Source organism: Nonomuraea sp. NPDC051298, from assembly GCF_055586305.1.
Window position 1 is genome coordinate 1 of record NZ_JBVJIM010000037.1, and the last position, 55,410, is coordinate 55,410.

Annotated in this window: 56 protein-coding genes and 3 pseudogenes (1 of these 59 only partly in view); 19 read left to right on the top strand and 40 right to left on the bottom strand. The window is 68.2% G+C overall.

Annotation, left to right across the window (positions count from 1 at the left end):
* Nucleotides 1-311: 311 nt before the first annotated feature.
* A pseudogene (locus ACZ6S0_RS49185) lies at nt 312-1,292 on the top strand (IS481 family transposase); the annotation flags it as partial.
* A 116-nt stretch (nt 1,293-1,408) separates the two neighbouring features.
* Here ACZ6S0_RS49185 and ACZ6S0_RS49190 read toward each other — a convergent pair.
* Entirely contained in the window at nt 1,409-1,960 is a 552-nt protein-coding gene (locus tag ACZ6S0_RS49190) for a hypothetical protein (RefSeq protein WP_465927390.1), read from the bottom strand.
* Between the two features lie 103 nt (nt 1,961-2,063).
* On the opposite strand from ACZ6S0_RS49190, the gene ACZ6S0_RS49195 reads away from it, so the two are divergent.
* The 3 genes from ACZ6S0_RS49195 (at nt 2,064) to ACZ6S0_RS49205 (ending at nt 3,706) form a co-directional block, all read left to right on the top strand.
* Entirely contained in the window at nt 2,064-2,207 is a 144-nt protein-coding gene (locus ACZ6S0_RS49195) for a hypothetical protein (RefSeq protein WP_465927392.1), read from the top strand.
* A gap of 120 nt (nt 2,208-2,327) precedes the next feature.
* Nucleotides 2,328-2,579: a hypothetical protein gene (locus ACZ6S0_RS49200; RefSeq protein WP_465927394.1), complete on the top strand. Its 252-nt coding sequence runs from the start codon at nt 2,328-2,330 to the stop codon at nt 2,577-2,579.
* An 827-nt stretch (nt 2,580-3,406) separates the two neighbouring features.
* Complete coding sequence (locus tag ACZ6S0_RS49205; protein ID WP_465927396.1) at nt 3,407-3,706, top strand: DUF4193 domain-containing protein; 300 nt, start codon at nt 3,407-3,409, stop codon at nt 3,704-3,706.
* 140 nt (nt 3,707-3,846) lie between these two features.
* On the opposite strand, the gene ACZ6S0_RS49210 is transcribed toward ACZ6S0_RS49205, so the two are convergent.
* Genes ACZ6S0_RS49210 through ACZ6S0_RS49225 form a run of 4 tightly spaced genes read right to left on the bottom strand, consistent with a single transcriptional unit; the run spans nt 3,847 to nt 10,581 of the window.
* Complete coding sequence (locus ACZ6S0_RS49210; RefSeq protein WP_465927397.1) at nt 3,847-5,013, bottom strand: Wadjet anti-phage system protein JetD domain-containing protein; 1,167 nt, start codon at nt 5,011-5,013, stop codon at nt 3,847-3,849.
* The gene (locus ACZ6S0_RS49215) at nt 5,010-8,390 is read right to left on the bottom strand and encodes an ATP-binding protein (RefSeq protein ID WP_465927398.1); all 3,381 of its coding nucleotides are present in this window, start codon (nt 8,388-8,390) and stop codon (nt 5,010-5,012) included. The genes ACZ6S0_RS49210 and ACZ6S0_RS49215 overlap by 4 nt, the downstream gene beginning before the upstream one ends.
* Nucleotides 8,387-9,088, bottom strand: a complete 702-nt coding sequence (locus tag ACZ6S0_RS49220; protein ID WP_465927399.1) for a DUF4194 domain-containing protein — start codon at nt 9,086-9,088, stop codon at nt 8,387-8,389. Before ACZ6S0_RS49220 ends, ACZ6S0_RS49215 begins: the two co-directional genes overlap by 4 nt.
* Nucleotides 9,085-10,581, bottom strand: coding sequence for a DUF3375 domain-containing protein (locus tag ACZ6S0_RS49225; protein WP_465927400.1), 1,497 nt, complete (start codon nt 10,579-10,581; stop codon nt 9,085-9,087). Before ACZ6S0_RS49225 ends, ACZ6S0_RS49220 begins: the two co-directional genes overlap by 4 nt.
* Before the next feature lie 771 nt (nt 10,582-11,352).
* Between ACZ6S0_RS49225 and ACZ6S0_RS49230 the strand changes: the two genes are divergently transcribed.
* Nucleotides 11,353-11,718, top strand: a complete 366-nt coding sequence (locus tag ACZ6S0_RS49230; RefSeq protein WP_465927402.1) for a hypothetical protein — start codon at nt 11,353-11,355, stop codon at nt 11,716-11,718.
* 271 nt (nt 11,719-11,989) lie between these two features.
* Here ACZ6S0_RS49230 and ACZ6S0_RS49235 read toward each other — a convergent pair whose 3' ends face one another.
* From ACZ6S0_RS49235 to ACZ6S0_RS49255, 5 genes are all read right to left on the bottom strand, one after another.
* Entirely contained in the window at nt 11,990-12,481 is a 492-nt protein-coding gene (locus ACZ6S0_RS49235; RefSeq protein ID WP_465927404.1) for an RICIN domain-containing protein, read from the bottom strand.
* A 694-nt stretch (nt 12,482-13,175) separates the two neighbouring features.
* Nucleotides 13,176-13,904, bottom strand: a complete 729-nt coding sequence (locus ACZ6S0_RS49240; protein WP_465927406.1) for a hypothetical protein — start codon at nt 13,902-13,904, stop codon at nt 13,176-13,178.
* 22 nt (nt 13,905-13,926) lie between these two features.
* On the bottom strand, nt 13,927-14,292 hold the full coding sequence (locus tag ACZ6S0_RS49245; protein ID WP_465927408.1) for a hypothetical protein: 366 nt from the start codon (nt 14,290-14,292) through the stop codon (nt 13,927-13,929).
* A 411-nt stretch (nt 14,293-14,703) separates the two neighbouring features.
* Nucleotides 14,704-15,501 (bottom strand): hypothetical protein, encoded by a 798-nt coding sequence (locus ACZ6S0_RS49250; RefSeq protein ID WP_465927410.1) that lies wholly within the window; start codon nt 15,499-15,501, stop codon nt 14,704-14,706.
* Between the two features lie 528 nt (nt 15,502-16,029).
* A complete protein-coding gene (locus ACZ6S0_RS49255) occupies nt 16,030-16,557 on the bottom strand; it encodes an AAA family ATPase (protein ID WP_465927412.1) in 528 nt (175 codons plus the stop codon).
* 135 nt (nt 16,558-16,692) lie between these two features.
* On the opposite strand from ACZ6S0_RS49255, the gene ACZ6S0_RS49260 reads away from it, so the two are divergent.
* Nucleotides 16,693-16,992, top strand: a complete 300-nt coding sequence (locus ACZ6S0_RS49260; protein ID WP_465927414.1) for a hypothetical protein — start codon at nt 16,693-16,695, stop codon at nt 16,990-16,992.
* Here ACZ6S0_RS49260 and ACZ6S0_RS49265 read toward each other — a convergent pair.
* Nucleotides 16,935-17,888 (bottom strand): helix-turn-helix domain-containing protein, encoded by a 954-nt coding sequence (locus ACZ6S0_RS49265; RefSeq protein ID WP_465927416.1) that lies wholly within the window; start codon nt 17,886-17,888, stop codon nt 16,935-16,937. The two genes, ACZ6S0_RS49260 and ACZ6S0_RS49265, sit on opposite strands and share 58 nt — an antisense overlap.
* Before the next feature lie 158 nt (nt 17,889-18,046).
* Here ACZ6S0_RS49265 and ACZ6S0_RS49270 point away from each other — a divergent pair, with 158 nt between their 5' ends.
* A complete protein-coding gene (locus tag ACZ6S0_RS49270) occupies nt 18,047-18,820 on the top strand; it encodes a glycosyltransferase family 2 protein (RefSeq protein WP_465927418.1) in 774 nt (257 codons plus the stop codon).
* Nucleotides 18,821-19,239: 419 nt separating this feature from the next.
* On the opposite strand, the gene ACZ6S0_RS49275 is transcribed toward ACZ6S0_RS49270, so the two are convergent.
* From ACZ6S0_RS49275 to ACZ6S0_RS49300, 6 genes are all read right to left on the bottom strand, one after another.
* Nucleotides 19,240-19,584 (bottom strand): hypothetical protein, encoded by a 345-nt coding sequence (locus ACZ6S0_RS49275; RefSeq protein ID WP_465927420.1) that lies wholly within the window; start codon nt 19,582-19,584, stop codon nt 19,240-19,242.
* Between the two features lie 3 nt (nt 19,585-19,587).
* Nucleotides 19,588-20,052, bottom strand: coding sequence for a hypothetical protein (locus ACZ6S0_RS49280; RefSeq protein ID WP_465927422.1), 465 nt, complete (start codon nt 20,050-20,052; stop codon nt 19,588-19,590).
* A gap of 258 nt (nt 20,053-20,310) precedes the next feature.
* Complete coding sequence (locus ACZ6S0_RS49285; RefSeq protein WP_465927424.1) at nt 20,311-20,445, bottom strand: hypothetical protein; 135 nt, start codon at nt 20,443-20,445, stop codon at nt 20,311-20,313.
* A gap of 466 nt (nt 20,446-20,911) precedes the next feature.
* Complete coding sequence (locus ACZ6S0_RS49290) at nt 20,912-21,112, bottom strand: hypothetical protein (RefSeq protein WP_465927426.1); 201 nt, start codon at nt 21,110-21,112, stop codon at nt 20,912-20,914.
* 160 nt (nt 21,113-21,272) lie between these two features.
* Nucleotides 21,273-22,520, bottom strand: a complete 1,248-nt coding sequence (locus ACZ6S0_RS49295; protein WP_465927428.1) for an AlbA family DNA-binding domain-containing protein — start codon at nt 22,518-22,520, stop codon at nt 21,273-21,275.
* Between the two features lie 201 nt (nt 22,521-22,721).
* Nucleotides 22,722-24,101: a hypothetical protein gene (locus ACZ6S0_RS49300; protein ID WP_465927430.1), complete on the bottom strand. Its 1,380-nt coding sequence runs from the start codon at nt 24,099-24,101 to the stop codon at nt 22,722-22,724.
* Nucleotides 24,102-24,437: 336 nt separating this feature from the next.
* Between ACZ6S0_RS49300 and ACZ6S0_RS49305 the strand changes: the two genes are divergently transcribed.
* Entirely contained in the window at nt 24,438-24,611 is a 174-nt protein-coding gene (locus ACZ6S0_RS49305) for a hypothetical protein (RefSeq protein ID WP_465927432.1), read from the top strand.
* 344 nt (nt 24,612-24,955) lie between these two features.
* Here ACZ6S0_RS49305 and ACZ6S0_RS49310 read toward each other — a convergent pair whose 3' ends face one another.
* The 3 genes from ACZ6S0_RS49310 to ACZ6S0_RS49320 all read right to left on the bottom strand — a co-directional run bounded on the left by ACZ6S0_RS49310 (nt 24,956) and on the right by ACZ6S0_RS49320 (nt 27,484).
* A complete protein-coding gene (locus ACZ6S0_RS49310) occupies nt 24,956-25,387 on the bottom strand; it encodes a hypothetical protein (protein ID WP_465927434.1) in 432 nt (143 codons plus the stop codon).
* A 481-nt stretch (nt 25,388-25,868) separates the two neighbouring features.
* The gene (locus ACZ6S0_RS49315; protein ID WP_465927436.1) at nt 25,869-26,522 is read right to left on the bottom strand and encodes a hypothetical protein; all 654 of its coding nucleotides are present in this window, start codon (nt 26,520-26,522) and stop codon (nt 25,869-25,871) included.
* 5 nt (nt 26,523-26,527) lie between these two features.
* Nucleotides 26,528-27,484 (bottom strand): hypothetical protein, encoded by a 957-nt coding sequence (locus ACZ6S0_RS49320; RefSeq protein ID WP_465927438.1) that lies wholly within the window; start codon nt 27,482-27,484, stop codon nt 26,528-26,530.
* 325 nt (nt 27,485-27,809) lie between these two features.
* Here ACZ6S0_RS49320 and ACZ6S0_RS49325 point away from each other — a divergent pair, with 325 nt between their 5' ends.
* Both ACZ6S0_RS49325 and ACZ6S0_RS49330 read left to right on the top strand, forming a co-directional pair.
* Nucleotides 27,810-28,454 carry a hypothetical protein gene (locus tag ACZ6S0_RS49325; protein ID WP_465927440.1) on the top strand — a complete coding sequence of 215 codons (645 nt, stop codon included), beginning with the start codon at nt 27,810-27,812 and terminating at the stop codon, nt 28,452-28,454.
* Between the two features lie 39 nt (nt 28,455-28,493).
* Nucleotides 28,494-29,684 (top strand): hypothetical protein, encoded by a 1,191-nt coding sequence (locus tag ACZ6S0_RS49330; RefSeq protein ID WP_465927442.1) that lies wholly within the window; start codon nt 28,494-28,496, stop codon nt 29,682-29,684.
* A 611-nt stretch (nt 29,685-30,295) separates the two neighbouring features.
* On the opposite strand, the gene ACZ6S0_RS49335 is transcribed toward ACZ6S0_RS49330, so the two are convergent.
* The 9 genes from ACZ6S0_RS49335 to ACZ6S0_RS49375 form a co-directional block, all read right to left on the bottom strand.
* Nucleotides 30,296-30,874, bottom strand: a complete 579-nt coding sequence (locus ACZ6S0_RS49335) for a DinB family protein (protein ID WP_465927444.1) — start codon at nt 30,872-30,874, stop codon at nt 30,296-30,298.
* A gap of 95 nt (nt 30,875-30,969) precedes the next feature.
* The gene (locus ACZ6S0_RS49340; protein ID WP_465927445.1) at nt 30,970-31,347 is read right to left on the bottom strand and encodes a hypothetical protein; all 378 of its coding nucleotides are present in this window, start codon (nt 31,345-31,347) and stop codon (nt 30,970-30,972) included.
* Between the two features lie 461 nt (nt 31,348-31,808).
* A complete protein-coding gene (locus tag ACZ6S0_RS49345) occupies nt 31,809-32,345 on the bottom strand; it encodes a hypothetical protein (RefSeq protein ID WP_465927447.1) in 537 nt (178 codons plus the stop codon).
* A 101-nt stretch (nt 32,346-32,446) separates the two neighbouring features.
* A complete protein-coding gene (locus tag ACZ6S0_RS49350) occupies nt 32,447-32,671 on the bottom strand; it encodes a BRCT domain-containing protein (protein ID WP_465927449.1) in 225 nt (74 codons plus the stop codon).
* A gap of 213 nt (nt 32,672-32,884) precedes the next feature.
* A complete protein-coding gene (locus ACZ6S0_RS49355; protein WP_465927451.1) occupies nt 32,885-33,292 on the bottom strand; it encodes a hypothetical protein in 408 nt (135 codons plus the stop codon).
* A 4-nt stretch (nt 33,293-33,296) separates the two neighbouring features.
* Complete coding sequence (locus tag ACZ6S0_RS49360) at nt 33,297-37,571, bottom strand: polymorphic toxin type 27 domain-containing protein (protein WP_465927453.1); 4,275 nt, start codon at nt 37,569-37,571, stop codon at nt 33,297-33,299.
* Between the two features lie 191 nt (nt 37,572-37,762).
* Nucleotides 37,763-38,602 carry an FG-GAP-like repeat-containing protein gene (locus ACZ6S0_RS49365; RefSeq protein ID WP_465927455.1) on the bottom strand — a complete coding sequence of 280 codons (840 nt, stop codon included), beginning with the start codon at nt 38,600-38,602 and terminating at the stop codon, nt 37,763-37,765.
* Nucleotides 38,603-39,408: 806 nt separating this feature from the next.
* Nucleotides 39,409-39,894 (bottom strand): NUDIX domain-containing protein, encoded by a 486-nt coding sequence (locus ACZ6S0_RS49370; protein WP_465927457.1) that lies wholly within the window; start codon nt 39,892-39,894, stop codon nt 39,409-39,411.
* Between the two features lie 10 nt (nt 39,895-39,904).
* Nucleotides 39,905-40,078 (bottom strand): hypothetical protein, encoded by a 174-nt coding sequence (locus ACZ6S0_RS49375; protein ID WP_465927459.1) that lies wholly within the window; start codon nt 40,076-40,078, stop codon nt 39,905-39,907.
* Between the two features lie 36 nt (nt 40,079-40,114).
* Between ACZ6S0_RS49375 and ACZ6S0_RS49380 the strand changes: the two genes are divergently transcribed.
* Nucleotides 40,115-40,558: an NUDIX domain-containing protein gene (locus tag ACZ6S0_RS49380; RefSeq protein WP_465927461.1), complete on the top strand. Its 444-nt coding sequence runs from the start codon at nt 40,115-40,117 to the stop codon at nt 40,556-40,558.
* 68 nt (nt 40,559-40,626) lie between these two features.
* Here ACZ6S0_RS49380 and ACZ6S0_RS49385 read toward each other — a convergent pair whose 3' ends face one another.
* Nucleotides 40,627-41,004, bottom strand: a complete 378-nt coding sequence (locus tag ACZ6S0_RS49385) for an NUDIX hydrolase (protein ID WP_465927511.1) — start codon at nt 41,002-41,004, stop codon at nt 40,627-40,629.
* A gap of 50 nt (nt 41,005-41,054) precedes the next feature.
* Here ACZ6S0_RS49385 and ACZ6S0_RS49390 point away from each other — a divergent pair, with 50 nt between their 5' ends.
* Both ACZ6S0_RS49390 and ACZ6S0_RS49395 read left to right on the top strand, forming a co-directional pair.
* Nucleotides 41,055-42,557 (top strand): hypothetical protein, encoded by a 1,503-nt coding sequence (locus tag ACZ6S0_RS49390; RefSeq protein ID WP_465927463.1) that lies wholly within the window; start codon nt 41,055-41,057, stop codon nt 42,555-42,557.
* Nucleotides 42,554-43,804, top strand: coding sequence for a hypothetical protein (locus ACZ6S0_RS49395; RefSeq protein ID WP_465927465.1), 1,251 nt, complete (start codon nt 42,554-42,556; stop codon nt 43,802-43,804). Before ACZ6S0_RS49390 ends, ACZ6S0_RS49395 begins: the two co-directional genes overlap by 4 nt.
* A 316-nt stretch (nt 43,805-44,120) precedes the next feature.
* Here ACZ6S0_RS49395 and ACZ6S0_RS49400 read toward each other — a convergent pair whose 3' ends face one another.
* The 4 genes from ACZ6S0_RS49400 to ACZ6S0_RS49415 form a co-directional block, all read right to left on the bottom strand.
* The gene (locus ACZ6S0_RS49400; RefSeq protein WP_465927467.1) at nt 44,121-44,813 is read right to left on the bottom strand and encodes a methyltransferase domain-containing protein; all 693 of its coding nucleotides are present in this window, start codon (nt 44,811-44,813) and stop codon (nt 44,121-44,123) included.
* Between the two features lie 215 nt (nt 44,814-45,028).
* Nucleotides 45,029-45,907, bottom strand: coding sequence for a hypothetical protein (locus ACZ6S0_RS49405; RefSeq protein WP_465927469.1), 879 nt, complete (start codon nt 45,905-45,907; stop codon nt 45,029-45,031).
* Between the two features lie 147 nt (nt 45,908-46,054).
* Nucleotides 46,055-46,423, bottom strand: coding sequence for a hypothetical protein (locus ACZ6S0_RS49410; RefSeq protein ID WP_465927471.1), 369 nt, complete (start codon nt 46,421-46,423; stop codon nt 46,055-46,057).
* A complete protein-coding gene (locus ACZ6S0_RS49415) occupies nt 46,423-46,716 on the bottom strand; it encodes a hypothetical protein (RefSeq protein WP_465927473.1) in 294 nt (97 codons plus the stop codon). Before ACZ6S0_RS49415 ends, ACZ6S0_RS49410 begins: the two co-directional genes overlap by 1 nt.
* A gap of 169 nt (nt 46,717-46,885) precedes the next feature.
* On the opposite strand from ACZ6S0_RS49415, the gene ACZ6S0_RS49420 reads away from it, so the two are divergent.
* The gene (locus tag ACZ6S0_RS49420) at nt 46,886-47,497 is read left to right on the top strand and encodes a hypothetical protein (protein ID WP_465927476.1); all 612 of its coding nucleotides are present in this window, start codon (nt 46,886-46,888) and stop codon (nt 47,495-47,497) included.
* A gap of 316 nt (nt 47,498-47,813) precedes the next feature.
* Here the strand turns inward: ACZ6S0_RS49420 and ACZ6S0_RS49425 are convergent, their stop codons facing one another.
* From ACZ6S0_RS49425 to ACZ6S0_RS49435, 3 genes are read right to left on the bottom strand one after another with little or no spacing between them, the layout of a single operon-like run.
* A complete protein-coding gene (locus ACZ6S0_RS49425) occupies nt 47,814-48,092 on the bottom strand; it encodes a DUF397 domain-containing protein (protein ID WP_465927478.1) in 279 nt (92 codons plus the stop codon).
* An 11-nt stretch (nt 48,093-48,103) separates the two neighbouring features.
* On the bottom strand, nt 48,104-48,340 hold the full coding sequence (locus ACZ6S0_RS49430; RefSeq protein WP_465927480.1) for a Scr1 family TA system antitoxin-like transcriptional regulator: 237 nt from the start codon (nt 48,338-48,340) through the stop codon (nt 48,104-48,106).
* Nucleotides 48,337-48,684, bottom strand: a complete 348-nt coding sequence (locus tag ACZ6S0_RS49435; RefSeq protein WP_465927482.1) for a hypothetical protein — start codon at nt 48,682-48,684, stop codon at nt 48,337-48,339. Before ACZ6S0_RS49435 ends, ACZ6S0_RS49430 begins: the two co-directional genes overlap by 4 nt.
* A 136-nt stretch (nt 48,685-48,820) precedes the next feature.
* Between ACZ6S0_RS49435 and ACZ6S0_RS49440 the strand changes: the two genes are divergently transcribed.
* A complete protein-coding gene (locus ACZ6S0_RS49440) occupies nt 48,821-49,168 on the top strand; it encodes a hypothetical protein (protein ID WP_465927485.1) in 348 nt (115 codons plus the stop codon).
* A gap of 500 nt (nt 49,169-49,668) precedes the next feature.
* A complete protein-coding gene (locus ACZ6S0_RS49445; protein WP_465927487.1) occupies nt 49,669-50,139 on the top strand; it encodes a hypothetical protein in 471 nt (156 codons plus the stop codon).
* 415 nt (nt 50,140-50,554) lie between these two features.
* On the opposite strand, the gene ACZ6S0_RS49450 is transcribed toward ACZ6S0_RS49445, so the two are convergent.
* Entirely contained in the window at nt 50,555-51,979 is a 1,425-nt protein-coding gene (locus ACZ6S0_RS49450) for a serine/threonine-protein kinase (protein ID WP_465927489.1), read from the bottom strand.
* Between the two features lie 291 nt (nt 51,980-52,270).
* On the opposite strand from ACZ6S0_RS49450, the gene ACZ6S0_RS49455 reads away from it, so the two are divergent.
* Entirely contained in the window at nt 52,271-52,426 is a 156-nt protein-coding gene (locus tag ACZ6S0_RS49455) for a hypothetical protein (RefSeq protein ID WP_465927491.1), read from the top strand.
* Nucleotides 52,427-52,501: 75 nt separating this feature from the next.
* Here ACZ6S0_RS49455 and ACZ6S0_RS49460 read toward each other — a convergent pair whose 3' ends face one another.
* On the bottom strand, nt 52,502-53,119 hold the full coding sequence (locus tag ACZ6S0_RS49460; RefSeq protein WP_465927493.1) for an ATP-dependent DNA ligase: 618 nt from the start codon (nt 53,117-53,119) through the stop codon (nt 52,502-52,504).
* A 17-nt stretch (nt 53,120-53,136) separates the two neighbouring features.
* Nucleotides 53,137-53,487: pseudogene (locus tag ACZ6S0_RS49465) on the bottom strand (ATP-dependent DNA ligase); the annotation flags it as partial.
* 577 nt (nt 53,488-54,064) lie between these two features.
* Between ACZ6S0_RS49465 and ACZ6S0_RS49470 the strand changes: the two are divergent.
* Both ACZ6S0_RS49470 and ACZ6S0_RS49475 read left to right on the top strand, forming a co-directional pair.
* Nucleotides 54,065-54,472: pseudogene (locus tag ACZ6S0_RS49470) on the top strand (IS701 family transposase); the annotation flags it as partial.
* A 772-nt stretch (nt 54,473-55,244) separates the two neighbouring features.
* A protein-coding gene (locus ACZ6S0_RS49475) for a hypothetical protein (protein WP_465927495.1) crosses the window boundary here: on the top strand, nt 55,245-55,410 show its 5' portion. Its footprint extends 134 nt past the window's final position; only the first 166 of its 300 coding nucleotides appear in the window; the start codon lies at nt 55,245-55,247; its stop codon lies beyond the right edge, outside the window.

Genomic DNA, 55,410 nt, shown 5'->3' on the forward strand with positions numbered 1-55,410 from the left:
GAAGGCCCTTGGATGGAGAACACCGGCAGAGGTCTTTAGCGATCATCTAAACTTGTCGCTGACCAGCAGTGTTGCGACGACTCCTTGAGCCTAAGTTCTACACCACGACCGACCCCGACTCGCTGGAGCGGCTGGAGAAGGCGCTCGGCGAGAGGCCAGGGGTCTACGTGACGACCCGGGTACTCCGCAACCAGGGTCGTAACGAGGTAACGAATCCCGCATGGCCGGCCGCGGCCGGCCTCGCCCGGCGCGGCTTTCATGGGCTGCGCCCGCAGGTCCTCGCCCTCATCAGAGACTGAACCCGCAGTGCGGTGCCCGGACATCCCAACGCGCCCCTCACCCCAGGAGGGCGGCGCCGACTATGTGAGCGCATCGACGCCGGCCGCCCGATCGCTCACGTTGCAGCCGAAGCCGGTGTCTCGCGGCGCTGCCTGGCCAAGTGGTACGCCCGTTGGCAGGCGGACGGCCCTGCCGGGCTGCTGGATCGCTCGTCGGCGCCGGCGCGTTCACCCAACCGCACTCCGGCCGACCTCGCCGACCTGGTGGAGGAGATCCGCCGGTCAACCAAGTTCGGCGCGACCCGCATTGCCGCGACCCTGGATGCCGACCACGGCATTACCCTGGCGCCGGTCACCGTTCACCGCATCCTCGTGCGTCGCGGCATCAGCCGCGTGACCGACCTCGATCCACCGAGCGGTGAGCAGCTGCGCGCTGTGCTGCGGTACGAGCACGACGCCCCGGGCTCGCTCATCCACGTCGACATCAAGAAGCTCGGGCGCATCCCCACCGGCGGCGGCTGGTGGGCGCACGGCCGCGGAAGCGCCCAGCATCGTGCGTCCAAGCGCCGCGGGCAAGGTACTGGGGCGGTCGGCTACACCTATCTCCACAGCGCGCTCGACGACCACTCCCGGCTTGCCTACACCGAGCCGCTCGAAGATGAGAAGGGAACCACGGCGGCCGATTTCTGGCTGCGGGCGGTGGCCTTCCTCGCCGAGCACGGCATCGCCACGGTGGGCAGGGTGCTCACCGACAATGGGCCGTGCTATCGCTCTCGTCCGTGGGCGCAGGCATTGGGAGACACCGGCACCGTGCACAAGCGGACGCGACCCTACACGCCGCGGACGAACGGGAAGGTCGAGAGGTTCAACGGAACGCTGGCTCGCGAGTGGGCGTATGTCCGCGAGTACGACTCCGAGCAGGAGCGCCGCGAGGCCCTCATCGACTTCCTCAACCACTACAACTACGCCCGCCCGCACGCGGCGCTCGGGCATCGACCGCCGGCAAGCCGAGTACCCGTCGCGCTACCGGCTCACGCTCGGCGGGATCACTGTGCCGACCCTTCCGGCGCGACCCGAACAACTCTCGTTCGACGACATCACCATGTAACCGATGTCATGGAACAGCACACCTAGGGAATAAACACGTTGATGGCGACACCGATGGGGATCGACACAACAGCACCAAGCACGAAGAATACCCACTGGGTACGGCGCTGTCGGGCGGTATCCGCTCGGGTTTCGCCGAGGATGAGTTGGCGGACCGCCTCAGCCTCTTCTCGATCCATGCCGATGAGCTGCTGCTGGTGTTGAGCTTCGGTCACCAGCCGCCGTCGTGCGGCTTCCTGCGCCGCCAGGTCCCGCTGGAGTTCCTCCATCAACGTGGCCGCTTCGACGAATGCCTTGTTGACGGCCTCGATGCGTGTCCCTAGGCGCTCATGCGGATCAACACCGGATTGTTCCTTCGCCTCCTTCTGGGAGATCCAAGCTGCGCGTGCCCGAATCGCGAGTAGGGCGACAGCCCCAAGCCCTACCGCCAGCCACCCTCCATCGTCGGAGTAGTACCGGTCGAAAAGCGCGTACAGGACGGCAACGCTCATGGCGATGAGGACGTATGAGCCGATCCTGAAGACAGAGCCCTCGCTGAACGACTCGCGAATGGTTTCGCGGACCCGTTGATACATCCTTCTCTTATTGCATCGAAGGACTCGCTCTGCTAGCGGTTCCATGACTAGACCGTTCCATACCGAGCGACCCAAGCACTTTGCCGCGCTACGGTGCCCAGCTATGGCGACCACCCGCATCAACCGCGGCCTGTCCCGGCAGATAGCCACCCTGGTTGCCCGCCGCGTCGACCAGGTGGCCGACGACGTCGCCCAGGGCGCCCGCGACAACGGCCCCCGCCGCCAAAACATGGGTCACCGACGCTGACGAGCAGGTCCGCCCCTCCCACGCGAAGGCGCACAGGCAGAACATCCCCGCCAACCTGGACTTCAGGATCCCGGCCATGGAGTACGTGCGCAAGGGTCGCGGCCTCGGCGAGCAGCCGGGGTGCACGATCTGCGCGAACGGCTGGCAGCCGCCGGGCTGGTGCTGCCCGAACTGATCGACCTGAGCCGCGACCTCGGCGACGGGGTGCGCGGCGTGGCGCTGCCCGAGTCCGGCATCGAGGCCGTCAACCGGCGCCCGGACGGCGCCGTGGTGCTGCATCATGCCAGCGGCGAGATCCCGCTCGCGGACCCAGCGCACACCCGAGCACACGTCCGGGCGCTGGCTGGTGCGCTGCTCGCCCCAACGGCGTAACCGCCACAATGAGACCAGACACGACCCATTGGGAGAGGCCATGACCGACGACACCCCGCACGCGCGCCGCCGACCTGCCCGGCTGGCCCTGCCCGCCTCGCGTCGCTGACATTCCCGACCACAAGGGCAGCTACGGCTGGCTCGGAGCGTCACTCCTGGCCGTCGAGGACGAGGGCTTGTTGTGGATTGATGGGCTGGCTCACCTGCAGCCTCGACCAGAAGTCGACCGGGTCACCTTGGTGGCGTGGTGCAAGAACGGCATCGCGATCCACGTCCCCGTCGACAACTACTCTCGTCTCGAGCGGGATCTCTCCAGGCCACCCGAAGGGCGCCCAGGAGAAACCTACTGGCTGAAGGTGAACCATGTACTGGAGGAGCCGCCGGCGCACGCGAAGCCGGTGTAGGACCGGCGCGCTGCGCGGCGAACTGACCGCGCAGCCCTTCCGGGCCGCGCGGGCCAACATCCCCTCCCACGCCTGTACAAGGAAGCAGACCGCGCCCATGGCCACACGCCCTCAACACGTCCCTCCCTGTCCCCGCTACTGCCGGGCCTTCGGAGGGCGTCGATTTGGCCGCCCAGGTGGCCCTGTTGCTCATGCCCGCGTGCTCTGATCGCCCGTGGTCTGCGGAGCTGCCGCGTGGATGGGCCGGTGCGGCGTATGGCCGGCGATGGCGGTGGCTGTCGTGCTCGCGATAGCGCTTTCTTGACCGCTTGGAGCCGGATGGTTGGTTGTGGATTCGTGCGGGCAACGGACGGGAATCTCCCGGCGGATCGGGCACACGACAGGCGGCCCCACGAAGACGCGTAGATGAGGCGGATAAACATCATGGCAACCGACTACGACAGTCCCCGTAAGATCGACGACGACTCGGGGGAGGACAGTCTTCAGGAACTCCAGGCCCGCCGCGCCGGCGCCTCGTCCGGCAGCATCGACGTCGACGAGACCGAGTTGGCCGAGTCGATCGAACTGCCTGGCGCGGATCTGTCGGACGAAGAGCTGTCCGTGCGGGTGATCCCGCCTCAGGCGGACGAGTTCACCTGTTCTCGCTGCTTCCTGGTGCACCACCGTAGCCAGCGCGCCTCCCAGCGGGACGATCAGCGGATCTGCCTGGAGTGCGCCGCCTGAGCAGGACGACGATCAAGGTCCAGCGCAACCACGATGCCCATCCGCCGCGGACGTCCCCAGCGCTCCCCGGCCTCTTCGGTCACGACCGGTCCCCGCCTCACTGGCTTGCTCGTCCCTCACCTCGAGCTCCCCGCCGACCTTCAGGCCCGACCTGCCGTCGGACCAGGTGCCAGGACGAGGTCGGCGGCGATGGCGAGGGGGATGCGTTCCTGCTCGATCCTGCGTGCCCGGGGCCATCGTGGGTCGGTGAGTCGTTCGTACAGTGCGCCTTCTGCCGGGGTCAGGTGCGGGAGGGTCTTGCGGGTGGGGACGGCGAGGGGCTCGCCGCGGGCGTTGGTGGTGGCTCCGAACTGCTCGTAGGCATCGAAGGAGGGGAGATCCATGAGGATCGTGTCCAGGGTGAGGCCGCAGGCACGGTAGGCGTTGACGATCTCCAGGCCGGCCGCGTCCATGTCTCCCCAGTAGACGACGCGTCCTGCCTGTGCGATCCAGGGGATGGCTGCGATGCCGGGCGCTCCGGCGAACCCCGCGCCTTCGACGGCGATCGCGTGGGGCAGCGGCGGGAAGTGGACGGCGGTGTCCTTGTTCTCGGAGATCACGACAGCGGCGGGGGCGTAGTGCGGGGTCATGGTGTCTCCGGTGGTGACCGAGTCGTGTCGGCGGCGGCCGGCGGCGAGGTGGTCGGGGTCGAGGTAGGTGAAGTGGACGCGCTGGGGGTGGCTGGTGGCCAGCCCGAGGGTGTCGAGGCGGGCCAGGGTCATGACCAGGGGACGGTGAGTGTTGAGCCACTTGGCGTGCAGGCCCTCGATGGGCACTTGCCGTGGGGTGAGGCCCGAGGCCGAGTTGACGCGGAACCATGCCGCGGCGGCGCACAGCAGGCTGAAGTCGGTGTCGGAGTACCCGTCCGCCGCTCTGACGACCGCGGGGCGGTCGGGCACGTCGGGGAACTTCTCATCCAGGGCGGCTAGCCGGTGCCGTCCGACGCGGACCCGTTCGGTCCAGTCGGGGCCGAGCAGAAAGAGTGCGGTGTCCAGGTCGGGGATGGTGAGGTGGGTGGGAATGGCCTGGGTGGTGCCCTGGACGCGGCGTGGGGTGGTGGTGAGGATGACGCCCCGCTCGGCGGCCCAGTCGCGCCAGGCGAAGGTCTGTTGCTGGACTGCCGCGAAGTCGGCCTCCAGGGTGCGCCTGGGGATGACGCCGAGGGCGAAGGAGTGCGGCCAGGAGCGGGACGGTCCGGCGATGTCGGTGTGCCAGTGCGCGGCGACGCGCCTGCCGATCGCCGTGAGGATCTCCTCGGGGGTCTTCACCGCGAGGCTTCGGTGATCGTCGTCATGTGGGAGTAGCCCGTCTTGTGGCTCTTGCTCATGATGACCAGGAGGTTCATGTGGGGTTCCAGAGCGGTCACCTTGTCCAGGGGCGCTCCGATGATGAGCTGAAATCCCAGCCCTTTCCAGGCCGAAACCGCGCGGCCGGCGAACTCGGAGTCGGATTTGACGAATCCCTCGTCCAGGAAGACCGGGGCAAAGCGGGGGCGGGTGCGGCTGTCGTCTCCGAGTTGGAAGCGCAGGGCGGCGCCGACGATGAAGGCGACGAGTTCCTGGTTCTCGCCGCCGCTCTTGCCGCCCAGGGCCGAATAGGTGCAGATCTCGATCCCGTCGGCGGATTCGCGGACGGCGGTGATCTCGACATGGCCGCGGACATCCAGGAGCCGGTCGCGGGGGCTGCTGGCCTTGGAGCCCTTCTCGGGTTCGCGGATCTGCCCCATGAAGGCGCGTAGGCGAGTGAAGCGGGATTCGGCTTGGGCGTCGGTGAGGTCCTCGGTGACGCCGGAGGACAGATGTTTGAGTTCCTTGCGGAACCGGGCGACCTGTTCGATGCGCAGGTACCGGAGTTTGATCTGCAGGCGGTCCCGTCCAGGGCCGAAAGGGAGCGTGCCGAGGATGGTGTTGACCGGGTCGAGTCGTTCTTCGATCTCCTCGACGCAGGTGTCGAACGCGCCGGACAGTGGAACGAGGTCTTCCCCGCTCCATTGGGACAGGCGGCGTTTCCACTCCTGTTGGCGCTGGTGCAGCCCGGTGGTCTCGATATCGTGCAGGATGTCCCGGTAGGCGGGATACGACAGCATTGTCTCGCCCCGGTTCGGATCGGGCCAGCGGCTGTTGAACGCCCGGAACAGGTGCTCGAGGGCGTCGGTGGCGGCGCGCGCTTTGTCCTGCTCGTCCTCGCGCCGCCGGAGCAGGACCGTCCGGAGCCGCTCCACTGCGTCGGCGAACCGGGTGTGGTCGCCGGGATCGGCCACACTCGCGAACTCGGTGTCGAGCCTGACCTGGTGCTCCGAGGCCAGGGACGCGCCGAGGTGGTCACGGTTCAGGTGCTCGGTGACGTCGGAGAGGCTGGCGTCGAGCCGGGTGTGCTCGTTGTCCAGCGTCGTGACCTTCTGCTCGGCGATGAACTTGGTCTTGCGCGCTTCCTCGAGATCTCCTTCGAGGAGCGTATGACGGGCCGTGAGCTCGGTCAGGACGTCGTTGCCCAGCAGGATCCGCTGACGCTCGGCTTGCTTCGTGGTGATCTGGTCGTTGAGGCCGGCCACGTTGATGGCGGACCAGTTGGTGTCCAGGATGTATTGGTGGGCGTCCCTGCGCCGCAGGAGTTCTTTGCGGCGGTCGTCGATGGCTCCGGTCTGCAGGGTCAGCGTGGCGAGTGTCGTCTCCAGCCCGTCGGTCTCTTTCTCGATTTCGACGCGGCGGGCGCGGTTGGAGAAGCCGATGATGTTGCGGTCGTGGGCGTTGCCGTGCGCTCCGCGCGTGCCGTGGCGGGTCTGGCCGTTGACCGTCACGCGGCGGCCGCCGCCGCTCAGGTCGTCGGGGTTCTCCACACACAACGCGTCGATCTGGGCGGCCTGGACCCGTTCCTGGAGCCAATGGCTGAACAGGGAATCTTTGAAGATCAGTTTTCCGGAGATGCGGGTGGGGTCGGCGGCGAGGTTCTGGTGCGGATGCAGGGGCACGCCTTCGAAGTTGATCCGGACGGGCAGGCGCAGCGGGTCGATCGCACGGCTGAGGTTGTCCAGCAGGCCTGCGTCCACGAGCATGACGCGGGCGACGGACCCGAGGGTCACCTCGGCCGCGGTACGCCACCGCTCCTGGTCGGCGGCCAGGTCCATGAGCTCGGCGGCGAACGGGAGCTCTTCGGGCGCCATGCGCGCGGCATGGGCGATCGCCAGGCGGGCGTTGTGCAGGTGCGGCGGGATGAGTCCATCGCGCTTCGACAGGGACTCGTGCTCCTCCCGCAGGAGCCGTACGCGCTCCTGCAGCGGATACGTTGTGGCCTGGAGCTTCTTGCGCTGCTCGTCCAAGTCGTGCTCGGCCTGCTCGAAGGAGTCCAGGAAGGGACCGGCCTGCGAGCGCAGCGCCACGAAGTCGGCGTGTGAGGCGACGGCCACCGACAGCGCCGCGATCCGTTCGTCGAACCTGGCGCGCTCGCTCTCCGCGCGGTCCCGGTCGAGGCTGAGGCGCGCGATCTCGGCCTCCAGCAGGGCGAGCGCATCACCGCCGTTGTCGCGGATCTGCTGCTTCACCTCCTCGATCTCGATCTTCAACGCGCCTTCCGCTGAAACGGCTCCGGAGTAGATGTCGTGGGCGGCCTTCCGCGTCTCCCGGTTGGCCTCGGCGGCACTGCGCAGCAGGTCCCGTTCAGTGGTCAGCCGCCACAGCTGGAAGGGGGTGTCTCCTGCGCGGTCGGGGCCCAGCATGTCGACGGACGCGGCGGCGGCAGCGGCCTGCTGGAGTTCGCGGTGCCGGGTGGTGAGGGGTTCCAGGACGCGTTTCTTGTCGGCGTCGGTGACCATGGCCTGGTATGCCTCTTCGAGGTCGGCGAAGTGCTTGACGGCCCGGTCGGCGACCTCGTAGGTGCGTGGCCTTTCCAGGACCATCGACTTGTAGAGGTCGTCGACGGTCCGGACCTGCTGCCCGTTCTGGATCCGCGCCAGCAGCCGCAGCGCTTTGCTTCCCTCCCCGCCGGCGCCGATCCCCAGGCGGGCGCTGAGAGTCTCCTCCAGTTCGGGGTAGCTGCCGAACGGTGTCAGGCCCAGCGCTTTCAGTTGACGGCGGTCGAACCTCGCCTCGCTGCCGGGCTTCTCAGCCAGCGGCGCCAGCTCCCGGAGATCGAAGAAGGCGTCCTTGGCGGCCATCTTCATCTGGATGTCGCCGGTGCCGGTGGCCGAGCGCGGCACGTAGTAGGCGCGCAGGACTGTGTAGCGGCGCTTGTTGTCGTCGACGAAGGTCATCGCGATCGCGCCCCAGGTGGAGCTGTCCTGGCCGCGCAGAACCTGGTCGCGGAACTCTCCGGTGCCCGCCTGCCGGGTGGTCTCGGTCTTGCCGCGCAGGTAGGTCAGGAGGTTGCGCTGGTCGGCGCTGCGGGCGCGGCCGGTCGTCGCGTCGTTGGAGGCGGCGTTGAACGGCACGTTCGCCGGCATCATCAACGCCAGATAGGCGTCCAGCAGGGTGCTCTTGCCTGACCCGGAAGGCCCCGCGATCAGGGTGGCGACCGCGTCCAAAGCGAGCCGGTGGTACCCGTGGAACCCGCCCCAGTTGACGAGCTGCAGCGTTTCGGCCTTCCACTGCGTGGTGCCCTCGGTCGCTCCGTCGATGTGCAGGAGCGGCGGCTCCTCGACCACCTCGATCATGGCTCGTCCTCCTGTTCTTCGTCCTCGCCCGGGGTGTCAGGGTCGGCTTCGACGTCGGTGTTGCGGGAGATCAGCCACTCCAGGAGGTCGGCGAGCCGCTCGTAGGGCAGCAGGACCTCGATCACCGGGGAGATCCGGTAGCGGGTGGGGTCGGCGGTCTTGTGCAGTAACTGGGCCTTGCGGAGGTTGTCGATGGCTTTGGCGGTCTTGTTGTTGTCCCCGGAGCGGTCGGTGGCGTGGCCGGGCCGGAAGTTCGCGACGTTCTCGATCAGCTCGTCGTGGTCGATGAGGACGTTGTCGCGTCCGCCTGACCGTTCGCTGCTGAACCTCTGCCGCAGCAGGACCAGCAGGATCGTCTCCTCGCGAGAGTAGGCGTAGTCGTGCAGCAACGTCGGGAACCGCTCGCCTGACTCCGACCGGGCCTGCCGCTTGAAGGCCACCTCATGGGTGCGGTCAATGTGCAGGTCGAGGAACATGTCGTTGAGCCGTGACTTGATCAGGGGCACGGAGCCCATGAGGGTCTGCCAGTCGGAGAGATGCTGCTCTGCCGACAGGTACCGCTGTTTCATCAGTGCCACCAGCAGTTTGCGCTGGGCGGCGGTGAGGGTGCCCTGGTCGCCTTCGAACAGGACGGACTCCAGTGGTTCTTCCTTACGCCATTGGTCGTCATCCTGTGGTGTGTCCCACCGTTCGCTCACGGTTCGGCTCCCGGGTCCAGGGCCGCGAGCGCGACCGCATCCTGCTGCGTTAAGGTGATCATCAGGACGTCGAACGCGCGGCGGGCACCGTCGGGGCGGATCGTCTGGAACTCCTCGACGCCCTGGCCGCGCTCGAGCGCGCCGAGGTCGGTGAGCATCTGCACCAGCCCGAAGATCTCCACAGGCCGGCGGAGGCCGGCGTCCAGGTCGTTGAACACCTCGCCGACCGTGGCGGCCCCGCCTGCGGACAGGGCGTCGATGACCGCGGCGCGCATCTGCGCGAGCAGCGGACCGCCCTGCTGGCGCAGCTCCTCCAGGCTCGGTGGGGGCGGCGCCTCACCGGACACATCGTCCAAGGGCGGCGGCGGCGACTCCGAGGATGGGTCGTGGAACCGTTCCCGCAGGTGAGTAACGTCCAGGGTGGGCGGGGCGAGGCCGACGGGGACGACGGCGCGTGGACGGGCGCCGCGCATCCATCTCGCGAGTTCCCTGCCGACCTCGCGCAGCAGCTGCTGAAGTTCTCGCTCCTTGACGACGTCGTGGTTCACGATGTGCTCGCGCAGCGTGGTGGTCAGCCGGGTCCGCTGCACCAGTACGTCGTCGATGCCACGCCGGATGACGGTCACCGTCCCGCGGAACTCCTTGCGCTCCGGCGGCGTCAGCGCCGCCGAGAACGGATGCTCGAGGATCGCGTTCAGGTCCTGCTTCAGCTCGTGCAGGTGCGCCTCATCACGCAGCAGCGCAACCGCTCCCTCGAACGCGCGTCCCTCGGCCGTCGCCGACATCAGCTTGTCGGACTTGGTCAGGTAGTCGTCCAGCACCTCGCCGATCGGCCGGTCCTCCTCCCGGAAGTCGCTGATGATCGTGCGGTGCATGGTGGCCACGGCCTCCTCGACCCGTTTGAAGTCGCTGGGCAGCTGGGAGATCAGGTCGACGAGGTTGAAGTAGCCGTCGAACATCTGGTCCTCGGTCGCCGCGAAGACCTCACCGCCTGCGGCGAGGCGGTCCCGCTCGGCGGTCAGCGCCGCGATCTGGGTGTCGAGCCTGCGGATGCGGTCCTCCCGGATCGGGTTGGCCTCCATCGCCCAGTGCCGCACGGTCTGCAGGATCGTGGTCAGCCGGGACTCGCTGATCAAAGCGCGGTCCCGAGTGAGGCCCTCGACCAGATGCATGGCCTCCAGCGCGTGCGAGGTGAGCGAGTACTGCTCCTCACCCGAGTCGTCCGTCGACCGGTACAGCCACTGATCCTTCATCCACTTCAGGCACAGCGCGCGTCCTGCGGCCTCGGGCACCGCCTCGCCCACCGAACGCAGTTCGTCCAGGTAGGCGTCGACCTGGAGGTGGAGCCGGTCGGCTTGGACGTCCCGCCGACCGCTGAAGGAGGACTTGAAGACAGCCAGAACGAAGGGCGCCCATTTGCGTTCCAGCAGTCGGAGCGTGGGCTTGTCGAAGGCCTCGCGGACCCGTGCGAGCTCGCCGAGGATGTCACTCATCCCGTGGGCCACCCCTCTCCAGGAGGAATTCGACGTTACCGGCTCCCCCTGACATCACGCCTGGTCCGCGCGCACGGCCGTGACCCGGTCGGAACGCGCGGCGTTCAGGCACTGGCGCGTGCGGCCAGGAACTGGTCACGGGTGGGACACCGCCTTCGTCGCGGGAGGCCCGCTGGGTGAGCCGCAGCGGACGGGGGGCGGGCGTCTGCTCGCGGAGGCTGCGGCCGTCCGGCGCGTTGATGTCGTCCAGGAGCCGACCCAGGAAACTCGCGAGAGCGGGGCCGTCGCCGCCATCGCTCCAGATGAGCCGTCACCGGCCTCGGGCGAGAGGGAGAGGGAGAGGGTACTGCGGATCGTTCAGGCACCGAACGTCGCACAACAACACACAACCCGCCGCCGCCAGCGGAACCTGCGCCGGGCGGCAGCCTCGTTCACGGGCCTTGACGGCCAAGACCAGCGCCGGCAGCTTCGCCTCATCCGTGGCCGGCCCCGCGCCCGATGAGCGAGAGCCGGGCCGGCACAGCCAGCGGCGACAGGGCTGCATGAGCGTCGACGCCCGATGGGCCGCCTCGGCGTCGACATCAGCTACCGGCACACTGTGCATTGTGCGGCCGGGCCGCACCCCACGCCAGGGCCCGGCCGCAACCTGTGTCCGTAGGAGTCCCCGCAGCTTCGGCCAAAATCCAACAGATATGCCTCTGGCCTGCATTGAACCTTTTTCATCCTCGTGCGACCTCGTAGTCCTGCACGAGCACATGTGAAGATGACCACGTGATTGAGAAGAGTCACGAGGAAGGGCCTGCGGTGCGCAGAGCCGTGTACGTGGGTGCGGCGCTCCTGGCTGGCATCCTGGTCGTAGCCCTGATCTGGGCTGAGGACCTGCGCTTCATGCACTCGTCAGTGTATATGGAGGCGGTCGCCCACACTTTGGAGGAGGGCGTCGAACTCAGGGATCAAAGCATCGGAAGCCTCTCGTTTGAGTTCATCCGCCGGGAGGACGAACAGGTCTACTTCTACCGAGGCGAGGGGTGGGGAGGGGACGGCTACGGCTATGTATGGAGCTTCGTGAGCCGACAGGGCGATGTCCGGCACGTGAAGGGACCTTGGTACGAGTTCCGGAACGACGCGCACCAGTAGGGAAGGTCTACTCCTCCCCCGATTTGCCCGTCAGCTCGGACAACACCTTGCGGATCGTGTACAAGGTGAAACCCTCATTGATAGGCAGGGCTCAGGTTTGGCCCACCAGCCCGAAACCTCCACATAAGCACAGGCCAGAGGCATATCTGTTGGATCCTGCGCATTACTAACCGGGAGCCCGATCGGCGGCACTTGCGGTTGATCTTCGAGGGCGTGACGGCCCGGTGGCGCGCGACCGGGCCGCGATCAGCGAGGGTTCAGCAGCGGGCCGCTACCGGTTCTTGATCTGGCCGCGTTCGACGATCCACTTCAGGTTCGTCGAGGGGTTGGAGCAGTCGCGGAACAGGTAGGCCGGGACCTTCCCCGACGAGGTGTTGCCGCCACTGTCGAGGCAGTAGCCGGTGGCGACGTTCTTGATCTGACCACCTTCGATGACCCACCGCAGGTTGGGCGAAGAGCTGGAGCAGTCGCGGAACAGGTAGGCCGGGACCTTCCCCGACGAGGTGTTGCCGCCACTGTCGAGGCAGTAGCCGGTGGCGACGTTCTTGATCTGACCACCTTCGATGACCCACCGCAGGTTGGGCGAAGAGCTGGAGCAGTCACGGAACAGGTACGCCGGAACCTTCCCCGACGAGGTGTTGCCACCGCTGTCGAGGCAGTAGCCGGTGGCCGCCGCGGCGGCGGGCGAGCTGGTGGCGATCAGGCTCGCGGCGGCGGAGGCGATCAGGCCTGCGGCCAAGGCGGAGAGCTTGATGGGGGACATGGGTCTCCTTCGTGCCCGGGACTCCCCTGTGGCAGTGCGCCCGGGGGTCCTGTCGGTGGTTCTGAGGGTGCTGCTCGACGGGCACGGCCGGAACCTGGTCGCGATCGGGCGCGCCGACGGGCAGCACGCCAAGTATGCACTTCAAGTAGTTGACTGACTACCCTTAGTTAAGGTCGGTGCGCGGCGGCAGGCGCTGCCCCACCGTGCTGCCCTCAAGGCTGCCGGCCACGCTGCCCGTCGCCCGCTTCGACAAGGCGCCATACGTCCAGCGAGGCGGCCCCGCGAACGGACACAACCGACCTGACGGCGACATGATCCGCCATCTCGACCCCGCCTCGCCGCTCCCTCCGCACGAGCAGTTGCGGGCGCAGACCGCCACTATGGCCGCCACCGGCGTGCCGCCGCGGACCCGTCTGCCCAGCATCCGGCAGCTTGCCCATAACCTGGGCCTGGCCACAGCGACGGTCGCGCGTGCCTTCCGCGAGCTCAATCGAGACCCGCGGGCGGCACGGCACCTACGTCTGCGAGGCTTCCGGTTCCATCCCCGCCATGGACTCAGAGCAGCGCCTGACCGACGCGGCGCAGGTGTTTCCCGCCCAGGCGCGGCAACTCGGCGTCGACGTCGACGGGTTAGGCGCAAGCCCTCAATCGTCTCCTCCGGTCACGCAGCACGGCTGTTCGAGCGCGAGCGGAGCTACCTGCGTTGGATGACTTTCAACTGGCCCAAGGTCAGTTCCTGAGTCCGTGCAGCGTCCTGGCTGCTCACCCAGGCCAGGATCTGGGAATCGACGTTCTGCCCCTTTGGCAGATCGCCAGCGGCGGTGTCCCTGCCGCCCGAAGCGAGCAGCTTGTGCAGGTACTCGGCGAAGGTGGTAGGTCCTCCCCCGGCGTAGCCGACCCCGTAGCCGCGACTGGCACGCTCGGGCAGAAGCGAGAGCATCCCCGTCGTGGTGCGGATCCAGAACAGGCCGCTGACGCGATCGATGATCAGGCTGGCGAACACATCACGAGGGCGAAGGTCCAGGGGAGCGTAGGTGGTGTAGGTCCATTCATCGATCTGCGCGCCAACGGTTCGATAGTGCTCACCGACGACAGGCAGACCGAACTCGGGGTCGTACCAGGTCTTGCGGCAGACGCAGCCGGAACTGGACACGGCCGCGGGACTGTCCTTGTCATCGTCCACGCACGGGTCGAACAGCCGGGGGATGTCGCGGTGATGCACCAAAGTTGTGTGCAGAGGATTGGGCTCGCACGGCACCAGGCGGTCCCGCCACTCCCGCACGTAGCTGGAACGCCTTTTGATCGATGCGGTGCCGTTCCACGCCGCCCCGACAGCACCGATCTGGGCCTCGGCGTAGAGGACGAAGTGCGCGTACCCCTTGGTGGGGTCGGTGAGGTTCAGGTCCGCAGGGGTGAAGGACACAGTCGGCTCCCTTTGTCGCGGGCTAGCAGGGGCATGCCTTGCTGGTCGACGGCAGGCAGTACCACACGTCGCCACCACTGCCGTCAGGCTCGTCAACAACCACTTCCTCAAGACGTCCTGTTGCGATCATGGCGTGCACCGCAGCACTCACACGCGCGTCGACCACCTCAAGAAGCTGAGGGTCCACACACGTGACCGGATACACGGCCAGGATCACTTCGGAGATGGTGCGAGGCCGGCCATCGTGAAACACGGCACCGATCAACGCGGCCTCCAACGGCTCTACTGCGCTCTGCATACGCCAAACGTAGCGGCCCACACCGGGCCGGCGGCCGGGTTTACGGCTACCCGCTCCCCCCTGCCACACCATGCCCTCGATGTCATCCAAGTCCCCGTGCTCGCCCGCCAGACGGCTCACTGTGACGAAACAAGAGCCCAGCGGCCGCAACCGCGAAAGGCGCAAGGCTGGCCTGGGCACCAGCATCAAGAGGCGGCCGCGGATCGATGTCGCCCCGGATCTTCCCTGCACCTTGAGCTGCGGGTACCCATCCAGCGCTGCGGGGCGGTGGTGGAGACGTCGGTGCCGGGCGCGTCGGCCGGCAGGCGGAACAACCTGGCCACGCCAGGGTGATCCCGGGCCAGGCGCTGGTAGGACACGTCGAAGGCGGCCCGCACCGCTCTGGGCCGGCGGAACACAGACTGGGCAGGTTGCAGGTGACCGGCAGCAGCGGCAGCCCGGCCGACACGCTCGCTCAGCTCGGCGGCCACGCTGAGCGAGACGGAGCCGTGCGGGGCGTGGTCATGAGCCGTCTGCGTCCCGGTGCCGGTCGCCGACCTCGGCGTTGGGATTCGGCCGGCTCTTGGCGCCGGGGATGACACGCACCGCGACCGCGGCGTGCGCACGGCAGGCGAGTTCCTCGTATCCCTTGCCGGGCAGCCACACCAGAGCCTCGGCCAGGTGCTCGGCATCGCAGGGGCTGCCGCTGTCGTCGTCCAGGTCGTCGCCGCGGATCAGTTCGCACGTGATGCCGTAGGCGGTGGCGCGGTCGACGGCGGCGCGTGCCTGCTGCAGGTGCATGGCGGCCGTGCCGAGATGGCCGCGGGCGAGGGGGTGGAGCTGCTCGCCGCCGTCGCGGGCGGCCTCGTCGGTTTCTGCCCGGAGCCTCTCAACCGCGTCCAACAGCTCCATCAAATATCGTGTCAAGTCCGTGTCGCTGCGCCTCTCGTACGCCTCGTAGCGGCGGATCTCCGGGTCGGCCGGATGCGCGATGGGGCCGATGACGCCGGGCGTGGCCAGCCGCCGCTCGGTCAGCGTCAGCACCGGCGTGCCCAGCATGTGCCGCATACCGTGCTCATCCGGCGCGCTGGTGGCGACCTGCTCACCCGGCCCCGCCACCTGACCTGCCTCGTTGGCCAACGTGAGCTGGCGCTGGGCGACGAGGGCCCAGGCGTTGTGGTCGGCAGGGTCGGAGCCGGGCTCGATCTGCGCGTCCTCCACGAACACCAGCGCGTCGGGCTCGACAGTGGCGGCCACGGCAGCCAGCTCGGCGGCGGTGGCGATGAGGCGTGGCCGATCTGCCGGGTGGGACTCGTTCATCAACGGCTCGTTTCGCACAGCGGGTTCAGGCAGGGTAGCGACTCTGCGGCCACCACCAGAGCGTCTCACAAGGGGAGGAGCCCTCGTTCCAGGTCGTGTCCATCAGGTGCGCAGATCCCCCAGTGCCTGGAACAGGCCGGCGGCCCGGGTCTCGATGGCTCTCTGCAGCCCGCGGCCCGGCAACGTTTCGACTCCCGAGCGCGGCGAAGCCCAGCCGCCCGGCCTCCGACCAGCACACAGACTCCCCGTCCCAGGACGGACCGGCGATGAAACCTACGGGCTGCGGGTGCCCCCTACGACTGGATCACCGAACGCATCCCCGACCTCACCACCTGGCTGTGTCCGCCAAGGCCAGCGATGTCCCACCAGTAGATGCCAAGTGCCAGTTCGCCGTCGTGCTGGACCACATCACGAAAATGGCAGAGCTGCGCCGCGACCTCCCCGGCCAAGGGGCCGCATACTCAGGATGGATGTCCGCTCCGCCTGCGATCTGGTTGCCGACATGCTGATCGCCCACCCCAACACAGGTCAGCACGACTGCTCAAGCGTGGAGGCGTGGTCGCTCAAGGGGTGGACAGCACGGAGGATCAGCTCGACAGTCTCATCCAAAGCGCTGTCGCCGCCGACGATCGTCTCGATGCCGCCAGGGAGGATGTCCTGGGCCAGGTACCAGCGCCGCATCTCCTCAGGGCCGAAGCGGGCGTGCTGCGGTCGGGTCTGATGCCTGCGAAGCGTCTCTTCCCAGGAGACATCCAGGTAGAAGGCACGGCTGGCGCCGCGGTGGTCGCGAAACAGTGCCTGCAGCATCTCGCCGTAGCGACTGCGCGCGAGGATCCCTTCCAAGATCACGTGGTATCCGCGGTCCAGCGTGTGACGGCACATCAGATCCAGCAGCCCGATGTTCACACCACCGGGCCTGTCCTTCTCCCGCAGGATGTCGCGGCGGACCACATCCTGGCCGATCAGAGCCATGCGGTGCTGATCGTATGTGTCCCGCACGGTCCGCGCGACGGTGGATTTGCCCGACCCCGAGTTGCCGCGAATGACGATGAGCACCGTGGAAGCCGAACCAGTGAGCACCGCACGACAGCAGCGGATCCGCCCGCCGGTTCCGGGGCGAACAAGAGGAACCTGAGGGGCGAGGTGGCCCAGGGTGTGGCCAGCACCTCAGGGCTACTGCGGCGAGGACAGGTGCGTGAGTTCCGCCCGGAAGCGCTGCACCGCCTGGTAGCTGCAGTGAGCGGCGAATACGGTGTCAAGGTCGCGGCCGCGGGCAAGAATCACGGCGGCGGGCCGTTCGGTGTTCAACGCCTGCCGCCCGTGGGCGGCCGCCTCGTCGATGTGGCCCAGCTGAGCGCACCCGATGGCCCGATCCAGCAGGACGATCGCTTGGCGTGTGGCAGCGAGAGGGCAGCGCCGCTGACGGCGTGCGCTCATGAGGTCTGCGTGCTGATCTCGGTCATGATCTGGCGCAGGAAGCTGCGGGCTTGATCGCCGGACAGGGCCGAGGCGTGCAGCCGCTCCCAGCTGCGGCGGTATCGGTCGATGCTGCCGCGGTCGGTGATGTGCAGCTGGGTGTGCGTGGTCGCCACCGACACCAGGGTGTCGTCCTTCGTGGCGCCCTGGTAGAGGGTGAAGCCATTCAGGGCGATGGCGCGAGGTCCGGGGATGAGCCCGATGAATACGTTCGACAAGGTGCTCAGGGAGGCAACGCGGTCCAGCTGGGCCAGGTGGGCGGGCACCGGGTTGTAACGGGTGCGCAGCGCCGCCTCCGCGATCAGGAACTCCAGGCGTTGCTCTCCATAGAGGATCACCTGGCGGCTGACTCGCTGGGCCGCCTGAGCGGCACGCTTCTCGGGCGGGCCTGGGAAGGGTCCGATGGCGAACTGCTGGCGGGCGTACTCGGCGGTCTGCAGCAGATCGGGGATGACGGTGAGTTCCAGGTTGAGCACGGTCTGGGCGCTGCTTTCGCGCTGACGCACCTCGTCAGGAATGGCGTAGTCGCGGGTGTGCGCCTCGGTGAATACCTCGCCGGTCAGCTCGCGCAGCATCTGCCGGGACTCCTCCGAGGCGCCCACGGCCTCAGCCCAGGCGGTGACCACCGGCAAATCCGGCAGCCGCGCGCCGGCTTCGATCCGGGAGAGCTTGGACTGGCTGATCCCCACCCGGGCGGCGAGCTCCCGGCCAGTCAGCCCGGCCAGTTCGCGCAGCCGCCGCAGCTCCGCCGCCAGACGTTGTCGCTGGTCGGGCGGGTACGGAGCCCGGCCGGGGTCCGGAGCCATCACCTCGTCGACCTCCCCTCGCGCAGCACCGGCGGCAGCACCGCGCCCGTACCTCCATTGACCCCCTGTGCGGAAGCCCACTATCACTTCCATGATGACAGGCATGACGGGCACCGTCTGCCCGTCGCCGAAGCATTGCCGCGGCGCTGAATAGAGCTGAGCAATAGTTAGAACCAGATACGACGACCTGCATGTCAGCTCCTATTCGGTTGCGGTGCTTGAATGGACCGTCGTTCCTGATCTGGTTGGCAAGGAGATGTGCTGTGCCCCTGGTGTCTGTCGTGATGCCCGTGTACAACTCGGCGGCCGCCCTCGGCGCGGCGGTCCGATCGGTGCTCACGCAGACTCACAGCGACCTGGAGCTGCTGGTCACCGACGACCAGTCCTCCGACGGCTCCATGGATCTGCTTCGCGAGTTCGCCGAGCATGACGAGCGCGTTCTGCCGGAGTCGGCACCCGAACGGGGCGGTGCCGGCCGGGCCCGCAACCTCGCCATCGAGCGGGCCCGCGGGGACTACATCGCGTTCCTCGACTCCGACGACATGTGGCTGCCGGACAAGACCGACAAGCAGCTCGCCTTCGCCGCAGAAGGCGATGCGCCGTTGACGTTCACCTCGTACTTCAAGATGGACGCCGACTACGCCGGCGAGAGCACCGACTGGGTTCCGAACGGGCGAGTGATCCGTGCGCGAGAGCACGTGGACTACCGCGCGATGCTGGTTCAGGACCACATCGGTGCTCTCACCGCCATGTACGACCGCAACGTCCTAGGCACGAGACTGATGCCGGCGATGCGCAAGCGCCAGGACTACGCCCTCTGGCTGTCGATCATGCGGGACGGCGCTGACGCCCGGGGTCTGGCTGAGCCGCTTGCGGTGTACCGGGCCCACCAGGCGGGATCGCTGTCCTCCAACAAGATGTCCTTGGTCAAGTACAACTGGGCCCTGTACCGCGAACACGAGCATCTGTCGGTCCCGCAGGCGACGCGGGCGCTGTCCGGCGCCGTGTGGCAGTCGCTGCGCAACTCGCGCATCTAGCCCCGTACACGGGTCCGGGGACGCGGTCTCATGCCCCTCCCGCCTCAGGGCCTGAAGGGGAGGTCCGGCCAGGTGCTCCCCGTCGTGGGTCGCTACCTCGTACGTGCCGGGGTCGGCGTGCGCACAACCCAGCCCTTGCCTTCGCAGCCATGTGGCATCGGCGGGAAGATCAGAAACGCGGTCCGTGACATCACGCCCTACGGTTGCCAGGAGTAGAGGCCCGGAACTGCGTGCCGTCTTGCCTCCCGGCTTTCGTCGCTCGCCGACACCACCGCGGCGCGACGAAACGGCGCCCGGTACGTCAACAAGCGAGCGCTGATTGACGTACCGGCGCCGCCTGGCGTGCCAAGGGCCGCCAGGCCGACGTGTTGGAGCCCCGCACGGTCAGCGATTCGGACCGTCTCACGCGGACGGCTCGCTCATGGTTCGTAGAAGTCTGGGCCGTAATAGTCGTCCAGGTCCTCCACGATGGGCACGGGCGGCTTGTCGGACGGCTCCCCGAAGAAGTCGTCCGGGTCATCACCGTACGGATCGCGCGGCGCGGGGCGCTCGGCGCTGAGCACGGCGGCCAGACGGGCGCCGAACCGTACCTCTGCCTGCTTCCGCTCGCGCGGCGTAAGCCGGGCGTCCACGCCTACTGCGCCGTCCACCTGAAGCGCCGTGCTGAGCGCCTTCTCGGCGGCCCGCAAGCGCTCCCATAGGTGAGCCACCGGGTCGTCGGCAAGAGCACGCAGGTCGGCGGCGATCGCGCGGGTGCCGTCCACGTCTCACTGGTAGCCGCTCGCGCCCTGCTGAACAACCTCCTCTAGGATGTCGGCGGCCAGGCGCAGCAGCTCCGGCTCCGGGCACCTCTCGGCGCGGTTTGCCTGGGTCACCTGGTCCTGCACGTCCCGGGTGATCTGCTGTCGATGGTCGTGCACCATCACCCGCTCGGCGCTCGTCATCGCGGGGTCGTCGACGGCGTTTGCGAACAACGCCACGGCGCGCGCCCAGCGCCGGGCCAGCCGGGAGTGCATCGGCTCCACCGGGTCGGCCAGGCGCGGCGGCAGCTCCTCCAGGACCTCCATCAGCTCTACCGCGCCGTCCGGGACGAAGCCCATCAGGTCCACGTCCAGGTTCGTCGTCCACTGGGTCGTGTCGATCGGCCAGTCCTTGCGGCCGGTCTGCCACAGGTCCAGCACGCGGCCCGCGCGGTGGTGGATCGGCTCGGTGTACGGGCTGCCCGTGGTCACGTCCCGGGTCAGGCGTACCAGGGCGTGCCGCCACCAGTCGCGCTCGGCGATCTGGGGGCTGTGCTGGCCGTGCTCGACGACGTGCGCGCCGAACTCCTCGACGTCGTCGGCCGGGGCGAACTCCGCCGTGGCGGTCGCGGCGATGTCGGCGGCGTGGGCGCTCGGCGGCGACGAACGGCGTGCGTATCTTGCCGTGGCTCCACGATAGTGGTGGCCACCGTCACAAACCAGCCTTCTGCGGGCTAGGGTGCGGTTCGTTCAGTAGCGGCCGACGCTCACGCTCACATCATGCCCGGTCGGCAGCAGACCGGCACCGGCGTAGCCGGACCAGCCGTCGTCGGGCGCGGCCAGCACCAGCTCGCCGATCTCCTTCAGGACCGCCCGGTCAGCCACGACCAGGCAGGCCCGGATCGGGCCGCCGGCCTCCAGGTCCTCGCGGACCTCCAGGACGGTGATGCCCTGCGCGGGCAGCGCCTCGCTCCAAGGGATCAGGTCGCGCAGCAGGGGCGGCGTGTTCGGCCGCGGTGATCCCCGTACGGCGCACCGCGCGCTCGCCGATGGTGCTGGTCATGGGTGTGGCCAGCGCGTCGACCGGGATGCCGTCGATGCGGCCGTTCGCCGTCCAGCCACCGTCAACGTCGGCAGGCGGCGGCAGAGCCAGCCCAGAGCGGTGGCGATCGCTTCCACGACGGCGCGCTGATCGTCTCGGCTCATGCGCAGGGAGGCTGGGGTGACCGTCACGGCTGGCAGCGATGCGTGGGTGAGCTGGCAGGTGACGGTCACCGGCAGAAGCTCGCCGGCGCGCTGCAGCAGGGTGGCGGCCGCGCTGAGCAGGGCGGCAGCGGCCGGTCGGAGCTGGTCATGAGCCGGTGTCTCCGTCCGGTTGGGGATCGCCGTAGCGGGCGTTGGGGTTCGGCCGACTCTTGGCGCCGGGAATGGTGCGAACCGCGACCGCGGCATGCACCGGGCAGGCCAGTTCCTCGTAGCCTTCGTCGGGCAGCCACACCAGAGCCTCATACACGTGCTCGGCGTCGCAGGGGCTGCCGCTGTCGTCGTCCACCTCGTGGCCGCGGATGAGCTCCCTGCCCGAGGCCCGAAACTACCTGGAGTCGGCGGTCAACGCCGGGCTCGTCCCGGCCGTGGAACTGATCGACAGGGGATAGCGCGCGAGCCTGACCACCATCAGCGACGAGATCGAGCGGCAGGCCACCTTCTCTGAACTACTGGTTGTCCGGGTCGCCGCCTTTATCCGGGTCGGTGAGCGCTGACGGGTAGTACCTCTCGGTGTCGAGGGCTCGAAGAAGGGGACCGACGAGGCGGCGGGTGATCGCGCCGGGTGTCTGGTTGAGTTCGGCCCACGTGGTCACCGTGGCTGCGGTATAGGTGTCCCGGTCGTAAGGGGGGCCGTCGTCCCAGGAGTTTCGGCTGGGTGCCGCTCGGAGGCCGTGAAGGCCGGTGGCCCCCAGAGCCAGCGCCCAGTTGCCGAAGTAGCCCGCTCGCTCACCGGCGGCGACGACCAGGCCGAGGAATCGCCGGGTGCTGGTGACGGCGGCGCTCTCGATGATCATCTGCTCGTCCGGCTTGCTGCCCTGACCGCGGACGCCGGAGAGGCGGCTGAAGAACAGGCGCAGGCCGCCGTCCTCGTGGACCTGCAGCTCGATGGCGTTCTCAGGGTGATAGCTGGTGGTGGGGGTGAAGTCGCTGCGGTTGGCGAGGTTGGAGGTCGCGCGCGCGATCCCGCGGGACCGGCGGTAGCTGCTGCCGATCTCGTTGAGGCCGGGCGAGACGTCGGAGCCGTTGACGGCGGCCTGGATGGCGGGGGTGTATGCCTTCTGGATGAACTCGTGCAGGCCGATGTTCCAGTTGGGTGCGCCGGTAAGGTCCAGGAGCAGGTCCGGTCGCCCAGCCAGCGGCTGGGCGACGAGGAAGAGATGGGCCTGCTCACGGATCTCGTCGGGGATCGGGTCGTCGTCGATTTCCTCCTGCAGCAGCGCCAGGACGTCGTGGTCGGCGCTGCGGCGCTGTTCGTGCAGGCGAACGACTTCGGGGTCGGAGAGTTGGTGCTTGGTCTTGTCGCCGCGGCCCCAGTAACGGCCGTCGACCATGTGAGGTGCGGCGGGGCTGGCTGGGATGTGGATGACCAGGTAGCCCTTGGCGGGATCCGCGCTGGACTCGATTTCCTGGGTGACGACGTTCAGCGGCGGGTCGGGGATGCTGCGAGCGATCTGCTCCATCTTCTCGGCCAGACCCTTGAGCGGCTGGGGGGCGAGGGTGAAGACGCGGTTGGTCTTGTCCTCGGCGATGCCGACGATGAGCGTGCCGCCGTCGATGGCGAAGGAGGCCATGTCCCTGGCCGACTCCTTGTTCGCCCCCTTGGAGGAGGGGACCTCTTTGAGGTCGAGGTAGTGCGACTCGCCGATCAAGCCCTCGTCGAGCGCGGCCTGGAGGTCGGCCTCGCTCCTGGGCATCCAACGCGGCTGGCTTGCCGAAAGGTAGATCGATGTCACAGGCGTCCTCGCAGGTGATCGGCGGATGGATGATGATCAGCAGTATGGCCGTCCCGGTGCGATCATCTCTTCTCCTTTTCCCGGGAGGGCGGCAGTCCGGCTGGCGACCAGCGGGGCGTCTTCATGCCGGGCTCCTCCAGTGCTGGTCATGGGCGGCAGCGTTCAGGAGCGGCGGCGCAGCAGCAGGCGGCTGAGCCGCCCCTGGCTTACCAGGTCGGCCAGCGCATCTGCGTAGCCGGTGATCTGGCTGCCCTCTCGCAGGAGGTCGGGTGCTTGTACGGGAACAGTCCGCCGTCGGCGCTTGGCGGGTCTGCCTCCCGCACGCAGCCGTGCGGCATCCAGGCTGGCGTCGACGTCGGCCAGTCCGGTGACGGGCGCCTCCGGCAGCCAGGGCCAGACGGTGATGGCCGCAGGGTCGGCGGCGTTCACGGCGCCGATCGGGTCGCGGCCGTCGGCCGCCGCCTGAACGGCTGCGGCTGCCGCGAGCACATAGTGGAGGCAGGCGTCCCGATAGGGTTCCTCCACTTCGGCCCGGTGGACGGTCAGCGCCTCGCTGTAGGCAGCGGCTGCTTGTTCGAGCGCGGTGGTGAAGCGGGCCGCGGCCTTGTCGATCGCCCGCCGGCAGGCTTGGGCGGCTCGATCCCGGCGCGCGACGCTGGCGTTGACGCTCGGTGGCGGTGCCAGCTGGCCTTTCTCGGTGAAGGAGACCTCGAGGGCGGGGACGAGGCCGGGGAGGGCGGCGAGGTGCTCCAGGCCGGCGTTCGCCTCGGTCAGGTAGCCGCGCAGGTGCAGGCAGCGCGCCCGCAGGGCGGCCAGGGCCAGGTCGGCCTGCTCGGGCCACAGCGGTACCCCGTCCGGGTGCGGGGCATCGACATCGGGATAGCTGCGGACGTAGTCGGCCCACCGCTGGCGATAGTGGGCACGGCCGGCCTCGGTCAGATGCATGCGGTAGGCGTATCGGCTACCCGAGGGCGCCTGACGTGCCTGCACATACGGCTCAGGGTCGCGTGCGGTGAGCCGCTCCCACGCCATCGAGATCTGCCAGGCTGGGTGGCCACCGTCACCGTCGGCGGCCCACACCTCGGTCAGCATCTTCCACAGGCCTTGCGACAGCATGCCGCGCTTGGGCGACAGAGCCCGCCCCGGATCGACCCCTCCGGCGCGCGCGACCTTGCGCCCCCACGAGGTCATCTGCAGCAGCAGATGGTACTCGGCGAGCAGGGCGGGCTCTTGCCGGGTGTCGATCAGTTTCGCCTCTTCCAGGACTTTCAACGTGGAGCCCGCCCCCTGATCCCGCATGCCCAGGGCGGCCAGCCGATCCTGCAACGCGCCGGTCCCGGCCAAGGTGCTGTTGCCCACCGGCCCGTAGTGCAGCCAGCGCCATTCCGAAGCCGGCCGAGACCGGCCGCCGGCCGGCCACGCACCCTTCGCTTCCTCCTCAGCCGCCTGATCCGCTCGATAGAACACGCGCAGATACTGCTGCTGGCGCTCGTTGAGAGCCTGCCAGGCAGCCAACGCCCGCTCCTCCGCGGTGGCCGTCACACCCTCCTCAAGACGATGATCTCAGTCGGGGCTGTGGTGTGACCGCCCTGCCACGATGGCACGCGCACAGCCATCACCAGCGCAGACCGACCCGGTCACAGTCCCAGCGCGCCCTCACCGCCACACCACCAGCCGAGGCCAGGTTCGCGGACGCTATCCGGCCTGCCGCAGCCCAGCGGCGCGGACGCTTCGAAGCCTATCTTGGTCGCCCAGCCCTCGGGATGGGCATACTCATGGGCGGCAGCAACGGGTGCTCCCATCGGCTCGGCCAGTGTCCGCCAGCCGGGACAGGGACATGCTCCAGGACGACCTGCCCCCGCTCAAAGAGCCCGGGGAGTGAAACGAGAAAAGCCCCGCCTCGGCGGGGCTTTTCTGCTGATGAAGGGCGGCACCTGGCGGGTGTCGCAATATTCGGATCATGTGCGGACGGAAACCGCGACGGTGACTCTCGATGAAGGGCGGCGCCCGGGGAGGGTGCCGCGGCGCTCGATCGCCTGCCATCAGGGCTGAGTACAGCCGGCGCCGGAACTCCTCGTCCCAGCGGGCCCGCCCGTACGCGACCTCATCCGGCAGTGCGTGTTCGTCCATGGCGGTGGCCAGCGGGATGCCGCTGGCCACCGCGTCGAGGACCTGCTCACGCATGCTCGGAAGGAAGACGGAGTCCATGTTGGACCGTAGCCAGATGGTCGTCCGGTGCATGGTGCGCTCCTCGGGATCGTCGGGTCGCTCGTGATGACCCCTCACAGGGGTGATGAGGATGCTCGCCGGGGTGTACCTCGCCAGCGGAGCCGAGCTTGCGATCCCTCAGAGGGAGATGAGATACCGCGACCGTAGCGCCGCCCCTGCGGGACCGTCTACGGATTCGACTCCTCGGGCTCGTCGCGGCCGCCGGTCCGGGCCTCCACGTCGACCGCGTACACGCCGCGCCAGAACAGCGACTCCTCGACCGCCGTCATCGGCCGCGCCGGCGGCGCCGTCTCGGCGTCGAGTTGGGCGACCAGTTCCGATACCGCGTCTCGGTCGCCTGGGTAGCTCCGCCACACTGGGCCGCGGCCGGGGAACCGGGTCTCCGGGGTGGTGCGGTACTGACCGTCAGGCATCCGGGTTGGGCGCTCCGTGTACCGAACGGTGCGGTTGAAGTTGCGGAACGCGGCCTGGGGATTCTGCGGCCACATGGCGATCTGCTTGTCGCTGTTGAATCCCTTCGGCAGGTTCCTGGCCATCAGCATGGCGATACGGCCCCAGATCTCGGCCGGCTGCATGGGCTCGGGGGTGGTTTCGGACATCGTGCACTGCTCCCAGCGTGACGGAGTTGCCGCACGCCATCGGAGCGCGCGGCGGCAATGCGTTGAGATCCTCAGCCCGAGGGCTGCCACTTCTTTCCCGCCGTGGCGGGTCGTGACCGAGGGGGGCTCGGCCTGGATGCCTGTTGGCCGTGACGGGCCTTCGGCTCGACCATAGCGGAGGACACTGACAGAACGAAGGGCCCGAGGGGCAGCAGGTGTCGTTCCACTCGACTGCCTCGGCTTGTATCAGCTGGATGGTGCATCCCCCGCGAGCGTGGGGAGGGCAGGGTCTCGGACTGTAGCCTGCCAGGTTCATCCCCGCAGGTGCGGGGCCAAGTGACGATCCGAAACAGGACTACGGATCACCCCCACGGTCGTGGGGAAGGTTCTCGAACCGAGGTGCAAGCGGTGCGCCTGTACGGTTCACCCCCACGTGTGTGGGGAGCAGGTTGTCAGGATGGCACAAGGGCGGGGTGCCTGACTAGCGGAGGACGCGCCCTGCGATGAGGTCTGTCAGCGCCTCGTGGATGGCCTTGCCGAATGGCGAGTGCAGGATGGGTCTGCTGGAGTGGACGACCTTGCGGAGTAGTTCTCGTAGTGACGGGGCGAAGGTGTCGGCGTTCGCAGTGCCGAGCTTGGCGAGGTCCTCCAGGTACGGGACTCCGCTGTCGCGGTGGGCGCGGAGGTGGCGGTGCAGGTCGAGGGCGGCGTTCAGTGACTTGCCGGGTCCGGCTGCCGTGTTTGGCGCGGGCCACAGGCTGGTGACCACGTTCTTGATGGCCGGTTCGAGTAGTGGGTCGTCGGCCGCGAGCGCGAGTTGCGCGCGGCCGACGACGTGGCCGGCGAGGAGCGGGGTTCCGCAGTATGCGGCGATCCGCTTCTCGTCGGTGTGGCCTGCGCGGTGGCCGATCGCCAGCACCAGGCGCGCGATGGGGGCGACCATGTCCGCGTCGATCCTGGGGAGATCGGGGGCTTTTCGGCCGATGAACAGGACGGTCTGGCCGTAGACGAGTGCGCTGTGCTGGCCGCTGACGGACGGGGCCGCCCATCGGGGGACGTCCAGGGTCTGGCTTTGGTGCTGGTTGAGCTGCATGGATAGCAGGGTGTGCGCCCGTTCTTCGTCGATGTCGGGCATGGGTCTCACCTCTCCTCGGGGTAGGGCGGGTAGTCGTCGAGCGGGTCGGGCTCGGGCGGCTGGGGCAACATCTTGTTGAGGTTGGACTGGCTCATGTCGAGGTGGCGGGCGGCGGCGGACTGGTTGCCGTCGAACGCTTGCACCACGATCGCGGCGGACAGCGACCGTATGCCCCGCAGGCCGGGCAGTACGACCTTCTTCAGCAGGTGCTCGGTGATGGCGGGGATGGCGTGTACGACGTCGGACGCCTCGTCGAGGACCTCCTTGGGGCGGAGCTCGACGTGGTCGAAGTAGCCGGTCGGCACGGTCGGCACGGTCGGAACCTCGGGCACGGTGAAGGTGTCGGCGAGTTGGCGGGCGGCGCGGGCCGCGGCCACGAGGGGGTGCCGCTCGTCGGGGTCGCCGGCCAGGTCATCCTCGTTGCTGCGATAGGCCCACTCGGCGACCTCTGGCATGGGGATTTCGGTCCAATCGCCCTCGTGGTGGTCGAGCCATCGGCCGGAGGTGGTGCGCCACAGGCTGTGGCCGGTCTTACCGGGGGTGATGATCTGTGTGGCCTGGTTGGCGTCGAACCAGAATGCTTCCTTCCAGTCGTGGACGGTGTCGCCGTGCTTGTCGGTTGCGCCGGTGACGATCCGCACGTCCCATGCGGGGTTCGGGGTGGTGTCGTAGTCGCCGTACTCGTCGGGGATGCGGTAGCCGCTGCTGGGCATGTCGGGGCAGGCTAGGGCGACGGCGCAGTCGTCGTCCATCTCTTCGCCGTCCAGCCAGTCGTAGATGCCCTGGGTGGTGATGGGCGTGAGGGTGGGGTCTCCGTCGTGGTGGATGCCGAGGCCGTCGACGACGACGGTGGTGTCCCATCCGCGGTTGGTGAGGATGAGCGCGGTATCGGCGGGTCGCCCGGTCTGCTTGCCGTATTCGTACAGCTCGGTGACGAGGTTCGGGGTGATGTCCAGATTCATGATCGGCTCCAGGGGAGAGGATCGCTTCCACTGACAACATGATTATGGGGGTACCCCCATAGGTTCGCAAGTGGTTCGCGAAACTCGCCCCGTGGAGCCGTACGGAACAGGTCGGGGCGCCTGTTGCTCGTCCAGAAGCACGAGCTTGGCCACCCGCAGGTTCATGTCGGTGCCCGCGTGCCCGGCGACGACACGACCGCCTGAATGTCGTACGTACGGTTCATCCTTGCGAGATGTTCTGAAAGTAAGCCCTAGGGTTGACGATATGTTCGCCCTAGGGTTTCCTTTGAAAGTACGCATCCCACCGGCCCGAAGGGCGGCCCGCATGAGCGAGATCCTCACCACCACCGACCGGCAGCGGCTCGCCGAGCACGTACGCGAGCACGCCCCCGCCGCCCAGATCCTGGAGGAGGTCACCCTCCACCTGGACGCCGACTATCACACCGTCTGGCTGGACACCCCAGCCGGCGAGGTATGGCACGCCTGGAGCGAGCCCGGCGAAGAGGTCTGGCACCTGGACCGCGAACCCGCCCGCGAGGCGCTGGAGTGGCTGAGAAGCCAGCTCGACGGGGCGGGCGTGTTCGACCGGCTTGCCCAGCCCCAGCGCTACGCCGAGGCGGCCGAGGCCCGCTACGTCGAGTCCGACGAGGACGTGATGGCCGAGTTCTACGACATTGAGCTCGCCACCTTCACCGCAGCCGACGTCGGGCCGGACGTGGTGGACCGCATCATCCAGGCGCAGATCACGCGGGCGCGCGGCGAGGTCGCCCGCCTGGCCAGCCTGCGCGCCCACCACGCCCGCAAGGTCTTCAGAGGCGACGGGGCCCGGGGATGGAAGGCCGCCGCCGCCCGCGGCCTGAAGCGCAGCAAGCCAGCCGTCGCCGACGTCCTGGACGACGACGACGCCCGAGCCGCCCGCCGCCGCGAGGAAGCCGCCAAGGCCGTGAGCAGCGACGACGACGGCCGGTGAGACTCGTCCATCTGTTTATAGGTGAGGGAGGAAAAACACATGTACATCTACGCCCTGCTCGCCCCCCGAGGCGTCCACCGCACCATCCTGGCCGGACAAGTCCTCGGCATCGAGGTCACCATCCCCGCCTTGGCCGCCCAGTGCAGCCTGGGAAACATCGACCCGCAGCACCTCGGGCAAGACGCCGCCACGGCGGCGATCGAGGCAGCGCTGAACTGGCCGCTCCCGCCCGCCGGCTCAACGCTCGCCACCGTCCGCGCGGACGCCGACAGCCTGGGCGCGATGGCCGTACTCAGGCTCCGATCGGACGGCCACCAGCCTGCCGCAAACCGGCTCAAGATGATCGCGGACGCCGACAAGGAAGCCGCCGGACCATGGCCCGGCGTCCGGCCCGCCCCGACCCCACAGGACCTCGTCTCCCCAGCCACCCCGGTCATGCACCTGGCCGCCGACCACGCCCGTCCGCTCGACGAGCGGGTCGAGCTCATCGCCACCTGGCTGTCCGGCGACGAGGCCGTCCAGCCGATCCTGGACTGGTACGCCGAGGCCGCGCTTGCCGAGGCCCGCGCAGCGCTGGCCGACCTGGACGTCACCGTGCACGGTCCGGTGGCGGTCGTGGTCGGCTCGCACCGGCTCGCGATGAGCATCGGCTACCGCTGCGCCCCCATGGTCGTGGCCACCAACCCCCAGTTTCGCTTCGCGGACGGGCCCGCCCACCGCAAGCACACCGTGGCCCGCTGGAACACCCACGCGCTCCCGGGCTACCTGGACTGGCAGGCCATGATCGCCGCACTCAACGAGGCCGACCCCGCAGCTACCAGTGGCAGCGGCTGGGCAGGCTCCACCAGCATCGTCGAGTCACCTCAAGGCGTGGCGTCCGGGCTGACCACACCGCAGGTCGTGGACATCATCCGCACGCACCTGGGAGACGGCCTGCAAGAACTGGCGCAGGAACTGGGCGACTACGCCGACTTCTACGAGGGCATGCGCGCGACCGGGCAGCCGTACGACGCCGAGGACGCCGCCGCCGTGGCCACCGCACAACACGCCGTCGCCGAGGCCGTCGCGGCCCTGCGCCCTGCGCCCTCTGAGGACGCCGCCCCGGCGCGCCGGCCCTCGGTCGCGATCTGCCCTCACTGCGCGCCCATCCATGGCCAGGACTACGGCCAACTCCAGGATGACGGTTCCTCCTACCGGTGTATCCGAGGGCACATCTTCACCAGCCTCTAGATCCCCCAGCTCTATCAGATCCGCGGCGGCCGCCTCCCGCCTTGATCACCCGGCGGGAGGCCGAAAAGCCTCCTGGGCTACGCCCTGCGCAGCCTGAAGGTCTTCACAAGCCGACAGGCGGGCCGCTGGCCAGCCCCGGTCACCTGCCGGGCGGGTGATCGCGCCCTGCCGTGGAACGCCGACGCGGTGGCGGCCGCCGCCCAGCCGTCAAACACTGGCGCCGTCCGGGCCCGCCGGCCGGACGGCGCGAACCCCCGGCGACGGCCTGTTCCCCCTGCCTGGTCTGCGGACGCCGCTACCGCTCGCTCGGCCCGCATCTGGCCCGCGCCCACGGCATGGCCGCCGCCGACTACCGGACCGAGCCACCGGCTGCCCGCCTCCACCGCGCTCATGGCCTCGACCACCCGCGCGGCCCTGGGCCAGACGCGCACGGACGCCATGGCCCAGGACTCCGGCCTGATCGAGCGCATGCATGCCGCCACAATCGTTATCTAGGGTTGGAGGACCTTTCAGCAGGTCAGAGGACGATGATCTCTTCTTTCACGTAGGCCAAGTTGACCGAACGCAGCCCCGCCCTCGACGGGGCCACGGTGACGCGATTGTGGTTAACCCTAGATTTGTGCGGCCGCCCTGGCGACCTGCTCGATCTTCGCGCGGTAGGCGGCGCGGGCTTCCTCGTCGATTGGCTTCTCGTGTTCGGCGCGCAACCCGGTCCGGCCGTCGAGGCTCTCACGCAGGATGTCGGCGTGCCCGGCATGCCGGACGGTCTCGCTGAGGACATGGAGCATGATGGCGAACAGGTTCGTGTTCGGATAAGACTCCGGCCACCACGGCACGTGGCCGGGGGCGTCGAGAGGAAGCTCCTTGATCGTCGCGTCCGAGTGTTCCCACGTGCGCCGATAGAACCCGATGATCTGATCGCGGGTCTCGTCCTCGGTTGCCCACTGATCGCTGCCGTCGGAGTCCTGCCACCGGGCCAGCGGTTCCGGGGAAGGACGGTCGAAGACCTCGCCGAAGTACCTGGCCTCGACGGTGGCCACGTGTTTGACCAGGCCGAGGAGGTTGGTCCCGGTCGCTGTCAAAGGTCGGCGGGCGTCGTATTCGGACAAGCCGTCGAGTTTCCAGAGCAGCGCCTCGCGGTCCCGCCGCAGTCTCCCGTGCAGGTTGTCTTTCGCGAAATCGTCGATCACGGGTCACGATCCTGTCAGACTGCGCCGGCGAGCCGTCCAGTTCGTCCCCGACAGCATCGCGCCAGGCATCGCCCTCGATCAGCGACAGGATGTACTCAGGCACGAGCCACCCTCCCGAACGCGCGGCAGCCGACGACCGTCCCGTCAGCGTTGCGGACCTGCTCGTGCGGCACCAGCAGATCCTCCCGCCCGGTCGCGGCCAGCCCCGTCAGCAGCGGGACGACGTACCAGACACCTGGTGCCGGCGCGGGCAGGCCTTCCAGCTCGCCGTAGGAGACGACCGCGACCGGCACCGGTATGCCGTTGACGTCCACCGCCGGGCCGGCGCCGAGATCAGTGGTAACCAGGCGCGCCATCCTGCCCGACGCTGGGATCGCTGCGAGCAGGCCCGCAGCGAGCTCATCGTTCGCGGCCCGGTCGGGGGTGTCCGCACCGTAGATGCGGACGGGATGCGGGGTCATGTTGACCACCATCGAAGTCCTCCAGAGGGCGGCCAGAACCCGCAGGCCCTGGCCTAGTTCCCTCGAAGGGGCGAATGAGGTGGTGCGTGTGATTTCTTCTACTTACTACATAGGGATGGACGGAACTTTCCATCCGCTTCTGACCTGGAGCTTAGCGCTCCGTACCCAGTTGGGCGTAGAGCACCCCCTTACAGGGTAGATCAAATCTTCGCCCGCCAGTAGTTGCGAGCGTGCGACGCAAACCCGTCCTCTCGCGCAGCGGGCCCAGCTCAGCAGCGCGCCTGGCCTGGGCGCATGTGGGCGCAGCGGCGACACCGGCGGCCCCGTCGACGCCGACCGCGCTGAGGAGCGCTTCCGCCCGTGTGATGCCGGCACCAAACTACCCCCCGCCACCACCACGGGCCGGCTGGTCGCTGGGCCCGCACCGCTCCTGTCGACGGCGTCGTGGCGGATGATGTGCGGGCGCGGACCGCCTACCGGTGGCCCACACGAGGTCTGACGTTCCAGCGCTTTGCCTTGACCGGGCCCTTCGACTGGTCCCACAGAATTTCGTCGTGCAGGATCAGCGCCCATCCGCGACGAGGGATCTGGCAGAGATCCCCGACGCCGAGCTGCCCGAGCATCCGGACTACCAGTCCGGGCCACTCCGCGTCGTGGAGTCCTATGAAGGGCGACGGACACGCGAAGACCTTCAGCCGGCCATACCCCTGCCAGTTGGTGTGGGTGTAGTCGAGCGACTGTGCGGCCCACGCTGTGAAGTGGGAAGTCGTTCCATGGTCAGGCAGTTTGAACTCCACTCCGAAAGCGGGCTCGGGGTCCTTCCACAGTGACGCATCACGGGGACGCAGGATGGCGTCGATGCGGAGATTGCGCCCCGAGCAGTGCACCCCCGGGACCTCGCGCTGGATGGTGAACCACTGGCCGAGTTCGCCCAGCGCCCATTCGGCCAGTTCTGCTTCGCTGGTCAGCCAGGGATGACTGAGGGGAAGTCTAGGACGAAGCACGATCATTTCCTCTCGAGCCTGAACTCCCGGGATGGAGGCGCGAGCCATCTGCACAGCTCGCGCCGGACACACACGCGTGTCGGATCGCGCCGGATCGGCAGGCCGCTCTACAGGAACGCGCGAACCTGGGCGGCGAAGTCCTCCGGGCTGACGATCTTGACGCCGAGCGCTTCTGCCTTGGCGCGCTTGGACCCTGCCTTCTCCCCCGCGACGAGCAGGCTCGTCTTAGCGGAAACCGAGTTGGAGGCCCGGCCGCCGGCGCGCTCGATGAGCTCTGCCCCGCTGATCGGCGGGCAGCTCGTTCTGGCACTCCGCCTGCGGGGGCGTCGCACATGCAGTGGTTGATGGTCCCCAGGTGCCGGTTGGCAAATTGTGCGGCGAGCAACACAGCCTGCCCACCCGGCTCTGACCGGAACCGCAGACGCCCGCCCGGCCCTGACCGGAACCTCAGGAGAGCGACACCCCTTGGCCACTCCTGTCACCGGCCCGAAGGTCGCCGTAGACGACCGCTGCCGGGCCCAGAGGGTCTGGGCCCGGCAGAACACCTAGCCGACGAAGCCCCATCGCGCTGGGTAGTTCGGCGGCCACGGCTTGGCGAAGTCGAACAGCCACTCACGGTCTGCCGGCGGATACTCCGTCTCCCGCCACGCCGGCTCGCTGCCGACGACGAAGCTGCCGCCGTGCCGCTCCAGCATCCACGTCCACTCCCTCGCGTCCGCCTCCAGCGCGTGCTGCACGCTGAGCTCGGCGAATTCGGCCGTCGACGCGCGCCGGACGTGCAGCCCGTCCCGGTAGACGGGCTTGAGCAGCATCAGCTCGACGTGCCCGATGTAGACCTCGACCACGGTGGTGGTCGCGTCCACCGCGACGGCGTCGCTGCGGAGCAGCAACTGCCGGTGCGACGGGTCGAAGCGGACGACGCGGAAGAGCCGTCCTTCTCTGATGAACTCCATCTCGCTACCCCGGAGGCGCCGGCGGGTTCGGGTACACCCTGGTGAGTTGCCCGCCCTGGGTCATGTAGAACTCGACCGAGTCCCAGGTGCGCTTTTCCAGCCTGTAGGCCCGCCGTAGCTCTGTCATCTCCCACGCGGTCCCGTAGCCGCTGCCCGGCTGTGCCACCATCTGCCAGTTCCCGGCGGGCACCTGGTCGCCGCGCGCCAGCAGCGCGGTCAACGCCTCGTCGGCGGTACGGGCACCAGGGACACCGTCGAGGCTGACGGCCAGCCGGATGTTGGGGTTGCCCACGGCCTCGGTGACCGCGGTCATCCAGAGGGGTCTCCCGTCGCCATTCGGATGTGGTGCTCCCAAAGCCCGATTGTTGAGCGTGAACGCGTTCGTCAGTCCCGTGGCCAGGTCGTCGGAGTAGGGGTTGATGCCCAGGACGACATGGTCGCCAGCCTTGACGATTTCATCGCAGTCATTGTGCACCAGAATCGGGGTCGAACCCGCGTACACGTAGTACGTGTGGTCGACCTCGACCTCGAAGTTGTACACATCGACGGGCCCGTCGCTCGCCGACACCGCGAGTACCCGGTTGGCCCTGCCGGACGGATCCTGGAGCGCGTCGCCCGGGCGCAAATCCTGCGACTGGGTCCAGCCCCGGCCCTGGACCCAGAACCGGTGACCCTGGCTCGCCGCCAGCGTGCCGCTCTGGGTGGTGATCCGTACCAACGAGTCCACCGATCGGTGGAACAGCCGGGTGACCGCGCGCAGGGTTCGTTTGCCGGTCGTCGGGTCGGCGGACCAGACCCTGTCGCCGACCCGGATGTCCTCGATCTTCCTGGGGCCGTGCTCGGTGTCGACGAGCGTGCCGGCTACGAAGCATCGCCCGGCCGCCAGTAGGTTGCCGGCGCTACGCTCCAGGCCGGAGATCGCCGTCGCGGGAAGCCCGGAGGACCGGAGCCGGAACAGCGCCGCCGAGATGCCAGTCCCGCTGGCCATCGCTGAACGCATGGACATCGCGTACACGTAGCCGGTTTTGATCATCGGCGGGATGACGATCCCGCCGATGGCCCAGGCGCAGTTGCCGAGGGTCCCGCCCTGGCCGACTATCTTGTTCCAGCAGCCCACGTAGTCGTGGACCAGTGCCCGGGCCAGGCTTTCGATGACGGAAGCGGTCAGCTCCCAGCCGTTGATGTGGGTGCGCTCGGTGTAGCGCACGTCGAACGGCCCGCTACCCAGATAGTCGAGGTCGAGGGCCTGCGTGCAGTCGGCGATGGAGTGACCGGCGATTGGGCAGCTCAGCAGGTAGTAGTCCTGGTCGCCCCAGAGGTGATACTCCAGGTCGATGTCACAGCCGATGTCGTCGCCCGACCCGGTGCCCACGCAGTCGCTCTTGGGATTGATCTCGTACCACGGCTCGTACACGTAGGCGATCAGGCCCGCCATGCCTGTCGGACCCGATTCTGAGGCGCGACCCGCCTCACGGGCACGGTCAGCCTCGTCCTCGGTGCGCCGGGCGGCCTCCTGGGCTTCCTCGGCGAGTTCGCGGGCGCGTGCCGCCGCCGCCTCGGCCGTCGTGGCGTCCTGCTCTGCCCGGGAGGCGATGTCACGTGCGGTGACGGCGTCGTTCTCGGCCGCGGTGGCCGCGGCTCGGGCGGAGGCGGCGTCCAGCTCGCTCTCGTGGGCGGAGTCGCGGGCCTGGCTCGCGTACCCCGCGGCGGTGTCGGCGGCCGTTGCGGCGGCCGCCGCGTCCTGGGTGGCCCGGCGGTCGTGCTCGACGGTGTTGGCCTCGGCCTGTACTGCCGCCCTGGCCGCCGCCGCGGCGTCGGCCGCGGACTCTCGGGCATCGGAGAGCGAGGCGGCGGCCTCGGCCGCGGATTCGGCAGCCTGCGCCGCCGCGGTGGCGGCTGCCTTGGCATCCGCGTCCGCCTTCGCAGCCAGTGCCGCGGCCTCGACGGCTGCCCTCTGCGCCTGGGCGGCCTTGGCCTGGGCGACCGCGGCCTGCTGGGCGGCGAGTGTCTTGGATGCCTGGCCGGTCAGCACCGCCAGGCCGGCCGAGGCGTCGCTGTCCTTGAAGGGTGAGCCCAGCTCGATGGCGTCGTTAGCTGGCTTGACCACCTGGGCGGCGGAGTCGCGGGCGGCGAGAGCCGCCTGAGCCGTGGAGTACGCGAACCCGGCCGTACGCACCGCGCTGACATGGGCGGCGTCGGCCTGCTCACGCGCGACGGCCGCGTCGATCTTGGCCTGGACCGCCGCGGCCTTGGCGGTGTCGGCGTCGATCTTGGCCCGGCGCACGTTCTCGGCCGCCGCCTCCGACGCGTCGATGGCGTCAGCTGCCGCGGCGCGGGCCGTTTTGACGGCGGCATTGGTGATCGCCACATCGCGCTGTGCGGCGTCCGAAGCGGCCCGGGCCCGGCCCGCAGCCGCCTCGGCCCGCGTGGCCGCCTCGCGGGCGGCGGTCGCGGCCGCGGTGGCCTCGTCGGCGGCGGCCCGAGCGCTGGTGGCGGCAGCGGTCGCGCGGTCGGCCGCGGCCCGCGCCTGAGTGGCGGCGGCCCGCGCACCCTGCGCGGCTTCGGTGCCCTCGACGGCGGCGGCGTGCGCCTCATTGGCGGCTGCCCTGGCCAGCATGGCGTCCCGCTGGCTCTCGGCCTGCCTGGCGCGGTCACGGGCCTCGGCCGCCTCGCGCTCGGCCTGTAGCGCCGCGTCCTTCTTCCGCGCCGCCGTGGCGCCGGCCGCCTCGGCATCGCCGAGCGCGGTGGCCGCCGCCTGGCGCTGGCTCTGGGCCGTGGCCTCCGCGGCCGCGGCCTTGGCCCGCTCCCTGGCGGCGATCTCCTTCTGCTCCTCGGCCTTGTCCCGCTCTGCCTCGGCGGTCGCGCGCTTGGCCTTGGCATCCGCGGCGGCGTTCTTGGCGGTCAGCTCGGCGGCCTCGGCCCTGGCCTGGGCGTCCCTGGCCGCCGTGGCGTTGACCGCGGCCTGCGCTGCCTGGGTAGCAGCCCCCTCGGCGGCGGCCTTGGCCTGCGCGGCGGCCTCCTCGGCGGCGATGCGCCGGAACTCGGCCTGCGAGGCGCGTGCCCGCGTCTCGGCCAGTTCCATCAGCGTCTTGCTGTTGGCGGCGGAGGCACGGGTGGCGTCGGAGGCGGTCTCGGTGGCCCTGGCGACGGCCACCGCGGCCGCGGCCGAGGCCCGGGTGACCTGGACGGCTTGCTGGCCGTAGAGCAGGCCGCGGCCGCGGGGCAGCCCGGCGCTGTCGGCGACGACGTACGCGGCCTGCTGCGCCGCCACCGCGGCGTCGGCGTGCTGCAGTGCAGACTGAGCGGCCCTGGAGGCGACGAACACTCGCCCAAGTGCCTTCGCCTGAGCCTCGACGATGTCGCTCTTGACCCTGGTGAACTCCGCCGCGTCGGGGTACGACAGGTTGGTGTCGGGGTCCTCCTTCAGCCAGAACGCCTGCCAGTCGGCCAGCCGGGAGGCGATGATCGACTGGCCGAGCGCCTCGCCCAGGGCCTGAGTGGCTACCTGGAGGTCGGCCGTGGCCTGGGCCTCCTCCTTCAAGATGGTGTCGCGCTGAGCGCGTTGGCCGTCCACCTCCTGGGCCCATTCCGCCGAGGCCGCGGCGAACTCGGCCGTGAGAACCTTACGCGGGTCCTGCGGGTTGTGGGTGGTACAGGAGGCGTAACGGGCCTTGAGGTTCTCGACGTCGATCCGGAACTCCATGCTGTCCGGGTCGGGCGCGCTCTCCGGGAACCCGCCGGAGGCCAGGAAGGCCCGCGCGTCGTCGGCATACATGGGGTGCATCCACGTCATGTCCTCCCACGCGCGCCATCCCTCGTAGTCGGGGTGCGGGGAGACGTCCGGGTAGCGGACCGCGGCGATCTGGTTGACGGCGTTCACGGACTCCTGGCTGGCGAGAGGGGTCTGGTCGACGTAGAAGTCGCCCTCGCTCTGCCAGAACTGATTGGAGATCCAGCCGGCCAGTCCCACCTTCTTGAAGGGGTCGTCCTCAGCCTTGATGTCCTGGAATGAGGCCACCGTCGGGTACCCGTCCGGCTTCGTGACATTGAGTGACTCCTCCCACACGGAGTGGCGGTCGGCCAGCTCGGTCATCTTGGCCCGGGCTCGGTCGTCGTCAGTGTCGTAGGCGAGGCTGAGCGGTGTGCTGGTCCAGTGGTCGTCGGCGGCGGCCTGCAACAGCTCGGCGTCGGTGCCAGCGAGCCCACCGCGGGCGACGGACTTCATGTCCTGGCCGCCCTTGCGCTGTACGACGGTGAGCAGACACTGGGCTGCACGCACGTCGGCGGCGTGACTGAGGTCGTACTCACCGGCTTCGGCAACGGCGGCGGCCGGGCGGAGCCCTGGCAGAGGAACCAATTGCGCGCCGGAGACGAACACGGCGGCGGAGGTGAGAGCTGCAGCGGTAACCCGCAGCCGCCCTAAAAGGGGCATGTCAGTAGGCAAGGTCAGCCGTTTCTCGCGCAGAGGAATCAGAAGTAGGCGTTTGCGCCATTGCACCCGGTAGCGGCGATCTGCACCCGGGCGGCGAAGGGGGCCGAGGACACACCCGTGCCCTTGAAGAGCCACAACGCGCCATCAGTGCCGCAGGCGATCAAGTCGGCCTTGCCGTCCGCGTTATTGTCGCCTGTGGAGACGAGCGCGGTGTAGGCACTCCAGTTCGTGCCCGCCGAGATGCGGGAGCCAAGGACGGCATTGGGCGCGGCACTGCCCGTGCCCGGATAGATGTACAAGGTGCCGCTGGTGGTCCTGGCCAGCAGATCGCTCTTACCGTCGCCGGTGTAGTCGCCATAACCGGCCAGGGCATTCATGTCGTTCCACCCGGACGCACCGACCTGGACGCGGGGCGTCAGGGTGCCGTCAGCGCGTCCTTGGAAGAGCCAGAGGGCACCGGCGGCGTCCCTGCCGAGGATATCGGCGGCGCTGATGCCGCCCAGGTTGCCGGGGGTCATGAGCAGGTTGTACTGAGACCACGCCGCGCTGATCAACTTGGTCTCGGTGCTGCGCTCTGCGGTGTAGTAAAGGGCGCCGCCCAACCGGAAGTACAGGTCGTTCCGGCCGCTGCCGGAGATGTCGGCACGCAAGAGCGCAGTCGCCGTGGCGAAGCCGCCCCCCAGGTCGATGCCCGGTTTCAGACCGCCCGCGCTGGTGCCCTTGGGCTCGTACACGAGCAGATGGCCGTCGCTGGTCCTGCGCAGGAACAGAGGCATCATCGGCGCGGCGGCGGCTGTCACCTGGACGTCCCGCCCGGAGGCGGCGGACGCGGGGGCCACGAGGACCGGGCAGAACGCCAGCACAGCGGCCAGGAGCACCGCGGACAGAATTCGGGACCGTGATCTGGCCCGCGACGGGAAGTCAACCAACGCACTCATCATTTCCACACAACCTCACCAGAACGGAAAACAACATGTTCAATATTTGTACGATTGACTGTCGCCGGAGTCTCTCCCTCTGCCACACGAAACGATTCACCCCGCGTCAGCTTTCGCGGGGGCCACCTTAGACGAAGCCGCTGAAACTCGACTGAAATGGCGCCTGAATTGCCGCTCCAATGACGTGATCTCAGCGAGCTGCTCCCTGTAACTGTTGGACTGCCGTCCTCTTCGACCGCGTCGAGGTCAATCGATCCCACGAGCCCTGTATAGGTGGCGTTGGGCTTCCGGGCGTCTTCATAGCCGACAAGTATGGACGATGGTGCTACCCGCGATGACATGTTCCTGCGCTTGCCATGACGGGCCCCGATCGGTCGCGCGCCCTCGTGAGATTCTCGGTTCCGCGCCCCAGCCCCGGATCAGGCGGTTTGTGTTGGGGACGTACGGGCGAAGCCCGTGCCTCTATTGAGCCCGAGATGGAGGGTATGCGAGCCAGCCCCTTTACGTTGTAGATTTCTTATCGGCGTGGATTCGGCAGGTTGGCGTTCCTGCTGCTGTGTGGGCTTTGCGTCACGGGCGGGCCGATCAATGGCTTATGGGCGCTCGCGCATGGCCGCCGATCAGATGGCATCGCGGCTGCTTCAAGCGGCGCACGACCGCGAGCTGATGTTTGCGCTCAACAGCCGCCGATGACTGTCCGCGTAGTTGTGTGAGTGCTCCACCGAGTACGCGGATACGTGCACAGCTCAGGCATCGCGCTCGGCTGGCAGGAAGATCGTCTGCTGGTTCTTGCGTGCGGTGCGGGCGGACGGGATGCGGGCGGCGGTCGTGGCGGGCAGCTTGGCGGCCGCCTCCTCCCAGGGCCAGAACTGGGCGTCGTCGAGTTCGTCGGTCTGCAACCGGATGTGGGACGGATCGGTGATGATGCCGCCGTCGAAGATCAAGTTCATCATCGGCCGCGGACGATCCCCCATCGGGGGCACCCAGTCGACCACGAGCAGAGCGCCGGGGAGGACTTGCATGCCGAGTTCCTCGCCGACCTCGCGCGCGGCACACACCTGGGGAGGCTCGCCGTCGTCCACTATCCCGCCGGGGACCGCCCAATAGGGGCGGTAGTTGGGTTTGACCAGCAGGACGCGATCGGCGTCGTCGGTGAGCAGCATGCACGCGGAGAGGTGAACGGTGGGCAGGCTGGCATACCACTGCTCGGGCGGCAGATAGGTCTGACTCACCTCGTCCACGCTACCCCGGCACGGGCTGCCCGCCCGCGATTTGGCCGATCTGTCCAGAGGACAGTCGGTCCGGCAGTTGATCGAGGAACGCGCTCACCTCGGCGACGGGCCGATGCGGGATCAGCACATCGGCCAGCAGCGTGATGCGGGCGGTGACCCGCCGTGAACGAACTTGCCGCGCCATCTGCAGCGCCTAGGTTCCAAGAGTGCGGTCTGGTCGATGTGGCCGGCGCGCGCATGCGCGGTCGCGGTCAGGGCGGTATGCAGCGCCCGGGGCTGTTGCTACGCGCGAACACCGGCCGATGGCTCCTGGTCGGTGCCCGGCGGCTGCCTGGACGCCGGGGAGACCCTTCCCCAGGGCGCGGCCCGCGAGGCCCGCGAAGAACTCGGCATTGTTATCGACCCCACCGACCTGGCCTTCGCGCACCTGTGCCACCACGCCGACCCCGACGGCCAGGACCGCATCGGCGTCTTCTTCACCGCCACCCGCTGGACCGGGGAACCCATCAACGCCGAGCCCGGCAAATGCGACAAGATCGACTGGTTTTCCCTCGACAGCCTGCCCGGCGACGTCGTCACCTATATCCGCACCGGCATCGACGTCTGCCGCCACGGCCACACCTTCAGCGTCGACGGCTGGCCCGGGCCGCAGGAGGACGCCTGAACTGGTGCACACAGCTTCGTACGTGGTGGAGCACTCAGGAAAGTCATGGACAGTGACTGGAGAACTCCTCACACCCAGCGATACGTCTGGTCAGTCAAGGCTGGCAGGAGGACGTTATTGGGCGGCGCGTTCGGGCTGGCCAGAGCCGCTAGTGCGCTTCCGAGCGCGGGATACAGCTGCAAGCTGCTGACGGATCGATAACCCACCCAGACGAACTCGCCCTCCTCCACATCGCCATCCGGCAACTCGTCATGTTCTACCGTCGCCAGCTCCGACCGCACCCGCGCGTCCACATGGACGCGGAAGACGAAGTGAAGCTTGCGCGGAGGTGCGGTCGGGCCGGGCCGGCTGACCATCTGGTCCTGCACCCAGCACAGCTGGGGCCAGGTCGCACGGTCAAGGTCCAGCTTGAGCTCTTCCCGAAGCTCTCTGCGCAGGGCGTCAATGAGGTGTTCCCCGTGGCCGACATTGCCGCCAGGGACAGGCCTTCTGGATCATGAGAGATTTCGCTCGGTTCCTGGCGGAGCAGGACCAGCCGCCCAGAGACATCGACGAGCTGACCCCGGCGCACTGGGCCGCTTGGCGGATCAAGGTGCCGGTGACGTCAGGCGGCGGCTACGCCAAGATCTCCAGAACTGCGGGATTCTTGCGGGCGCATCCCCGGCTGCGGACGGACACCCGAGCCGCCATGACCAAACGCTTGTCGAAGGTCAAACCAAAGGAGACGGCGTTCACGGGCGAGGAGTTCCAGCAGATCCGCACTGAGGCCAGGAGAACGTTTCGCTCGGCCTATCTGCGCATCGAGGAGAACACCTCGTGCCTGCATGCATGGCGATCGGGGCAGTTGACGCCGGGCACCGATGAATGGAAGGTCGGGGAGATCCTCGATTTCCTGGCCCGCACTGGGGATGTTCCGCGTGTTCCTCGCGACAACGGCCAGATGCGGGTCCCTCTCGAACACGCGCACCTACTCGGCGGCGAAGGCCCGCCACAGACGTGGAAGCGCCTCTACCTGGGACGGGAAGAAGCCGCAGCGCTGGCAGTCCTGCTGGTGGCCGAGTTCGGGTTGAACGCGACGACCGTTGGCGAGATGTCGGCGCCGCGGCCGACCCCGGATTCAGGCAAGCCAGGCGCGCCAACCTATCGGCTGGAGCTGGAGAAACGACGGCGAGGGGCCGGCAACCACTTCGAGACCCGGAACGTGACCGATCTCGGGGCGGACACCGCTGGCAGGCTCATCAGCCAAGCGCTTGGCGCGACCGCGACCGCCCGAGCGTTCGTCCGCGCGGAAGGGTCAGAACTCGACCGGCTCCTGATCTGGCGCCATGTCCATCCCGGTCGGCGCCCAGGCAAGGACTCGCCACCACGAGTAGGTCAGTTCGGAGTCGGCCTCGGCACCAAAGCCATACGGGACTGGGGAGCACGGCTTGACCTGAGCAGTTCCTCGATGCGGCGGATGCGCAAAACGGTGAACGTTCTGCACCGCCGCGAGCCGGGCCAGAACACCCAGGACACCCACGACCGGGTCTATGTCCTGAACGAGCCGCAGGTCCAGCAAGCCGCGATCCCCGAAATTGCTCGGGGCGCCACCGACGCTCTGGAGGCCGCCCACCGCACCGTGCTCGCCCAACTGGCCGAAACCCGCTGGGAAGACGATCAAGAAACGGCTACCGCCGACTGCACGGACTTCCATGGCAGTCCGTTCAGCGAGCAGGGCCAGGCCTGTGATGCCTCGTTCCTGCTCTGCTTAGGCTGCCCGAACGCCCGCATCACTCCAGCTCACCATCCGCGGCTGACGGTGCTGCACCGGGCCCTGGACAACCTTAAGGGAGTGCTCGATCCCGGCACCTGGGCGCAGGACTGGGCCGAGGCCCATGCCCGCCTCACCGACCTTAGGAGCCGGCTCGGAACACCGATCTGGCATGCCGCGATGACCAAGGTTTCCCCTGCCGACCGTGACCTCATCAACGATCTCCTGAACGGAAACTACGGCCCATGACCGTCCTGGCGGCCGATCGACCGGCCCGGCCGCACCCGGCCACGCCCGCGATCAGCCACGTCCTGCTCTCGGATTACGCCGGTCCGACGGCGAATTACGGGGATCCCGTCTGGCCCTTGGCTCCGCTCTCAGACAACCCCAGCGCTGCCCGGCGCACGATCTACTGGGACAAGTTCGTCGGGGTCTTCCGTGAGGAGCTGCGGCACCTGACCTGGCTGCTGATCAACGAATCCGTCCCGGACGCGTTCGTGTTCGGCAGGAACCCTACCTACCGGGCCCGGCTGAGCGCCGCCAGGATCTACATGACCGCCCTGGACTGGCGGGCCTTCACCAGCTGGCTCGCCAAGCGCGGCCTCACCAGCCTCGCGCACTGCTCCGATCAGGACTACCGCGATTACGTCCAGCACCTGACCGCCGAAGGAACGAGCCGGGACACACTGCTGACCAAGACCACATCCCTCAGCCGATTGTGGGTCTTCGACTCCGTCAAGGAGCAGCCGCTCGGGATCACTGAACCACCCTGGCTCAAGGAGGGCATCGACGACTTCCTGCCCGCCGCGACCAGCCGGGGAGAGAACGCGACCGACCCGATCACTCCGGCCACGATGGGACCGTTGCTGATCTGGGCTCTGCGCACGGTCGAAGAACTCGCCGATGACATCCTCGCGGCCTGGGAAACCCAGCAGAGCCTGGTGGCGAAAGCCGCGGCCAACCGCTCGACCACGGCGTCACTGACCGCGCTAGACGCCTACCTTGACGATCTCGCCGCTCATGACCGGCCCATGCCGAGCCTCCTGCAGCACGGCCGCCTCGCAGGCGCGAGCACCTATCTCAGCGCTCTCACCGGTGCCTCACCCAACCAGTGCTACCACCGGATGAAAAGACAGCGGTGGCAGGAGTACCTGCAGCGCAACCCCGGGCCATGTTCGTTGCCAACAAAGATCACCACGACTCTCGACGGACGGCCCTGGACCACGGCCATCGACTTCTCCGAGGCCTCAACCCTTATGAAACACCTGGTCACAGCTTCTTTCATCGTCCTGTCGTATCTGACAGGCATGCGCCCGGGAGAAGTCCTCGGGCTTCGCGCCGGCTGCTGCCCCGACCCGGAATCCGGCCATCACCTGATCAACGGACTAACACCTGAACCCCTGGCTCAGCGGCTCCGCGCACGAGCCGCCAACCTCCGCGATCACGCCGAAGCCCACGAACGCACCCGGATCACACTCCTGGAGACGACAGCATGAACTCCACGCTCGACGAACGCGACCGCATCCGCGCGGCGATGGACCGGATCCTCACGGGATCACACCAGCACTCAAACGGGGCCCTCACCATCGTCGCCCTGGCCCTGGAAGCTCAAGTCCCACGCAATGCCCTCACCCAACGACACGTCGACCTCAAGAACGAGTTCTATGACCGAATCAGAGCGCGCAAAGAGGTCCCCGAAAGCGAAAGGAAGCTACGCACACAGCTGGCTAAACTCCAGAAACTCCGGACCGCTGAACTAGAAGAACTCCGACAACTCAGAACCGACAACGAACTTTTGGTCGGAGCACTCCATCAGGCACAGATGGAAAACCGGAGCCTCCGGTGCGAACTGACCGAAGCCAGCCCAAGACTCCGTGCCATCCCAGGCCATCCACGACCGGCAGAACGCACACCCTGACAGCCCCAGCTCTGAAACGGACGCCGCCCCACCAGACGCCCCCGGCTCAACACGCAGCAGTTGACGGGGAAGCCGACGGTGACGATGATGGCGTCGAAGCCGCCAGGTGGAGCATGCTCATCCGCGGCATGTTCGGCATCCCCCAGAACGACCTTCACCCGCGCGTAGCCGGTTTCCGCGAGGAAGCGGGCCGCCCGCTCGGTGACGAACGGGTCGATGTCCACACTGACGACCAGTCCGTCGGGGCCGACGATCTCGGCGGCGAGTGCGGCGTTGAAGCCCCCCGACCCGATCTCGAGGACTTTCGCGCCTGGGCGAAGCTGAGCTGATTCGAGCATGTCAGCCTGAAGCCAGGGCGCACTGATCGAGCTCGTCGCCCTGCCGTTGGCGCCGCGCTTGGTGACCACGGTGTCCCGGGCCGAGTACGCCGCGGCGAGCGGCGCCTCAGGAGCGAACTTCTCGCGCGGGACCTTCGCGAAAGCCGCTTCGACCTCGGGGGAACGAATCCAGCCGTCGCGCTTCAGCTCGGACACCATGTCGGCACGCAGCCGATCAGCGGACTCGGCCGGCAGGATCTCGGTTGTCACAGCAGCGAGGGTAGCTGCGCGCTGTGACAGTGTCAGTCATTTCATGGCCGTGGGAGAGCCTGGTCCAAGCTGGTGGAAGCGACCACGCCAGGTGATGTACCCGTAGGTCAGAGCACCGCTTGCGATTGCGCTGCCCCGTCCGCCCCACTGACGACCAGGACAACGCAACGCATAGCTCGCCCGGTTCGCACATCAGGGGGTTCGTGTGCAGGGCCTCAGTCGGAGTCGTAGACGCGTTCGTATTCGGCGGCATCCCACAGCCTCCAGTCGCCGTCACCGCTGGGATCGGCGACCCCGCCCACGTACAACTGCTGGTACTCCTCGAACGCCAGGCCGCCCTCGGTGTCCTTCCTGAGCAGTTCGCTGATGGCGAAGGGTTTGCCGGCGTTGTCGATGACCTGGGTGACGACCCCGGTCGCGGTAGTCACCTGCATCTGGAAGGTGTATTCGCAGTAGTGCTCGGCAGTGACGGTCTCCAACCGGAGGGCGATGGTCTCGTTGTGGGCCAGGGAGATGGTCCGGTACGCGAAGTAGTCCTTCTCCCAGTCTCCTTCCTGGGTGATCCGCTGCGCCTTGGGCTCCGGCTCGTCGAGATCGAACCCGATAGTGGGACTCTCCTCGTCGCCGGCGGGAGGCGAGTGGAACAGGGTGCCGCGCAAGGGCGGCCCGCACTCCGTGAGCGCTCGCATCCCGGTGATCCGGACGCCTTCTGGACGGGTCCCGCGCAGAACCACTTTGATCACGCTCGCGCCCGGATCGACCGCTCCCATGCCACGGAAGAACGTCCACTTGGAGTCCTCGCCGTCCGTGGCATCACCGTACTGCCGCAGGCCGTTCGCCTGGGCGAGTTCGCGGACGGTGAGGTCGGCCGCGTCCGCGGTGACCCAGGTGTCACCCACTATTTCCAGACGCTCCTGTCGTACGAGGTCGAGCGCCACGGGGAGCGGCGCACTCGGGGTCCGGCTGGGCGTGCCGGAGGTCGAGGTCGAGGCTGTGGCGGACGCAGAGGTCTGAGTCGGGGACGGGTCTGCGGCGCTGGGGATGAACCCCCACCGGGTGAACCACGCGGTCACCACGGCCGTCCCGATCGCCACGACCCCGGCGACGACTCCGACGACGACTTCCCGTCTGACCCCACCGTCCCGGCCTGCAGCAGACGCCGGAGGACTCCGGCGGCTGCGCCTGCGGTGGAAGATGCCAAACCTCCGCATGCCCGTACATACGAGCCGGGCGGGCCGGTGTTACGTCAGGACAGCATTTCGATACCAAGGGTGAAAGCCGTCCCCGGCGACCTCCCGCACCGCGAGAAACCAGTCAAGCCTCCCTGCCTGTACGTCGAGGTGGGCACGGCGACTGCGGTGAATGTTGTTGGGCACCCCGGCCTGGCGGTGCCGGCCTGGCGGTGCCGGGCGGGCCAGTGGGAGGCCACCCAGCGCCATGTCTCCAGCGTCTGGCACCGCCAGGTCCTCGGCGAACAACTGCAGCGACTCCAAGACGCTGAGCAGCGTCTCGCCGTGGTCAGGGTGAGTACCGTCGTGATCTTGCAACGGAGCAGCCTGGCCGAGCCCGGCCTGCTCGTGCGTAGCCGAGCGACAGCCGCTGGCGAGCATCACGTCAACGCTGTCGGCAGCAGCAGCTCGTCCGCGACGTCCCGGGCGAGACGACGGCGCTCCGCGACGACCAGGTCGGCCAGGCCCGCGCGGCGGATGAGCAAGCGCGCCCACTCCTGCAAAGCCAGACCCCACGCAGCGCGGGCCTTCTCGTAGCGCACGCCATCCGGCCGTCGGCGCGCGGCATCGTACGCCGCGGCGGCGCTGTCGAGCGTGGCGCGGGCGGCCCGCAACTCGGCGCTGGCCTGGCCGAGCTGGGTTTGCGCCTCGCGGAGGTCCTTGGCGAGATCCATCACGCCTCCTGAGCAGGTTCGTCGGGAGCAAAGCCGAGCAGGTCGAGAGCCCGCGCGAGAGCGGGTCTGGCCCTCGATCCAGGACCAGTCCTCGCTCACGCAACCCCTGCTGGGAGCAGGGCCCGAAGAGTGCAATTTGGGAGGATTGCCCCTGCTACCGTACGTTAACATGCACCTTGACGATCAGTCAGGAAATGCGAGTCGGCAGGGCGGCCGTCGAGCAGCGAAATACGGCGTGCGTGTCGAAGTCTGGCCGCTGCTCGCCGACGACAGTGGAATCCTGTCCATCAGCGGCCTCGAAGGGTGGCGTACAGGCGACCTCGACTGCACGCCCCACCACGCGGCCCACCGCCTGTTGGCCGGCCACGATGTGAACGACCTTGTCCGGCTCCTGCATTCGACCAGCTGGCGGACCGTCGACGGCGCGATCGTCGTGACCTACATCGCCGCACTCGATGCCCCGGGCGAGCACGCCCGGAGCAGGTGGCCCATGTCTGTCGCGATCACCCACGCGTGGGCCGCGGCAGTTGGCAAGCCCACGCCCCACCCTCCCACCGAAGCACCGGCACCCCGCGACGTGGATGTGCTCATGCACGGCCTTCGGCACCTGCGCTTTCTCGCCGCCACCGACACCTCTGCTTGCGCCACCCTCAACAGGCAGTGGAGGTTATGGCTGGAACCTTTCACCGCCACCCTGGGCGGCCTCTACCAGTCCCCAGACGAATCTAGGTCAGCTGTGGACGCTGCAAAGTGGTCGGTGCGATCCTGGCCAGAGGGGTGACGGTTGTCTGGCCTGCGGAAAGAGGGAAGGGAGCGACGCCGGGTGTCTCGTGGAGGTTCGCGGACCACACGAGTCAAGGTGTTCGGGTCGCGAGCAGGGGCTTCCCCCGGTCAAAGGTCGCCTGCATGCCTTCCCGTCTGTCGTCGCCCGCCCTCGCAACCATGCCGGGCATGCTCGACGTGGTGTCGTGCGATGGCAGGCAGGGAAGATGGCCCCTCACGGCGCGCCTTGGCCGTTCCTCCTCCTCGGCATGCAAACGCCCAGGCCACGAGTGATAGTCGGGCGTTCGCGTCTCTCGACTCCTCCGGGAAGCGCGTCAGAGAACTCCAGCACCTTGGTAGCTAGCGATCAAGGACGCGGCGCTGAAGTCCCCCTCAGCCACACCAGCGAGAAAGGCGTCCCACTCGCGGATGGTGAAGACCTGGGGCTCACGGTCCCGGTTCTTCGTGTCACGCACGACGACAACGAACTCCTCGTCAGCCTTGTTGGGAACTCCGGCGTCACGAGCAGGAAGGACGGCGACCTCGACGCAGCTTGCCCCGTTGCCGCTGAACCGGCTCGTTCGCCACTTGGCCTTGGAAAGGTCGGACTGCACCCTAGCTCCTCTCAATCGTGATCTTCGCTGAGGGATGTCAGTAGCGTCGCCGTGTCGGAAGGGCTGAGCGCTACGGCGCGAAGATGCTCAAAAACCATGTTATGCCTGATTAGCTCGGCCTCCTCTTCGAGAAAGAGATCGCCGCCCATGCTGTCGATGTAGACGATGTCAGGGGCGATCGGGCCGAAACGCAAGATGATGAAGCTGCCGGGCATGCCTGGATGGGCACCGGCCTTGAACGGGATCACCTGGATCGTGATGTGCGGGTTACGCGCCTGCGCGGCCAGGCGAAGATATCGGTCACCTCGGGCAGCGGCCAGCCCAGGGCCGCTGCCGGTTTGTCGCGGTCAGCGCGCCGGTGAGCTGCCTGCCAGGCCTCAAGCGCCTCCTGCCGAATACCGGAGGCCAGGAGAACGGCTTGCACCGTCCGCCACCGCGGGAAGCTCGTCCCCGTGACCATGCCGTGCAGGGTCGACGAGGACACGCCCGCTTGCCCGGCCACGACCCCGTACCCGCCATCGACGGACTTGAACAGCTCCTGAAACGCCTTCGAAAGATCCGCCCTGCTGCGAATCCGCCGAGGATCGGGCATCGGCACTCCCCTCACCACAAAGACGCCGTTCGCTTTCCGTTCGGACAATAGCCCGACCACCCGCGCTGATCAGGGACAGAGCGCAACTTGCCCGGACCGGATGCGACCGGACACAGCAGGCACCGACGCTGAGGGCATGACCTCGACCATTCTGGCCGCCCTGGGCGCCACCGTGCTCATCCTGCACACCGCCACCCGCCTGCCGGTGGCGCTCACCGACCTGCTGCGGGCCTGCCTGCCTCTCGCCCACGCCGTACGCGACCTGCACACCGCCTTCATCAACGAGTCTTCAAGGTGGCGGCCCAGGCGCACAGATCGGGCAAGTCGATGCCACGCCGCCCGACGCCGGCAACATGGGCGCACCCGCCGGTCAGGATCTGCTGGTCGCGTCGTTGCCGCGCGGGTCGGGCGGGATGGCGAGCGCCAGCGCAGCGCTGTTGCCTCGCCTGTCCCGAAAGCCAAGGCCGACGCGGCGCGCAAGTAGGACCGATGCTCGTGGCTCGCACGTTCGCTCATGGCCGCGGCAGGGTGGGGGAACCTTCGAGTCGTCCGAGCGCGATGCACAGCCTCTGTCGAGGAAGCCGCCAAGCCGCCTGCTTGGGGACACAGCGTGTGGAGTTCCCGCGACATCGTCGACGCGGCCAGTTCATGCACGGTTCGGTCCTCCAGCACGTACCCCCGGGCTGAGCGGCGCGAGCCGCAGTTCGGGCGGACAGACCGAGGACTTGACAGAACCTGACTCCCCGCTTCCCGCACGCGAGTTCTGCCTCGATCCGGACGGTTCCGGAAGCATCCGGAACGACCCGGATCGATCCGGACGGGTGCGGAGCGATGCGGAACGAAGCGAAGGATGGCGCAAGCACCGCGCCGGATCCCCACATCCCATCGGGAAGGAGCCGGCCACCCGCCGCCGTCCACCGGTTTTGATCGTGCTGGAGACCGTCTTGATCAGCGGTTGATGTGGCTGCCCGTAAGGTCCCGGGCATGCGCGCAGGCGTCACATGGGCGGATCTGGCCGCGGCGGCCCGGAGCATCGCTGGGCGTGTGCGGAGGATCAGATACCGGGCCGACCGGCGGCTGGCGTGTCAGGCAGCTTCAAGCCTGGCAGGCACACTCCCCCAGCTTCAGGCCGACATGCGCCAGGCGACGACCAGCGCCGAGCGGGGCATCGCCCTCGCCCGATGGCGATCACGATGGATGCTCGCCGTCGCGATGATCGACCTCGTCGACCCCGCCGCTGCCCCCACCCTGCGCGCCACCGGACAGCGCCTGCATGCCCATCTCATGGCCGTGGAAGCGCTCGGCGCGGCATGGCCGGTCGGCTGCATCCGCCGCGACTCCGCCGAGCGGATCGAAGCCGCCGCCCGCGCGGAGGCCGTGCGTTGCTGCCGGCAGACCGCGGGCGGACCGCTGCGCCGATCGTCGGGGCGGGCGTGGCGACACGGCGCATCGTAAAGCCCGGTATCAAGCGTCGACGCCGAACTCCCGGTGGTCCGCCGCCCACCTTGACCGGCATGCCGGCTTGGTAGACGCGGTAGCAGGAACTGGCCTCATCGAGGTCTGTCGCCGAGGAGGCGGGACAAGACTCGTAGACGGCCATGCTCTGAACAAGGGCGGCAGGCCCAACCAGTGTCGAGGGGCGTTCCGGAACGATCCGGGATGCCTCTCGATCGTTCGCCGCTCGAGCTCCATGGCGAGGACAGAGGGCTCCTCCCCAGCGGTGGCGATCATCACGAAGCCCCGTCGCTACCTTCTGTGCGGGTCGAAGAGTAGCCGCATGCGGCCCGTTCAAGGCCACGACACCTCGCGGAAATGTCCGAACTGCGAGGGCTGGGCGAGAAAGGAGCTGACGTAAACTGGCGAGCGACTGTCAGGCGGAATCCAGTCTTCCGATTGAGAGCCCACGCACCTCGGCACCAGTCGCTCCGTTCAACTGCTCCAAGAGGGCGGCGGGGTCGCGTACGAGAAGCGGATTTCGCTTCAGGTGAACCAGCTCAGCGGGCGTGAGGTCCCTGACGATCAGCACACCGTCGACCTTGAGAATCAAGATCGAACTTATCATGATGGCGGCCGTCGGCTGCGATTCAAGCGCCGTGATCAACGATGCGACCGCTGCGCTCTTTTTCTCATCAATGCCCGCAACAGGCTCATACAGGATCTTGACCCTCGCTGCGTACTCCAGTTCATGGAGAAGGTCTTTCGCCGCAGGGGAACCGGCAAGCGCTCGAACCCGCAGCCGGAGGCGGCGAAGCCAGGACGCACGAATAATCGGAAGCCGCTCCTCGACCCCGATGTCGAACGCCTCCAGCACCGCAACGATCGCAGTCTCGACCTCGCTCGCGCCGTCGTCTGCCGGCAGGAAGATCAGAGCGCCAGCACCGTCGTGCGCTGCAGCGATTGCTTCGGCCAGCGCTGTTTCGAGGGGATTCGTGTGACGAGCCGCCGAAGGCGGATCAACCCGTGCGCTGGGCGCTGACGAACTTGAGGAGACCTCGCTGCCGCCGCCCAGCGCAATCATCTCGCTGCCCCTGTAGGTTCCGGCATCGGCAAGGAGGTCAGCGGCCTGCTCTGCTCGGATGCGATGCCGTGGATCATTGCGGAGCAGCGCTTCGATCACCGGTTGGAGCACGCCGGCCCGGCGAGGCGGTGGATAGCTTTCCCCCGCCAGCACAGCAGCCGCCGCAGACACGCCTCGGGAGCCGTAGGGTGGCTGCCCTTCGACCGCGGCGTAGAGCGTTGCACCGAGCGACCACATGTCCGCCTGCTGACTGGCGCCCTCTCCAGCAAGCCTCTCAGGAGCCATGAAGCTGAGAGATGCCAACCCTCCGGCTGGGGGACCCCCAAATCCTTTGAGCACTGCACGGTCGTCGGTGAGCATGACGTTGGCAGGCTTGACGTCGCCATGCAGCACGCCGGATTCGTGCGCGTAGTGGAGCGCAGCCGCCAAGTCACGCCCCATGGCCGCAGCTGTCTCGGACGGCAGCACGCCGACCTGCAATATCACGTCGTCGAGGGACGACCCGTTGAGGTACTCCGTCGCGATCCAGAGATCTCCGTCCGCCTCGAAGATGTCGTAGATGGTGGCGATGCTCGGATGCAAGAGCCGGCCGTACACCCCATCCTTGGCCTCGCGCAATATCCGGCGGCGCGCACTGCCATCATCCACACCCGGCAGAAAGAGCCTCTTGAGGACGACGTCGCGGATGAGAAGCGGGTCATAGGCGCGCCAGACAGCGCTCGCCCCGCTACGGCCGAGCTGGCTGTTCAGCCGGTACCGCCCAACGGTCTGTCCCATCCCGCCTCCAGATCCGACCACAGGCCCCGCAGAGCATTAGCATGACCGCAGCTATTGATCGCTTTGGTGGTCATTCTGGCGGGCGGCCACGAACGACGAGAGGTTTTGCCGTTATCCCCCCTCGAACACGCACGCAACGGCGCTCAGGAGGGCCACAGCCCGTGTCCGCTTGACGGCTCGCGAGCAGGAATGGCGACGACGGCGAGGGCTCACGTTTCGTCGGTGCATGACCTCGTCGGGGGCACGCCGCCAGCGGCGCCGGAAGGCTCCGGAGAAAGGACTGCGCGGTCAATGGCCGTGCAGCCCACGATACGGACGGCGCCCAGGAACGTGACCCGGTCGGGGCCGATCCCGGCCGCGGTGGCGGCGGTGCAGATCAGCGCGCACTACGCCCCGGGCAAGCAGGCAGGCCCCGAGCTCCGGATAGATCAGCTCCGGGGTACGTGAGCGCAGGATCCGGCCCGGCCCGCGCAGGAGCGTCGCCGGCTCACTGCGCCGACGTCACTCGCTACGACGAGCTGATCACTCCAGGGTGTCACGCTCCTCGATCACGTGCATCGGGTCGAGGTCGGCACGCGGGCGCAGGTAGCGGACGGAGTGCCGGTGCCGGCCTGCTTCCACCGCCGTGTCGACCAGGATCTCCACCACCAGTTCGGGCTGAACCTGGGTGTAGACGATGGGGCTGCGGCCTGCGTACGGGCTGGACGCCCAGCCGGGCGGGAGGGCGGCCGGCCACGGGTGGCCGTCGTGAGCCGGGGTGAGGAGTGGGGCGATCTCGGCTGCGGCCTGGGCGGTGAGCTGGGCGGTCCGGCCGACAACGCGCAACCGTCCCGCACGGTCGTACCGTCCGAGAATCAGCCCGCTCGGCCGCCTCGATGAGCCGACGTAGCCTCCGACCACGGCCTCTGAGGTGGCCTTCCGCTTCAGCTTCTGCCAGCCGCGCGTTCCCCCTTCGTACAACGACCCGGTCGGCTTGATGACCAGGCCCTCGACGCCCACCGTGTGCATCGTCTCGTACCAGACCCGGGCCTCCGCTTCATCTCGCGTGTGCATGCCCAGCGCCAGAACTCCCGCCGCCGGAATGCAGGTGAACAGTTCCTCCAGGAGCGCGCGACGCTCGTGCAGAGGCAGGCCCCGCACCTCCCCCCGCGCAGGCGAAGCACGTCGAAGGCCGCGAAGTGACACGGCTCCGCCTTTGCCATCGCCGCGGCGCCACGGTGGCCGGCAATGTGGCGTCGATGCAGTGCCGCGAAGTCCAGCCTGCCCGACGACCAGCGGACGATCTCTCCGTCCAGGACGGTCCGTGCTGGAACGTGCTCGAACAGAGCCCACACGATCTCGGGGAAGGTCTCGTTGAAGCGGGCACCGCGCCGGGACTGCAGGTAAACCCCGCGGTCCCCATCGACGATCCCCAGCGCACGGTAGCCGTCAAGTTTGGGCTCGAATGCCCATTGTCCGGGCCGGCCGGAAGGAAAGTCGGCTACTGCGCGGGCAAGCATCGGCTCCATCGTGCTCAAGGCCGAGTGTGAGCGTTTTTACGCTGGCAGGGAGGGGTGGTCATGGGCCGGTTTCTATCGGCCACCCGACGAGGATAAAACCCCCATTAAGCACACAAACGGCCAAGAGATGTCCAAGTCTGTCGCCTCATAACGTCATGGAACTCGAGCTCGAACCAGGGCATGGCGGCGAGTCACGGCCACGTCGCTGCCTCCTGACCACGAGCGGAGTTCGGCCGTCTTGGCGGCATGGCCGTACCCGTCGTCCTTTCTGCGGGAGCTCGTCGAGCCGAGCGCAGAAGATGTCCCTCGTTGCGGGAGGAGCCGTTCCACCCGCTCTTCGCCGCCCATCGGGCTCAAGCGCCCCGGCACCGGCAGATCTCGGCCCGAGCCTGTCGCCCGCGAGCGCCACGATTGCTCACTCCCGCCGCTCTCGACGCCAGACGCGCTGGACAGGGCGGCTTTCTCGGCAACCTCGCCCGGGTGGCTGGGCCATCGTGGTCCTGCAGAACTACGATTGCGCCAGACGATGAAGAGGGCTCGCTATGTCAACGACGGCCGAATTCGGCCGTCGTTGACAACCGGAAGCGGCGCGTGCGCGAAGCTCCGGACCTTCCTGGAGGAGCGCGCCCAGGCCTACGTGCTGCGCGTCGGCGCCGCCTTCACCCTCACGCTCGGCGGCGGCACCTGTCTGACCTGCGAACAAGTCGTGGCCAAGCATCTGAATCAGAAACGTAAGTGGACCATCCGCTCAGCCGGAGACGGGTCCCAAGGCGAGCGCACCTACGCCTGGGCCTGGATCGCCACCGCCAGCCCGGTTCACTTTCTGCTGATCCGCAAGCATCGCGCGACCGGCGAACTGGCCTTTCACTACTGCTTCGTCCCCCACGGCCAGCCTGCCATGATGGCCCGCCTGATAGCGGCAGCCGGGCTGCGCTGGGCGGTGGAAACCTTCGAGTTCGGCAAGGACCTGTTCGGCCTGGATCAGTCCCAGGTTCCGCCATCGCCCGTCGACCTGGCCAGCTATCGCGTCCATCGCAGAACCATCCTCGGTGGCCTCATCAACGAGTAGCGGATCGCCATCTGACACCACCAAGAACCAGCAGGACAGACGTCGAATCCAATTTTTGAGCCCCACAGGGCCAGGACTTCCTGCGCTCTGGCCGCCGACTCATACAACAGCCGCCACAAGGTCCGCTCGCGCAAGCTCCGGACAGGTGGTGCAGGGCCGGCGGCGTCCTGGGCGGCGGTCATACCGGTGCTTCCCTTCAGGTAGGCGCTACCACGCGACGCTGATCCGGCTGTCGGGCCGCTCGATGCGGAACCCGGCTGGGAGTAGCCGGCCGGGAGTAGTTCGTCGGGGTGAGGGCGGGGGTCGTGGCGTGGTGTGGGGATTGGTGCCGGCCCTCTTCATCGGTGCAGCAACGTGAGCAGGCGGCTTACCCGTGATTCGCCGTCCCCTCCAAACTTCTCTGCACGGGTTGTCCCTTCGGCGGGTGCTCGTTCGTCAACTGGATATGAGCGCTACCCCGTCCCCCTCATGGAGCAGCCATGAGCAACATGGCCAGACCTAGCCGTGACACACGCGTCCCACGATGCACTGTGGCCGGAGCCGAATCGCGTCGCCAGCCTCAGGGTGGGCAGCAGCGGGGGTGTTCGCGAGCATGCCGGAGTTGGTGCGCCTCACCAGGCGCGACAACCCACAGGGGAACCCCTTTGGCCGAGATCTACGCAAGACATGCGGAGAAGGCCGTCATCGACCGCAGGAGATGGCCGAGGCTGAGGCCGGGTTCGCCCAGCAAGCTCCCGACATGGCCGCCATCATGCTCCTTTTCGGGTTGATCAGCGCCTGGAGCGGCGGCGAGCCCCACCACACGTCCCAACTCGCCGCCAGGACGGCCGCCGTGCCCCGCTCCTCGCCCATGCCGGCCGACG

Coding starts and splice junctions, on each gene's coding strand:
- ACZ6S0_RS49190 (WP_465927390.1), bottom strand. CDS start 1,960: ATGTATCAACGGGTCCGCGAAACCATTCGCGAGTCGTTCAGCGAGGGC.
- ACZ6S0_RS49195 (WP_465927392.1), top strand. CDS start 2,064: ATGGCGACCACCCGCATCAACCGCGGCCTGTCCCGGCAGATAGCCACC.
- ACZ6S0_RS49205 (WP_465927396.1), top strand. CDS start 3,407: ATGGCAACCGACTACGACAGTCCCCGTAAGATCGACGACGACTCGGGG.
- ACZ6S0_RS49215 (WP_465927398.1), bottom strand. CDS start 8,390: ATGATCGAGGTGGTCGAGGAGCCGCCGCTCCTGCACATCGACGGAGCG.
- ACZ6S0_RS49225 (WP_465927400.1), bottom strand. CDS start 10,581: ATGAGTGACATCCTCGGCGAGCTCGCACGGGTCCGCGAGGCCTTCGAC.
- ACZ6S0_RS49235 (WP_465927404.1), bottom strand. CDS start 12,481: ATGTCCCCCATCAAGCTCTCCGCCTTGGCCGCAGGCCTGATCGCCTCC.
- ACZ6S0_RS49250 (WP_465927410.1), bottom strand. CDS start 15,501: ATGAACGAGTCCCACCCGGCAGATCGGCCACGCCTCATCGCCACCGCC.
- ACZ6S0_RS49265 (WP_465927416.1), bottom strand. CDS start 17,888: ATGCCTGTCATCATGGAAGTGATAGTGGGCTTCCGCACAGGGGGTCAA.
- ACZ6S0_RS49295 (WP_465927428.1), bottom strand. CDS start 22,520: ATGCCCAGGAGCGAGGCCGACCTCCAGGCCGCGCTCGACGAGGGCTTG.
- ACZ6S0_RS49310 (WP_465927434.1), bottom strand. CDS start 25,387: ATGTCCGAAACCACCCCCGAGCCCATGCAGCCGGCCGAGATCTGGGGC.
- ACZ6S0_RS49315 (WP_465927436.1), bottom strand. CDS start 26,522: ATGCCCGACATCGACGAAGAACGGGCGCACACCCTGCTATCCATGCAG.
- ACZ6S0_RS49320 (WP_465927438.1), bottom strand. CDS start 27,484: ATGAATCTGGACATCACCCCGAACCTCGTCACCGAGCTGTACGAATAC.
- ACZ6S0_RS49325 (WP_465927440.1), top strand. CDS start 27,810: ATGAGCGAGATCCTCACCACCACCGACCGGCAGCGGCTCGCCGAGCAC.
- ACZ6S0_RS49330 (WP_465927442.1), top strand. CDS start 28,494: ATGTACATCTACGCCCTGCTCGCCCCCCGAGGCGTCCACCGCACCATC.
- ACZ6S0_RS49340 (WP_465927445.1), bottom strand. CDS start 31,347: ATGGTGGTCAACATGACCCCGCATCCCGTCCGCATCTACGGTGCGGAC.
- ACZ6S0_RS49345 (WP_465927447.1), bottom strand. CDS start 32,345: ATGATCGTGCTTCGTCCTAGACTTCCCCTCAGTCATCCCTGGCTGACC.
- ACZ6S0_RS49355 (WP_465927451.1), bottom strand. CDS start 33,292: ATGGAGTTCATCAGAGAAGGACGGCTCTTCCGCGTCGTCCGCTTCGAC.
- ACZ6S0_RS49375 (WP_465927459.1), bottom strand. CDS start 40,078: ATGGCGCGGCAAGTTCGTTCACGGCGGGTCACCGCCCGCATCACGCTG.
- ACZ6S0_RS49380 (WP_465927461.1), top strand. CDS start 40,115: ATGTGGCCGGCGCGCGCATGCGCGGTCGCGGTCAGGGCGGTATGCAGC.
- ACZ6S0_RS49390 (WP_465927463.1), top strand. CDS start 41,055: ATGAGAGATTTCGCTCGGTTCCTGGCGGAGCAGGACCAGCCGCCCAGA.
- ACZ6S0_RS49395 (WP_465927465.1), top strand. CDS start 42,554: ATGACCGTCCTGGCGGCCGATCGACCGGCCCGGCCGCACCCGGCCACG.
- ACZ6S0_RS49410 (WP_465927471.1), bottom strand. CDS start 46,423: ATGCTCGCCAGCGGCTGTCGCTCGGCTACGCACGAGCAGGCCGGGCTC.
- ACZ6S0_RS49415 (WP_465927473.1), bottom strand. CDS start 46,716: ATGGATCTCGCCAAGGACCTCCGCGAGGCGCAAACCCAGCTCGGCCAG.
- ACZ6S0_RS49420 (WP_465927476.1), top strand. CDS start 46,886: ATGCACCTTGACGATCAGTCAGGAAATGCGAGTCGGCAGGGCGGCCGT.
- ACZ6S0_RS49435 (WP_465927482.1), bottom strand. CDS start 48,684: ATGCCCGATCCTCGGCGGATTCGCAGCAGGGCGGATCTTTCGAAGGCG.
- ACZ6S0_RS49440 (WP_465927485.1), top strand. CDS start 48,821: ATGACCTCGACCATTCTGGCCGCCCTGGGCGCCACCGTGCTCATCCTG.
- ACZ6S0_RS49445 (WP_465927487.1), top strand. CDS start 49,669: ATGCGCGCAGGCGTCACATGGGCGGATCTGGCCGCGGCGGCCCGGAGC.
- ACZ6S0_RS49450 (WP_465927489.1), bottom strand. CDS start 51,979: ATGGGACAGACCGTTGGGCGGTACCGGCTGAACAGCCAGCTCGGCCGT.
- ACZ6S0_RS49455 (WP_465927491.1), top strand. CDS start 52,271: ATGGCCGTGCAGCCCACGATACGGACGGCGCCCAGGAACGTGACCCGG.